Annotated in this window: 55 protein-coding genes, 4 tRNA genes, 1 pseudogene and 1 riboswitch (1 of these 61 running past the window's edge); of the genes and pseudogenes, 39 read left to right on the top strand and 21 right to left on the bottom strand. The window is 40.3% G+C overall.

Annotated features, from left to right (window positions below):
- Both J582_RS10150 and J582_RS10145 read right to left on the bottom strand, forming a co-directional pair.
- Window positions 1–346, bottom strand: a pseudogene (locus J582_RS10150) (YifB family Mg chelatase-like AAA ATPase) (its annotated part extends 500 nt beyond the left edge of the window); the annotation flags it as partial.
- Window positions 347–411: 65 nt separating this feature from the next.
- Window positions 412–639, bottom strand: a complete 228-nt coding sequence (locus tag J582_RS10145; protein WP_002048939.1) for an accessory factor UbiK family protein — start codon at window positions 637–639, stop codon at window positions 412–414.
- Window positions 640–918: 279 nt separating this feature from the next.
- Here J582_RS10145 and glnK point away from each other — a divergent pair, with 279 nt between their 5' ends.
- From glnK to J582_RS10120, 6 genes are all read left to right on the top strand, one after another.
- Window positions 919–1257, top strand: coding sequence for a P-II family nitrogen regulator (gene glnK / locus J582_RS10140; protein WP_000780326.1), 339 nt, complete (start codon window positions 919–921; stop codon window positions 1255–1257).
- 57 nt (window positions 1258–1314) lie between these two features.
- Entirely contained in the window at window positions 1315–2712 is a 1398-nt protein-coding gene (locus J582_RS10135; protein ID WP_002048891.1) for an ammonium transporter, read from the top strand.
- A 160-nt stretch (window positions 2713–2872) separates the two neighbouring features.
- Entirely contained in the window at window positions 2873–3331 is a 459-nt protein-coding gene (gene nrdR / locus J582_RS0104530) for a transcriptional regulator NrdR (protein ID WP_004710970.1), read from the top strand.
- A gap of 15 nt (window positions 3332–3346) precedes the next feature.
- A complete protein-coding gene (gene ribD / locus J582_RS10130; RefSeq protein ID WP_031952207.1) occupies window positions 3347–4432 on the top strand; it encodes a bifunctional diaminohydroxyphosphoribosylaminopyrimidine deaminase/5-amino-6-(5-phosphoribosylamino)uracil reductase RibD in 1086 nt (361 codons plus the stop codon).
- Window positions 4429–5721, top strand: coding sequence for a DNA adenine methylase (locus J582_RS10125; RefSeq protein ID WP_031981908.1), 1293 nt, complete (start codon window positions 4429–4431; stop codon window positions 5719–5721). The genes ribD and J582_RS10125 overlap by 4 nt, the downstream gene beginning before the upstream one ends.
- Before the next feature lie 42 nt (window positions 5722–5763).
- The gene (locus tag J582_RS10120) at window positions 5764–6423 is read left to right on the top strand and encodes a riboflavin synthase (RefSeq protein WP_002048938.1); all 660 of its coding nucleotides are present in this window, start codon (window positions 5764–5766) and stop codon (window positions 6421–6423) included.
- A 59-nt stretch (window positions 6424–6482) separates the two neighbouring features.
- On the opposite strand, the gene J582_RS10115 is transcribed toward J582_RS10120, so the two are convergent.
- The 4 genes from J582_RS10115 to J582_RS10100 form a co-directional block, all read right to left on the bottom strand.
- Window positions 6483–6701 (bottom strand): hypothetical protein, encoded by a 219-nt coding sequence (locus tag J582_RS10115; RefSeq protein WP_002048916.1) that lies wholly within the window; start codon window positions 6699–6701, stop codon window positions 6483–6485.
- A 130-nt stretch (window positions 6702–6831) separates the two neighbouring features.
- Window positions 6832–7470 (bottom strand): hypothetical protein, encoded by a 639-nt coding sequence (locus J582_RS10110; RefSeq protein WP_081405524.1) that lies wholly within the window; start codon window positions 7468–7470, stop codon window positions 6832–6834.
- A gap of 38 nt (window positions 7471–7508) precedes the next feature.
- Complete coding sequence (locus J582_RS10105) at window positions 7509–7916, bottom strand: DNA polymerase III subunit chi (protein ID WP_031982176.1); 408 nt, start codon at window positions 7914–7916, stop codon at window positions 7509–7511.
- Window positions 7909–9357 (bottom strand): leucyl aminopeptidase, encoded by a 1449-nt coding sequence (locus tag J582_RS10100; RefSeq protein ID WP_031982175.1) that lies wholly within the window; start codon window positions 9355–9357, stop codon window positions 7909–7911. Before J582_RS10100 ends, J582_RS10105 begins: the two co-directional genes overlap by 8 nt.
- A gap of 143 nt (window positions 9358–9500) precedes the next feature.
- Here J582_RS10100 and lptF point away from each other — a divergent pair, with 143 nt between their 5' ends.
- From lptF to J582_RS10080, 4 genes are all read left to right on the top strand, one after another.
- A complete protein-coding gene (gene lptF, locus J582_RS10095; protein WP_002048889.1) occupies window positions 9501–10601 on the top strand; it encodes an LPS export ABC transporter permease LptF in 1101 nt (366 codons plus the stop codon).
- Window positions 10601–11671 (top strand): LPS export ABC transporter permease LptG, encoded by a 1071-nt coding sequence (gene lptG, locus J582_RS10090; protein WP_002048976.1) that lies wholly within the window; start codon window positions 10601–10603, stop codon window positions 11669–11671. The genes lptF and lptG overlap by 1 nt, the downstream gene beginning before the upstream one ends.
- Before the next feature lie 125 nt (window positions 11672–11796).
- A complete protein-coding gene (gpmI, locus tag J582_RS10085) occupies window positions 11797–13344 on the top strand; it encodes a 2,3-bisphosphoglycerate-independent phosphoglycerate mutase (protein ID WP_016803678.1) in 1548 nt (515 codons plus the stop codon).
- Between the two features lie 15 nt (window positions 13345–13359).
- Window positions 13360–14544, top strand: coding sequence for a S41 family peptidase (locus J582_RS10080; RefSeq protein ID WP_004883636.1), 1185 nt, complete (start codon window positions 13360–13362; stop codon window positions 14542–14544).
- Between the two features lie 3 nt (window positions 14545–14547).
- On the opposite strand, the gene J582_RS10075 is transcribed toward J582_RS10080, so the two are convergent.
- The 3 genes from J582_RS10075 to J582_RS10065 are packed head-to-tail and all read right to left on the bottom strand — an operon-like array spanning window position 14548 to window position 18207.
- Window positions 14548–15969, bottom strand: a complete 1422-nt coding sequence (locus J582_RS10075) for a sigma-54-dependent transcriptional regulator (protein WP_031982171.1) — start codon at window positions 15967–15969, stop codon at window positions 14548–14550.
- A 23-nt stretch (window positions 15970–15992) separates the two neighbouring features.
- A complete protein-coding gene (locus J582_RS10070) occupies window positions 15993–17561 on the bottom strand; it encodes a sensor histidine kinase (protein ID WP_031956174.1) in 1569 nt (522 codons plus the stop codon).
- Window positions 17562–17571: 10 nt separating this feature from the next.
- On the bottom strand, window positions 17572–18207 hold the full coding sequence (locus J582_RS10065) for a response regulator (RefSeq protein WP_000633799.1): 636 nt from the start codon (window positions 18205–18207) through the stop codon (window positions 17572–17574).
- Window positions 18208–18418: 211 nt separating this feature from the next.
- Here J582_RS10065 and pbpG point away from each other — a divergent pair, with 211 nt between their 5' ends.
- Complete coding sequence (gene pbpG, locus J582_RS10060) at window positions 18419–19465, top strand: D-alanyl-D-alanine endopeptidase PBP7/8 (RefSeq protein WP_004710943.1); 1047 nt, start codon at window positions 18419–18421, stop codon at window positions 19463–19465.
- A 108-nt stretch (window positions 19466–19573) separates the two neighbouring features.
- On the opposite strand, the gene thrC is transcribed toward pbpG, so the two are convergent.
- From thrC to xerD, 4 genes are all read right to left on the bottom strand, one after another.
- The gene (gene thrC, locus J582_RS10055) at window positions 19574–20713 is read right to left on the bottom strand and encodes a threonine synthase (RefSeq protein WP_032047820.1); all 1140 of its coding nucleotides are present in this window, start codon (window positions 20711–20713) and stop codon (window positions 19574–19576) included.
- A gap of 55 nt (window positions 20714–20768) precedes the next feature.
- Window positions 20769–22070, bottom strand: a complete 1302-nt coding sequence (locus J582_RS10050; RefSeq protein ID WP_002048970.1) for a homoserine dehydrogenase — start codon at window positions 22068–22070, stop codon at window positions 20769–20771.
- Window positions 22071–22314: 244 nt separating this feature from the next.
- Window positions 22315–23130 carry a DsbC family protein gene (locus J582_RS10045; RefSeq protein WP_022575142.1) on the bottom strand — a complete coding sequence of 272 codons (816 nt, stop codon included), beginning with the start codon at window positions 23128–23130 and terminating at the stop codon, window positions 22315–22317.
- 146 nt (window positions 23131–23276) lie between these two features.
- A complete protein-coding gene (gene xerD / locus J582_RS10040; protein ID WP_002053149.1) occupies window positions 23277–24197 on the bottom strand; it encodes a site-specific tyrosine recombinase XerD in 921 nt (306 codons plus the stop codon).
- A gap of 143 nt (window positions 24198–24340) precedes the next feature.
- On the opposite strand from xerD, the gene J582_RS10035 reads away from it, so the two are divergent.
- The 5 genes from J582_RS10035 (at window position 24341) to ftsW (ending at window position 29433) form a co-directional block, all read left to right on the top strand.
- Window positions 24341–24601: a FeoA family protein gene (locus J582_RS10035; RefSeq protein ID WP_002053176.1), complete on the top strand. Its 261-nt coding sequence runs from the start codon at window positions 24341–24343 to the stop codon at window positions 24599–24601.
- A complete protein-coding gene (gene feoB / locus J582_RS10030; RefSeq protein WP_004710937.1) occupies window positions 24598–26454 on the top strand; it encodes a ferrous iron transporter B in 1857 nt (618 codons plus the stop codon). Before J582_RS10035 ends, feoB begins: the two co-directional genes overlap by 4 nt.
- Before the next feature lie 12 nt (window positions 26455–26466).
- Entirely contained in the window at window positions 26467–26718 is a 252-nt protein-coding gene (locus J582_RS10025; RefSeq protein ID WP_002053159.1) for a DUF6587 family protein, read from the top strand.
- Between the two features lie 147 nt (window positions 26719–26865).
- Window positions 26866–28212 carry a UDP-N-acetylmuramoyl-L-alanine--D-glutamate ligase gene (murD, locus tag J582_RS10020; protein WP_016803682.1) on the top strand — a complete coding sequence of 449 codons (1347 nt, stop codon included), beginning with the start codon at window positions 26866–26868 and terminating at the stop codon, window positions 28210–28212.
- Between the two features lie 24 nt (window positions 28213–28236).
- Window positions 28237–29433 (top strand): putative lipid II flippase FtsW, encoded by a 1197-nt coding sequence (gene ftsW / locus J582_RS10015; protein ID WP_004710933.1) that lies wholly within the window; start codon window positions 28237–28239, stop codon window positions 29431–29433.
- 50 nt (window positions 29434–29483) lie between these two features.
- On the opposite strand, the gene gluQRS is transcribed toward ftsW, so the two are convergent.
- The 6 genes from gluQRS to J582_RS09985 form a co-directional block, all read right to left on the bottom strand.
- Window positions 29484–30467 carry a tRNA glutamyl-Q(34) synthetase GluQRS gene (gluQRS, locus tag J582_RS10010; RefSeq protein ID WP_081404866.1) on the bottom strand — a complete coding sequence of 328 codons (984 nt, stop codon included), beginning with the start codon at window positions 30465–30467 and terminating at the stop codon, window positions 29484–29486.
- A 2-nt stretch (window positions 30468–30469) separates the two neighbouring features.
- Entirely contained in the window at window positions 30470–31006 is a 537-nt protein-coding gene (gene dksA, locus J582_RS10005) for an RNA polymerase-binding protein DksA (protein ID WP_001262524.1), read from the bottom strand.
- Between the two features lie 210 nt (window positions 31007–31216).
- Window positions 31217–32029: a 3',5'-cyclic-AMP phosphodiesterase gene (gene cpdA / locus J582_RS10000; RefSeq protein ID WP_031952226.1), complete on the bottom strand. Its 813-nt coding sequence runs from the start codon at window positions 32027–32029 to the stop codon at window positions 31217–31219.
- A 4-nt stretch (window positions 32030–32033) separates the two neighbouring features.
- Window positions 32034–32660, bottom strand: a complete 627-nt coding sequence (locus J582_RS09995) for an NUDIX domain-containing protein (RefSeq protein WP_031952228.1) — start codon at window positions 32658–32660, stop codon at window positions 32034–32036.
- 75 nt (window positions 32661–32735) lie between these two features.
- The gene (gene thiC / locus J582_RS09990) at window positions 32736–34613 is read right to left on the bottom strand and encodes a phosphomethylpyrimidine synthase ThiC (protein ID WP_031982167.1); all 1878 of its coding nucleotides are present in this window, start codon (window positions 34611–34613) and stop codon (window positions 32736–32738) included.
- Window positions 34614–34703: 90 nt separating this feature from the next.
- Window positions 34704–34838: riboswitch (TPP riboswitch) on the bottom strand.
- 34 nt (window positions 34839–34872) lie between these two features.
- Complete coding sequence (locus J582_RS09985) at window positions 34873–35955, bottom strand: hypothetical protein (protein WP_200003969.1); 1083 nt, start codon at window positions 35953–35955, stop codon at window positions 34873–34875.
- Window positions 35956–36065: 110 nt separating this feature from the next.
- On the opposite strand from J582_RS09985, the gene J582_RS09980 reads away from it, so the two are divergent.
- The 4 genes from J582_RS09980 to phoU all read left to right on the top strand — a co-directional run bounded on the left by J582_RS09980 (window position 36066) and on the right by phoU (window position 39802).
- The gene (locus tag J582_RS09980) at window positions 36066–36647 is read left to right on the top strand and encodes a TetR/AcrR family transcriptional regulator (protein WP_016803685.1); all 582 of its coding nucleotides are present in this window, start codon (window positions 36066–36068) and stop codon (window positions 36645–36647) included.
- Window positions 36640–37545, top strand: coding sequence for a DMT family transporter (locus J582_RS09975; RefSeq protein ID WP_031982162.1), 906 nt, complete (start codon window positions 36640–36642; stop codon window positions 37543–37545). Before J582_RS09980 ends, J582_RS09975 begins: the two co-directional genes overlap by 8 nt.
- 94 nt (window positions 37546–37639) lie before the next feature.
- Window positions 37640–38971: a TolC family outer membrane protein gene (locus tag J582_RS09970; RefSeq protein WP_081404865.1), complete on the top strand. Its 1332-nt coding sequence runs from the start codon at window positions 37640–37642 to the stop codon at window positions 38969–38971.
- A gap of 108 nt (window positions 38972–39079) precedes the next feature.
- Window positions 39080–39802 carry a phosphate signaling complex protein PhoU gene (gene phoU / locus J582_RS09965; protein ID WP_032047819.1) on the top strand — a complete coding sequence of 241 codons (723 nt, stop codon included), beginning with the start codon at window positions 39080–39082 and terminating at the stop codon, window positions 39800–39802.
- Between the two features lie 314 nt (window positions 39803–40116).
- Here phoU and J582_RS09960 read toward each other — a convergent pair whose 3' ends face one another.
- Both J582_RS09960 and argH read right to left on the bottom strand, forming a co-directional pair.
- Window positions 40117–40386, bottom strand: a complete 270-nt coding sequence (locus tag J582_RS09960; protein WP_002053140.1) for an oxidative damage protection protein — start codon at window positions 40384–40386, stop codon at window positions 40117–40119.
- Between the two features lie 9 nt (window positions 40387–40395).
- Entirely contained in the window at window positions 40396–41829 is a 1434-nt protein-coding gene (argH, locus tag J582_RS09955; RefSeq protein ID WP_006581161.1) for an argininosuccinate lyase, read from the bottom strand.
- On the opposite strand from argH, the gene J582_RS09950 reads away from it, so the two are divergent.
- From J582_RS09950 to tuf, 19 genes are all read left to right on the top strand, one after another.
- The gene (locus tag J582_RS09950) at window positions 41820–42959 is read left to right on the top strand and encodes a sensor histidine kinase (protein WP_006581160.1); all 1140 of its coding nucleotides are present in this window, start codon (window positions 41820–41822) and stop codon (window positions 42957–42959) included. The two genes, argH and J582_RS09950, sit on opposite strands and share 10 nt — an antisense overlap.
- A gap of 60 nt (window positions 42960–43019) precedes the next feature.
- Window positions 43020–43760 (top strand): LytR/AlgR family response regulator transcription factor, encoded by a 741-nt coding sequence (locus J582_RS09945; RefSeq protein WP_004710910.1) that lies wholly within the window; start codon window positions 43020–43022, stop codon window positions 43758–43760.
- A 99-nt stretch (window positions 43761–43859) separates the two neighbouring features.
- Complete coding sequence (hemC, locus tag J582_RS09940) at window positions 43860–44777, top strand: hydroxymethylbilane synthase (protein WP_031982156.1); 918 nt, start codon at window positions 43860–43862, stop codon at window positions 44775–44777.
- A 4-nt stretch (window positions 44778–44781) separates the two neighbouring features.
- The gene (locus J582_RS09935; RefSeq protein WP_031952237.1) at window positions 44782–45549 is read left to right on the top strand and encodes a uroporphyrinogen-III synthase; all 768 of its coding nucleotides are present in this window, start codon (window positions 44782–44784) and stop codon (window positions 45547–45549) included.
- An 8-nt stretch (window positions 45550–45557) separates the two neighbouring features.
- Window positions 45558–46397, top strand: a complete 840-nt coding sequence (locus tag J582_RS09930) for a hypothetical protein (RefSeq protein ID WP_031982155.1) — start codon at window positions 45558–45560, stop codon at window positions 46395–46397.
- Between the two features lie 9 nt (window positions 46398–46406).
- Complete coding sequence (locus J582_RS09925) at window positions 46407–47600, top strand: hypothetical protein (protein ID WP_031952241.1); 1194 nt, start codon at window positions 46407–46409, stop codon at window positions 47598–47600.
- 7 nt (window positions 47601–47607) lie between these two features.
- Window positions 47608–48048 carry an acyl-CoA thioesterase gene (locus J582_RS09920; RefSeq protein ID WP_004710900.1) on the top strand — a complete coding sequence of 147 codons (441 nt, stop codon included), beginning with the start codon at window positions 47608–47610 and terminating at the stop codon, window positions 48046–48048.
- A gap of 194 nt (window positions 48049–48242) precedes the next feature.
- Complete coding sequence (locus tag J582_RS09915) at window positions 48243–48569, top strand: H-NS family nucleoid-associated regulatory protein (protein ID WP_002053185.1); 327 nt, start codon at window positions 48243–48245, stop codon at window positions 48567–48569.
- Between the two features lie 331 nt (window positions 48570–48900).
- The gene (gspN, locus tag J582_RS09910) at window positions 48901–49644 is read left to right on the top strand and encodes a type II secretion system protein N (protein WP_004710896.1); all 744 of its coding nucleotides are present in this window, start codon (window positions 48901–48903) and stop codon (window positions 49642–49644) included.
- Window positions 49644–50483: a type II secretion system protein N gene (locus tag J582_RS09905; protein ID WP_002053163.1), complete on the top strand. Its 840-nt coding sequence runs from the start codon at window positions 49644–49646 to the stop codon at window positions 50481–50483. The genes gspN and J582_RS09905 overlap by 1 nt, the downstream gene beginning before the upstream one ends.
- A gap of 41 nt (window positions 50484–50524) precedes the next feature.
- Window positions 50525–52801, top strand: coding sequence for a type II secretion system secretin GspD (gene gspD, locus J582_RS09900; protein ID WP_002053167.1), 2277 nt, complete (start codon window positions 50525–50527; stop codon window positions 52799–52801).
- A gap of 40 nt (window positions 52802–52841) precedes the next feature.
- A complete protein-coding gene (locus J582_RS09895; RefSeq protein ID WP_031982153.1) occupies window positions 52842–53471 on the top strand; it encodes an FHA domain-containing protein in 630 nt (209 codons plus the stop codon).
- 65 nt (window positions 53472–53536) lie between these two features.
- The gene (locus tag J582_RS09890) at window positions 53537–54205 is read left to right on the top strand and encodes a phosphoglycolate phosphatase (RefSeq protein WP_002053177.1); all 669 of its coding nucleotides are present in this window, start codon (window positions 53537–53539) and stop codon (window positions 54203–54205) included.
- 108 nt (window positions 54206–54313) lie between these two features.
- Window positions 54314–55807 (top strand): anthranilate synthase component I, encoded by a 1494-nt coding sequence (gene trpE / locus J582_RS09885; RefSeq protein ID WP_031982151.1) that lies wholly within the window; start codon window positions 54314–54316, stop codon window positions 55805–55807.
- A 98-nt stretch (window positions 55808–55905) separates the two neighbouring features.
- Window positions 55906–55981, top strand: a tRNA-Thr gene (locus J582_RS09880).
- Window positions 55982–56037: 56 nt separating this feature from the next.
- Window positions 56038–56121 (top strand) — tRNA-Tyr (locus J582_RS09875).
- A gap of 36 nt (window positions 56122–56157) precedes the next feature.
- Window positions 56158–56233: transfer RNA gene (locus J582_RS09870), tRNA-Gly, on the top strand.
- A 13-nt stretch (window positions 56234–56246) separates the two neighbouring features.
- Window positions 56247–56321, top strand: a tRNA-Thr gene (locus J582_RS09865).
- A 159-nt stretch (window positions 56322–56480) separates the two neighbouring features.
- Window positions 56481–57671, top strand: coding sequence for an elongation factor Tu (tuf, locus tag J582_RS09860; RefSeq protein WP_002157016.1), 1191 nt, complete (start codon window positions 56481–56483; stop codon window positions 57669–57671).

The raw sequence follows: 57671 nt of genomic DNA, 5'->3' as shown, positions 1-57671 counted from the left end.
CATGACCATCTAGTGCTAACTCTCCAATAAATTCAAAGTCTTCAGTGCAGTTCTCTGGAAGCTGACCTGAGGCAATTAATATCCCTAATGCAATCGGTAAATCTAAACGTGAACCATCTTTGGGCAAATCTGCGGGAGCAAGATTAATAGTCAGCCGTTTAGTCGGAAACTGAAATCCACTATTAATAATGGCTGAGCGAACCCTGTCCTTACTCTCCCTGACTGCTGCTTCAGCAAGCCCTACGATCGTTAGAGAAGGTAAGCCTTGACTCACATGTACCTCTACTTCAATGAGAGGCGCATGTAAGCCTAAAAGTCCCCGAGTATAAATTTTAGAAAAAGACATCTTCTTGTTCCATTGTGGTGCTTAATTTTTAATCGTTGTAAAGTATAAGTGCGCTACATTGGTGCTTATTTTTTATTCTTTAAAGTTTCTTCTAATAGACTTACTTGTTTTTGTAGCTCTTCTAAACGTTGGTTGGCTAAATGAAGTGCAGTTTTTTGTCTTTCGATTTCTTGTTTAGACACGAGGTCTAATTTCTCGACAGTTTCATTTAATAATGCACGTAAGTTTTTTTCTAAATCTTTTTTAGGCTCGTCAATTTGTTCCAAAATAGCCTGTAATAGAGTTTCTAGCATGAGATATCCAAACTGTTGTATTACCTTATGCTTGCCAGTTTAACACTGCTTGAACCTCGTATATAGGCTTCTTGGCTTTTCCATATTGGATAACGATAAAATGAAATAAAAACAGGACTGCAAATTCATTTTATTTTTAGTAGCTCATCTACATCTTGATAACTAAATAGGTTATAAAGAAAGCTCATGCAAAAGATTCATCTCCTCCAACCTTTGAAATATTGGCATGAAAATTGAACATAAAACCTTACTGGTGAAAAGAAGCCGAAGGAAACAAACATGAAGCTTGTAACTGCAATTGTAAAACCGTTTAAATTGGATGATGTGCGTGAAGCACTCTCTGACATTGGTGTACAAGGGATTACCGTAACTGAAGTTAAAGGTTTTGGTCGTCAAAAAGGGCATACAGAACTTTACCGCGGCGCGGAGTATGTGGTTGATTTCTTACCTAAAGTAAAAATCGAAATTGCGATTAGCGATGAAATGGTCGACGCAGTAATTGAGTCAATTACTCGTGTGGCAAGCACTGGGAAAATCGGCGACGGTAAGATTTTTGTGACTAATCTGGAACAAGTCATCCGTATCCGTACGGGTGAAACAGGACCAGATGCTGTCTAAATTGGCACAAAGCTTGCTGAGCAATAAATAGCTCGCAAATGAGGTTGGGGGACACGAATGAAAAAAATGCTTATGGCGCTGAGTCTAACAGGCGCACTTTTGGGTGGTACTGCCGCTTGGGCAGAAGAGACTGTAACAACACCGACATCTGAGGTTACAGCAACATCAACGTCTGCAGCACCTGCAACATCTGCAGCAGCACCAGCAGCTGCCGCAACTCCGGCAGCTCCAGCACCGACACCAAAACTCGATACAGGCGATACATCTTGGATTTTAGTTTCAACAGCTTTAGTACTGTTGATGACGATTCCTGGCTTGGCATTGTTCTACGGCGGTATGGTCCGTAAGAAAAACGTATTAAGTACCATGATGTTCAGCCTTTCTGCCGCAATTTTGGTAAGTTTGCTTTGGGTGATTGCTGGTTATTCACTCGCGTTCTCTGGCACAGGTGCATACTTTGGTGACTTGTCTAAAGCGATGCTCAATGGCGTAGGCTTTAATGCACTAAGTGGAACAATTCCTGAAAGCTTATTTGTTATTTTCCAAATGACTTTTGCCATCATTACTGTCGCAATTTTGAGCGGTTCGATTGCTGACCGTATGAAATATTCAGCTTTCATGGCCTTTATTACAATTTGGGTACTTGTGGTTTATGCGCCAATTACTCACTGGGTGTGGGCAACAGATGGTTGGTTATTTAAAGCAGGCGCATTAGATTTTGCTGGTGGTACAGTTGTACATATCAACTCTGGTGTTGCAGGTTTAGTCGCAGCTTACATGCTTGGTAAACGTATTGGCCTTGGCCGTGAATCTATGGCACCGCATAACTTAACTTTAACTGTAATCGGTGCAAGCTTACTTTGGGTAGGTTGGTTCGGCTTTAATGGTGGTAGTGCGTTAGGCGCTGGTGCTCGTGCAAGTATGGCAATTTTAGTGACTCAAGTTGCTGCCGCTGCTGCTGCGTTCTCTTGGTTAGTTGTAGAACGTATGATTCGTGGTAAAGCTTCTGTATTAGGTGGTGCATCTGGTGCTGTGGCTGGTTTGGTTGTGATTACACCAGCAGCAGGTTTCGTCGGCGTAGGCGGAGCTCTAGTGATGGGCTTAATCGGTGGTGTAGTCTGCTTCTGGGGTATTACAGCACTTAAACGTTTACTCAAAGCGGATGATGCATTGGATGCCTTTGGTTTACATGCAGTAGGTGGTATTGTCGGCGCGATTTTAACTGGCGTGTTCTATAGTGATGAAATCATTAAAGCAGCTAGTGTGACTTTAGCACCAACATTTGCAGGCCAATTGTGGGTACAAGTTGAAGGTGTACTTGCAACTATGGTTTACAGCGGTATTGCAACCTTCATTATTCTTAAAGTAATTGATGTGGTGATTGGTCTGCGTGTTAATGCCGATGATGAACGTATGGGTCTGGATTTAAGCCAACATGGCGAACGTATTGAATAATTCGTAATATATTTGCTGTACTAAAAACAGTCTTGGGCTGTGATCAAAGCGATGCTTTGATCTGGCTCAGGGCTGTTTTTTTGTCTCATAGAATGCTGGTTCAGTAAGCGTAGAAATTTTGCTACACTAGGTCAAAGTAATTGACCCTATTAAGTCCGCTATGCATTGTCCATTTTGCAACGCCGCAGATAGTAAAGTCATCGATTCTCGGCTAGCCGCAGAAGGCTGTCAGATTCGTCGACGTCGTGAGTGTGTAGTTTGCGGTGAACGTTTTACCACTTTTGAAAGCTATGAAGTGGTGATGCCCCGTGTGATCAAATCGAATGGAAAGAATGAACCGTTCGATGAAGCCAAGCTACGTCGTTCACTTATGCATGCTTTACAAAAGCGTCCAGTGACACAAGAGCAGATCGAAACGGTTCTGAGCGATATTCAATTGCAGATTCGCCGTTTAGGTGAGCGTGATGTTAAGTCTAGAACTATTGGTGAAATTGTTATGCAATCTTTATTTGCACTTGATCATGTTGCCTATGTTCGTTTTGCTTCGGTTTATCAAGACTTTCAGGATGTTGAAGCGTTTCGCCGTCAAATTGAGCAAATGCAACAACGTGAACACTAATCATTTGAGATTTATATGTCTGAGTTGAAACAAGATCAGTACTGGATGCAGCAAGCCATTGAACTTGCCAAACGAGGACTCTATTCGACAAAACCAAATCCAAATGTCGGTTGTGTTATTGTCAAAGACAATCAAGTGATTGGTGAAGGTTTTCATCCGAAAGCTGGTCAACCTCATGCTGAAGTTTTTGCGCTGCGTCAGGCGGGTGAACAAGCACAAGGCGCAACTGCTTATGTGACGCTTGAGCCGTGTGCTCATTATGGACGAACCCCGCCGTGTGCTGAAGCATTGGTTAAAGCACAGGTTAAAAAAGTGGTGGTGGCATGTCCCGATCCCAATCCGCTTGTTGCAGGTAAAGGTGTTCAGATCTTAAAAAATGCCGGTATTGAAGTAGAAATCGGGATTTGTGAAGATTTGGCAGCTCAACTTAATCAAGGCTTTTTAAAAGCGATGTCTACGGGCATGCCATATGTGCGTTTAAAAGTTGCTTCTAGTTTAGATGGGCGTACTGCAATGGCATCGGGTGAGTCGAAGTGGATTACTGGTTCTGCTGCTCGTCAAGATGTCCAACATTGGCGTGCGATTTCAGGTGCCGTGATTACAGGTATTGATACTGTGATTGCTGATGACTGTCAGCTTAATGTACGGTCACTCCATAATCTTGATATCGAAACAGTTGCGCAGCCAAAACGGGTAATTCTAGATCGAAAAGGGCGTTTACCGCTCACTGCTAAAATTTTAGAAAATCCTGAAACTGTCATGGTGATGGGGCCATATCGTCAGGAACTTGCTGACTTAGGCGTGATACAATTAGAAATTCAGCCTTTAAAAACACTATTACAGGCCTTATCTAAGCAATACCAAATTTATGATGTGCTGGTTGAAGCTGGCGCAACATTGTCTACCGTCTTTTTGCAAAAAGGTTTGGTAGATGAAATGATCAGTTATGTTGCCCCGACTTTATTGGGGCAAAGTGCAAGAGCCATGTTCAACGCAGATTTTGAATATATGGCACAGCAACTTCGTTTTAAACTTCTTGATGTAATACAACTTGATCAAGATATACGCTTAAGGTTAATCCCTACGCAAGAGAAAGTATGAATTCAGAGCCTTCGGTTTACCACAAACGTCGTCATGCAGCCCGCACGACAGACGAATATCTTTTTCATCAGATTGTACCATACTTGGGTAACAAGCGCCGATTGCTCCACTTGATTTTAGAAGCTCTGGAAATTACAGGGACGCTGAACAGCAAGAAAAAGAATCCTCCGATTTTTGCCGACTTCTTCGCAGGTAGTGGTGTGGTGTCTCGCTTGGCACGCCAAAACGGTTACCGAGTCATTGCAAATGACTGGGAACCTTATAGCCATGCTTTAAATCATGCAATTTTAGCGTGTGTCGATGCACCCGCGTTTAAAGAGCTTGGTGGCTACCAGAAAGCCATCGATTATTTAAACCGCTTACCTGAGGTTAAAGGTTGGGTAACGCATAACCTTTGCCCTCGTAATGATGATGTCTATGATCCATCTCGTGACCGTTTGTTCTTTAAGCGTCGTAATGGTATGCGCATTGATGCGATTCGCCAGCAGATTGCAACATGGCAGGCACAAGGCGCAATTAATGATGTAGAAATGAGTGCCTTGCTTGCGCCATTACTCTATTCGGCAAGTTTTGTGAGTAATACCAGTGGTGTATTTAAAAGCTTCCACCAAGGGTGGGGCGGACGTACACAAACGGCCTTAGAACGAATTGAATCATTGCTGTGGCTCACACCGAGCCGTTTTTGTGAGATTGGTGACCGTAAACGCCCTGCTGCTGAAATGTGGTGTGTAGATGCTCAGCATTTAGCAAACCAGATGAGCGGTTTTGAAGTAGATGTAGCCTATCTTGATCCACCTTATAACCAGCATGCTTATAGTAGTAACTACCATGTTCTAAATGCATTGACGTTATGGGATCAAGTCGATTTACCACCGCCAGATACGAAAGGCTATAAGAGTGGTATTGACCGTGCATGGCGTAAAGAACGTCCAAGTCCTTATAACTCTTCTAAACATGCAAAAGATGCGTATGAAAAATTACTTTCAACCATCAATGCACGTTATATTCTGACCAGTTATTCGACCGATGGTAATATTGAGCCAAAAGACTTACTGATGGCCAATCTGGAGCGTGGAAAAGTCACTTTATTGACTCAAGATGTTCCACGTTATCGCGTAAGTAAACAACGTCAGTCAGAGCGCGCACGTGTGCTTGAGTTTATTGTGATTACAGATACTCATGCCAAACCAGGGCCGCCGTTACGTCAGTTGTTAGGCCAGCTTTACCACTTTGCCGAGCTAGGTGGTGTAGATACTTCAGGTAACAGTACGCAGCTCGCACTTTGGTAAGCGCTGCAATTTAAGCAGTGTAAAAGATTTGGAGATTGAGCCATGTTTACAGGCATTATTGAAAGTTTAGGTAAAGTAGAAAGCCTGCAAAGTGTAGGTGGCGATGTGCGTTTACGTATTCAAACCGATTTGGATATGTCGGATGTACATTTAGGTGACTCAATTGCAACCAATGGGATCTGTCTCACCGTTATTGAGTGGGGAGACAACTGGTACGCAGCTGATGTTTCTCGCGAAAGTTTAAACCGTACCACTTTAAGTAACTGGAAAGTGGGTCAACGTGTCAATGTGGAAAAGGCGATGCTGCCAACAACCCGTTTTGGTGGACACATTGTAAGTGGTCATGTTGATGGTGTAGGTGAAATTACCGTAGTCCGTGAAGATGCTCGCTCAATTTATTATGAAGTGACAGCACCTGTAGAACTTGCTAAATACTTAGCAGAGAAAGGTTCTGTGACAGTAGATGGTATTAGTTTAACCATTAATCATTTACGCGGTAATATTTTAAGTTTGAACTTAATTCCGCACACAGCAGAACGTACCAATATTGGAACTTGGCAAGTCGGTAGCAAAGTTAACCTAGAAGTCGATGTATTAGCGCGTTATATTGAGCGTTTATTACTGGGTGATAAAGCTGCTGAACAAAAAACCGAGTCAAATATTAGTATGGCTTTCTTAGCTGAAAATGGCTTTTTAAAATAAAGTTTTAAATCGCTAAAATAAAAAACCGGACATATGTTCCGGTTTTTTTATTTTAAAAATTAATGTTTGGTCAGAGTAACCGAGTGTGTGCCTACCCAGGGTTTATTATGCTGGGTGCGTGTAATTGAAAACTCACCTTTTTCTGACGCTCGTGTGAGTAAAATTGAAAGTGAATTAAAGTCGTTGTGACTCATATAAAGTTCTTGTGCTGAAAATGTCCATTGCTCACCCTGATTAAGCTGCTCAAGTTGCATTGAAATCTGATGTGGAATGTCCATTTTTACCCTCATTAATTTTCATAAATACATATGCATTATTCTAATAATTATTTGAACTAAAAGAATATTATGCATGACTATTTTGTGACAATTAAATGTCATTTTTATGACAAGGAACGTTGTATAAACTTTACTTTTCTATTTTTTCATCAGAAAACTTAGAATTTTTTAAAATATATTCAATTTCTTCTTGAGCTGCCGAATTTAGCTTAGCTCGGAAAGCCGTAACAGACTGTTCAATTAAGTTCTCAGCTTCAAGCTCTAAACGAATACGTAAACTTTCAAGCTCAGATAAGATTTGGTCATCGGTAATGCTAAGCTTTACCCCAGAAGAGTAGTTCACTGCTGGTGTTTCAGGATTTTTCTGATAACGCGCAGTGTGTTCAGCAACTTCTTGTTCTAAATGACTGCGGAAAGCTTGTAGAGCTTGAGTTTGTTCACTAAATTTACGAACTTCGTCTGCTTGTAATTCAGCAGCATAGGCTGCATCCATTGCGCGCTTATCTGCAAGAGACTTTTCTAAAGCAAGCTGACGACGAATACGTGCCTGTTCGATTAACTCTGCTTTTAAGTCAGCATAAGCTTGTTCAATGTTTTGCTGTGATTCTAACTGTGCCTTCTCATCATTGAGTACCCAAAGTTGAATAGGCGTCTGAGGCTCTAATAAATCACAAATACGTGCCAAATCCTGTTGATAGGCATGACGGACAGCTTCAGGCGCATTTAACCATCTTTTTTTAAAATCTTGCCCGACATTTAATGCCACCACAGTTCTCCTTTGCTCAACAGTATCTACATTTTAGCGCGTTATAATTTAAAGGTTCGAGGTTCTATACCTAAACGACGATACATTTTAAATTTTTCTCGGCCAATTTGCTTGGCTGCTTCATTATTTTCAACAATTTCTATAATGTGGCTAAAATGATTCACTTGTTCAAGTGCATGATTGTTAAAATTAAATACCAACCAGCCTTGTTCAGAAGGTTGTTTAGCCGAAATACATACTGCTGCGTCTGCCTGATCAATCCCATGTGTAATGAAACTGGTCGGATCAAAGCTCCACAATTTTTCATCAAGTGTTTGTTGTAACTGTACATCTGGGCAATACCACCAGATATTTGAATGTTTCAGCAAGATCTTTCGACATAAACGGCAAGCACTATCGACTTGCCGTTCTTCACTGGTTTCAAACAGATAAAAGCTAACTTTAGCCATTCGTATTTACACGGTTAGCCAAGAATTGCATAAGTAGTGGTACTGGACGGCCAGTTGCACCTTTTGCTGTACCTGATAACCAAGCTGTTCCTGCTACATCTAGATGAGCCCAACGATAGTCACGAGTAAAACGCTCAAGGAAGCAGGCTGCTGTAATTGCACCACCATGTGGTCCACCAATGTTAGCGATGTCTGCAAAAGGTGAGTCCAATAGTTCTTGATAATCATCAATCACTGGCATGCGCCACACACGGTCAAATGACTGCTCACCTGCTTGTTGAAGCTCAGCTGCCAAGGCATCGTCAGGAGAGAATAAACCGCTTAGCACTTTACCTAATGCCACTACACAAGCACCGGTTAATGTTGCGATATCAACAACTACTGCTGGATTGAAACGTTTGATATACGTTAACGTATCGCAAAGAACTAAACGGCCTTCAGCGTCAGTATTTAAAATTTCAACAGTTTGGCCGCTCATGGTCGTTACGATATCGCCTGGGCGGGTCGCTTTACCCGAAGGCATATTTTCTGCTGCTGCAATCGCACCCACCACATGAATTGGAAGGCGTGCTTCACATAGTGCGCGAATCGTACCAAGTACAGAGGCTGCACCACACATATCGAACTTCATTTCATCCATGCCAAGGCCTGGTTTTAAAGAAATACCGCCTGTATCAAAAGTAACGCCTTTACCGACAAGTACGACAGGGGCTTGTTCAAGCTGTGCTTGGTATTCAAGAGTGACAATACGACCCGGACGCTCAGATCCTTTACTCACAGCAAGGAAAGCATACATGCCTAAGTCAGCCATTTGCTGCTCATTTAAGACAGTCACTTTGAGTAAATCAGGGAATTCTGCTGCTAAAGCTAAAGCCTGTTCAGCCAAATATTCAGGGAAACAGATATTACCTGGACGGTTACCTAAGTCACGCGCAAAAGATTGACCAGATTGTACGGCATGTACTAAAGCAAGTTGATTTTCATCAAGGCTAGTGTGTGGACTAATTAAATCAACTTGTTGTAACACAAATTCATTTTTTTTCGATTTAAACTCATCATAACCATAAGCTGCTTGAGTTAAGCTTAATGCAAATAAATAATGGTATTCGACAGGTAATGCAGCAATATCAATTGCGATATGCTTAAATTTATTTTGTGTCGATTTGATAATGGTTTGTGCCAATTTTGCTAACTTAACTGCTTGAAGTTCAGCTGCTTTTCCTAAACCAAGTAGTTGGCTGTGAGGTTGAGTGCTAAGCTGACCAAATAATGGCAGTGTCTCATTGAAGTTAGCTTTATATTGAGTCGCCGTAAGAATACTTTCTAGGTTATTGATTTGATATGTATTGAGGTTGCTTTGTAGCTGTTCTGAATCAACTAAAACCCACAAAGATTCATTAGATGTTTGTTCAGGAAAAGTTGTATAAGTTGTAAATTTCATGGCTGCCGTGATTGCCTATAGAAAGTTATGTTGGATTAAAACATTGAAACACTTTCAAGCATAGCGTTGCAATGTGCGGTTTTATATTTTTAACATTCGGGTAAACTAGCGTTCGTCCCGTTTAGCCTTTTGGAAGTATTAATTTGATTATTCGGCGTTATCTCGTCAAGCAAGTTGTCTCTACCTCATTGGTGGTCATCGCATTATTGACCCTAATCATGATGGGTGGTCGTCTGATCAAATACTTTGGTGTGGCGGCACAGGGGCGTTTAGATGCAAGTATTTTATTTAGCATCATTGGATACCGTTTACCTGAATTTTTAACCCTCATTTTACCACTGGGATTTTTTATTGGTTTAATGTTGGTGTTTGGTCGTTTATATGTTGACCATGAAATGGCTGTCTTGAATGGTAGTGGCGTAAGCCGTCATCAATTGGCACGCTTACTCATTCCAATGACACTGGTTTATATGGTTTGTCAGTCTGTGCTTATGCTGTGGATGACGCCGTGGGGACTACGTGAATTTGAAAAATTAACAACGACCCAAGCTGTACGGACAGGCTTTGACTTGGTTCGACCAAGAGAGTTTATTTCTTCAGGACCTTATACGATTTATGCAGGTTCACTGTCGGAAGACCGTAAAAACCTCAAAGATATTTTCTTTTACCAGCGGGCTGCCAAAGAAGGCAAACCAGATGTCATGATTTTGGCGAAAGAGGCGACACGTGTTGAGGTTGCCAATGATACTGCCAATGTCGTCGATCTGGTTCAAGGGCGCCGTTATGAAATATATCCGGGACAACCTAAATATACGCAAGCAGAGTTTCAGTCTTATCGTTTAAGACTTGAGAATGATAAAGACGTCAAGTTTGAGAGTAGTGACGTAGAGGCACTTCCAACCTCTAAACTATTGGCTAAAACAAATGATCCAGTCATTAGAAGTGAATTAGGTTGGCGTTTATTCGGTCCGTTTACCATTATTGTTGCTCTCATGATGTCGGTTGCGTTGTCTGAGGTGAGTCCTCGACAAGGTCGTTATTATCGTCTCATTCCATCTATTTTTATTTTTGCGAGCTTGATTGTACTTATGATTGCGATTAAGACTCGTATTAGTAAAGGTGAGCTCGATATTTGGGCGTATCCAGCGGCTTTATTGGTTTATGCAATTGCAGCTGCCTTATTTTCTCGTAAACAGAAATTAGGGCCGAAAATCAAGAAACAGATCAAGCGAGTGAAATTATAATGTTAGCACGTCGAATAGTCGCCAAATATGTGACGAAAACCACTGCGCTTGCAATGTTTGGTACCACCATTGTCTTATCTGTTTTGCAAGTCTTGTTTACCTATTTAGGTGAACTGGGTGAGTTAAAGCCTGACTATAATGCATGGCAAGCTTTTATCTATGTGTTATGGGGTGCTCCTCGTTATCTATATGAAATTTTGCCTATTTCAGCCTTAATTGGTGCGGTAATTGGATTGGGCGCTTTAGCATCCAACAGTGAACTCATCGTGATGCGCTCGGTTGGGATCAGTTTATGGCGTATTGTGGGCTGGGTAATGCGTTCAGCTTTGCTACTGATTGTTTTATCTTTTGCGTTAAGTGAATGGGTTGTTCCCTATACCAATGAGAAAGCACAAAGTATCAAAAGTCATCGTTCAGTTGCTGCTCTAGGCGAAGTAAAAGGCTATTGGTCAAGAGAAGGGCAACGCTTTATTTATATTGACTATGCGAACTCGCAAGGAAACTTAAGAGATATTCAGGTTGTCGACTTTGATAAAGAATATCACTTGCAGTCTGTAATTAATGCAGAGCAAGGAAAGTTTATTAAAGACGGTCAATGGTCTTTGCAAAAAGCCAGCCAGACAGACATTCTTACAGATGGTAATTCGATACTAAATAATCATGATCAGCAGTCTTTAGGATTGGCTCTACAACCTAAATATGTCCACATGGTGACTTTAGACCCTGAAGACTTATCTCCAAGTCAGCTCATTAGTTTTATGCGCTATATGGATGAATATAGTCAAGTTCCTAAAACTTACCAATTGGCTTTCTGGCAAAAAGTTGCTTCTCCATTTTCATTGATTACGCTTGTATTAGTGGCTTGTTCTTTTATTTTTGGTCCACTGCGTCAACAGTCAATGGGCTTTCGTTTGGTGATCGCACTCTTTATTGGTTTAGGCTTTTATTACTTACAAGATTTCTTGGGTTACGCAAGTTTGGTATACGCGCCTTCACCAGCGTGGTTTGTACTTGTACCTATTATTTTAATGTTTGGTGCCGGTAGTTACTTACTTTACCGTGCTCGCTAATTCGAAAGAATATAAATGGCTTTCTCAATGAGATGCATTGGTGAAAGCCATAGGAAAAAATAGAGTCTTCACCGAAAATTCGGTAAGATATTGCGATGAAATTGTAGACAAAAGAGAAATTGATTATGACGGATGCAACTGCTGGCAAGATCCCTCACGTTCTGGTCATTATGGATGGTGTTGGACACCGTGAAGCGATTGAAGATAATGCTTTTCTTGCAGCAAAAACCCCGAATTTAACTGCAATGAAAGCAAAGCATCCAAATAGTCTTATTTCTGGTTCTGGTGAAGATGTAGGTCTACCTGATGGACAAATGGGTAATTCTGAAGTTGGCCATATGAATCTTGGCGCTGGACGTGTGTTGTATCAAGATTTTACCCGTATTACTAAAGACATCCGTACTGGCGACTTTTTCAAACATGAAGTATTAATTGATGCTGTTGAAAAAGCCAAAGCTGCTGGTGGTGCAGTTCATATTATGGGCTTGCTCTCAGAAGGTGGCGTTCACTCACATGAAGACCACATTGTGGCGATGTGTGAACTCGCATTAAAACGTGGTGCAAAAGTTTATCTTCATGCATTCCTTGATGGTCGTGATACTCCTCCACGTAGTGCACAATCTTCACTAGAAAAATTAGACGCTCTATTTGCTCAATATGAAGGCAAGGGCCGTATTGCAACTATGATTGGCCGCTATTTTGCAATGGATCGCGATAATCGTTGGGACCGTGTAGAACAGGCTTACCGCCTATTGACCGAAGGTGAAGCAGTTCGTACAGCAAATACTGCTGTTGAAGGTTTAGAACTTGCATATGCAGCCAATGAAAATGATGAATTTGTGAAAGCAACTCGTATTGGTGATGTGGCTAAAGTTCAAGATGGCGATAGCGTTGTTTTCATGAACTTCCGTGCTGACCGTGCTCGTGAAATTACACGTGCGTTTGTTGAAAAGGACTTCGCAGGTTTTGAACGTAAAGTTGTACCGAACCTTTCTAAATTTGTCATGTTGACACGTTATCAGGCCAGCATTGATGCACCTGTGGCATATATGCCTGAAGAGTTGAAAAACTCACTTGGTGAATATTTATCTTCTCTTGGTAAAACGCAATTACGTATTGCTGAAACAGAAAAATATGCGCATGTGACTTTCTTCTTTAGTGGTGGTCGAGAAGATGAATACCCAGGTGAGAAGCGTATTCTAATTCCATCACCAAACGTTGCGACATATGATCTAAAGCCTGAAATGAGTGCTTATGAAGTAACTGATGAACTCGTTAGGGCAATTAACTCGGGTGAGTACGATTTACTTGTTGTGAATTATGCCAATGGTGATATGGTCGGTCATACAGGCGTATTTGATGCCGCGGTTAAGGCGGTTGAAGCAGTTGATACATGTTTAGGTCGTGTATACGAAGCTGTGATGGCCAAGAAAGGTCATATGCTTATTACTGCTGACCATGGTAATGTTGAGCAAATGCAGGACTACGAAAGTGGCCAAGTTCATACACAACATACAACAGAGCTTGTACCATTTATTTATGTTGGTCCAACACAAGCGACTATCGCAGAAGGTGGTGTACTTGCAGATGTTGCACCGACTATCCTTCATCTAATGCAGATTCCTGTACCTGCGGAAATGCAAGGTCGTAATCTGATTACATTATCTGCATAAGCGATAGGTGACTAAATGCTGCAACACAATATATATAAAGCTTTTTTGGGTAGTGTATTGATGTGTTGCAGCCAGTTTGCTCTTGCTGCTCCTGTTGTAAAAGAAAAATTATCGCCTCAGCATGCTGATTCACCAGAATCAGAAGAAAGTTATGCAGAAGTCCCTATTGAGTCGATTCAGCAGTTTGTACAAATTTATGGGATTGTTCGCGATAACTATGTCGATGAAAAATCGGACGATGCTTTATTTTTACAAGCAATTAAAGGTCTTGTTAGTGGTCTAGACCGTTACTCACGCTATTTGTCAGCTGAAGAATACCGTCAGCTCATTCAATACACCGAAGGTGATCTTGCTTCGGTTGATTTTGCATTAAGCCCAGAAGCACATGTCCATAAATGGATGATTCGTGACTTAAAGGCAGGTTCTGATTCATATAAACTAGGCTTGAGAAATGGACAGACCATTTTAAAGATAGATAATCAGGAACTTAAAAATCTAACCCAAGATCAGGTGCTTGGTTTGTTGTATGGTTCAATAGGTTCAACGCTGCAAGTACAGACAGAAGAGTCAAATACCCCAATCAGTTTAGTCCGTAATAAAAAGATTGAAACTGATATCGAACCTGTCATGTTACATAATCAGGTATTGGTACTAAAAATTAGAGTATTCCAGCAAGATACCGCCAATGAAATTAAACGTTTAATTGAAGAAAATAGTTCTTCGCGTTTAAAAGCTGTATTAATTGATTTAAGAAATAACCCAGGCGGGCTGCTCTCTGCTGCTGTTGAGTCAGCCGATTTATTTTTAAATCATGGCATTATTGTTTCTACAAAAAGTCGTTCAGAAGGTAATCAGCAATTTCAGGCCTTACCTGGAAATGATTTTCAAAATATAAAAGTTGGTATTTTAATTAATCACCGATCTGCCTCGGCAGCAGAAGTTTTTACTGCTGCAATGAAAGAGCATCAACGTGCTTGGGTTATGGGTGAAAAAAGTTATGGAAAGGGCGTTGTACAGAAACTTTTCCCTTTGCCAAGTGGGGCAGCCTTGCAAATGACGGTCTCACATTACTACACGCCAAATGGTAATATGATCGAAGGTCAAGGTATTCAGCCTAACCAGACCTATCCCTTGCCTCCAGAAATGAAAGACGAAGTTTATTTAGAGCGTGTTGCCGACCTACTTCTAAAAAGGAAGTAAGCTTTATACTTCCTGTTCAGTTTCAGTATCTAACCCAAATTTCTTCAAACGGTAGCGTAAAGAACGGAAAGTCATTCCTAATTTTTTAGCTGCTAAGGTTCGATTCCAATGGGTCATATTGAGTGCATTGAGCAGAATATCTTTTTCAATACTCTCTAAATAACGTTCTAGACCCTCACTTGGTAATTTTTTTACAATCTGTGGCGTAGCTACGGGATTCTGCAAGCTTTGAGATACCGTTGCGATTGAATTAGAAATATTTGCTCTTAAAGGGGCTGGGTGCAAATGCGGTACATCAATATTGGCATCGTCACTTAAAGTAATTGCTCGCTCAATCATATTTCTTAATTCGCGAACATTGCCGGGAAAGTGTTGTTGTAGCAGATAAGTTTCAGCAGCCTCAGTTAATTGTTTAAGTGGGGTTTCCCACTCCATACAAATTTTCTGAATAAAGTGATTCGCAAGTAACAAGACATCTTCACCACGTTCGCGTAAAGGCGGTAACATGAGATCCATAACATGGATACGGAAGAATAAATCCTGACGAAATTTGCCTTGTCGAACCAATAAATCTAAGTCTTGATGACTCGCGCTAATCACCCGAAAATCAACATCAATTTCCTGATCGGAACCGACAGGACGAATCTTTTTTTCTTGTACTGCGCGTAGTAATTTAACCTGCATACTAAGTGGTAATTCGGCAATTTCATCTAAAAATAAACTGCCACCATGAGCAGATAAAATGAGGCCCTGTTTGTCTTGAGTCGCTCCAGTAAAACTGCCTTTTTTATGTCCGAACAGCTCGCTTTCCATCAGTTCAGTTGGAATAGCGCCACAGTTAATCGCAATAAAAGGCCCTTCACTACGGTTACTCAGCCGATGAATTAGGTTGGCAACCACTTCTTTACCTGTTCCAGACTCGCCAGTAACAAATACAGGTGCTTGTGAGCGCGCAATTTTTTTAATTGCGATGCGTAGTTGTTGAATAGGCTGAGAGCGGCCGATTAATAATTTGTTTTCTAGAGCACTCTCTGCAAAATCATGCTCTATTTTTTGCCGATTTAAGGCTTTCTGTAATAATTGATCTAGATGTACTTGGTTGACCGGTTTGCTTACAAAATCAAAAGCGCCTGCTTTTAATGCTGCAATTGCAATATCCATATTGCCGTAAGCAGTTAAAACCGCAATGGGTGTGTTGGTATAATTTTGAGAGACATGTTTGACTAAGTCTAATCCACTCCCATCGGGTAAGTTTAGATCGGTTAAACATGCATCGTAATGAAACTGTGTGAAGAGTTGTTTGGCCTGTTCAACCCGATAAGCAAGATGTGTTTTAATCCCCATTCGTGCAAGTGTCATTTGCATTAAAAGGCACAAATCTTCCTCATCGTCTACAAGCAAAACGAGTGGTTGCTGTTCTGCCATTTCCCCAAAAACCTAATAAAAAATCAATATATTATTGGGCATTCTATTCTGAAGCATGCCCCTTGTTTTTGCTCTACATAGGTGAGCTTTGCATGGTTTGCCTCACAAAAACTATGAGACAAGTATAATCCTAAACCAGTTCCATTAATTTCGGTACTAAAAAATGGTTTAAATAATTGAGATATATCACGTTTTGAAACACCTTCACCGTAATCGATCACATCAATATAAATTTTATTTGTTTGTGAATGAATGTTGATCATGACATTCGGTGAGTCGGGTGCATTATGTCGTAAAGCATTTCGCACTAAATTGATCATGACTTGTCTTAGTTGTTTTTCGTCAAATAAAAATTTTAAAGAACGATCAGAAATTTTGAGTTGAATTGAGTGCTTAACGTCAGATAAATCTTCATCGAGTAGCGTATTTATAAAATTGTTTAAGTCAATCTGAATAGGGTGTGTTCTTTCGCTACGAGCAAGTCCTAAGGTGTCCTGAACAATACTATCAATGCGTTTAGTTTGCTTGCCAATCATATGGCGTAAAGTATTTTGTTGTTCGAGATCACTATCTTTAAGTAACTCATTTGCTTGAACAATTGCAGCCAGGGGATTGCGGATTTCATGTGCAATACTTGCCGAGAGTTGCCCTAAAGCGGCAAGTTTAAGTTGCTGTGCTTGCTGATTAATTTGTTGGGCATCTTGTAAAATGAGTAGTGTTAGAGCTTGTTGCGGCACTAAAAGATGCTGTACTTTAATATTAATGGAATAAGCCGATAGCCGAGACTCAAAAATAAATCGGTCATTTTCTTTTAAGTCGCCAAACTTCAATATTTCAAATAAATCGGGATGCCATTTAGCTAAAGGATATTTTTCATTGGCAAACTGGGGAGGAATACCAAGTAGTGAACAAGCAGCGGGATTGCTAACAACAATGTCGTAATTTTCGTCTAAAACTAAATAGCCTTGTTCAATTTGCTCTAAAATATAACGGTTAATATTTTGAAGCTGGTAAAGCTCGATTGACTGGTGAAAGGTGAGTGCCTCAAGTAATTTAAAGCGCTGCACTGCAATTTGTCCAATCCCGTGAACAACGAAAAATAAAAAAGCTAATAAAGCGCTATTACCGATTGTGTTTAGATTGTTGTAGTCAAATAAACTACCCACGAAGCGTTGATAAATAACCGCAATAACCGCAAGTAAGGTAATAACTAAAGACACTCTTGCACTGAGCAAAATCGCCGAAGTAAAGATTGCAATCACATACAGCAAACTAATTTGTAAATTAGGCTCCCCAGCAGAAAATGAAAGGAGGCTTAAACAAATAATGTCGACAATAAAAAATAAAATAAGCTGCCGAGTAGTTTGGATAGCAATAAATTTAAAGCATAACAATTGCACAAGACTTACAATTGAATAGCTTAGTAAGGTGTAAAAATATAAAGAGGGTTGCTGCAAACTATTGTCGGTTTGAGCATTGGTTAAAACCAAAATAATATTCAGGCTAACCGCAATAATAAGACGGTATAAACCATACCAAGTGCCCAAACGAAAAATCGTATGGGACAGGGATGAATTTAAAGGAGAGTGCATGTAAGTCTGATTATGGTTTGATCAGACCGTAACGAATCGCAAGATGTGTGAGTTTTACATCACTATCAATTCCTAACTTTTCAAAAATACGGTAACGGTAAGTATTTACAGTTTTCACACTTACAAAAAGTTTATCGGCAATTTCTTGTGCGCTAATACAGTTAACGACCATCATCGCAACTTGCATTTCCCGCTCCGATAACGAATCAAAAGGAGATTGTTGAGTATCAGATAAATAAGAGCTTGCCAGTTGCTCGGCAATATCGGCACTAAAATATTTACCACCCTGCATGACCTTATTAATTGCACGAACCATCTCGGCAATTGGGGCTCCTTTGGTGATATAGCCTTTTGCTCCAGCTTTTAGCAATAAAGATGGGTAGGGTTCTTCGGCAAGGCCACTTACAGCAATGACTTTCGTCTCTGGAGCTGTTTGTAATAAACGACGAGTTGTTTCTACACCACCGATGCCTGGCATGTTGACATCAAGTAGTACGACTTGCGGATGTTGCTGGCGAACGATAGCAATAGCTTCTTCCCCAGATTCGGCTTGTCCAATTACCTCAACATCTGCATGATCTTCTAACATACGGCAAATACCCGTACGTACCAGTTCATGGTCATCGACAACTAAAACTGTAATCAAGAAGACCTCCTTTCTTTCAAAAAACAAGTTTTTTGTTACATAAAGCAAAATAAGCTTGCAATGGAATGACAAAATTAGCAATCCTATTCTTCTATAGTGAGCGAATAGTTGTGCACAATTGTGTCGGTAAAGCTTTATACCTTATATCTCAAATGTAAGGCATAATGATAGTAAGCGCAAATGTGTGTCACCCTGAGTCGAGTATTGTGCCGTGAAAAATTCTAAAAAGTCTTTAATGCATGTGCTAAGCATGTCTATTTTGCTTAGTTTGAGTTCAACAAGCTTTGCAGAACTCGTCAATAACCCGTCCTCAGGGAGTACTGGTACTGCAAGTTTAAATTGGTCTGCAGCGGATGCTAGTCAACTTTTAAATGATGAAGATGATGAGCCGACTCCGCAAGGTTCAACGTCTGTTACTACAACTTTACGTGGCAGTAATGCACCGAAAGTTATTAGCTCTACACCTAGAGTTGCTCCAATCCGTGATACCGTGGGCTATAATGCCCAGCCGAGTGTTAGTGCACGTGCTGCACTTGTAATGGATGCGCAAACGGGTGAGGTCCTTTATAGTAAAAACACCAACGCGTCAGTACCGATTGCGTCTATTACCAAATTAATGACAGCAGTTGTAACCGCAGATGCGCGTTTAAACATGTCAGAAGAAATTACACTTGAGCAAATCGATTTTGCCGGTGCAAATGGCAAGAACTCAAGCTCTACCTTACGTGTGGGCGACAAGATGAACCGTGCAGAAGTTCTTCTGTTTGCTTTAATGAAGTCAGAAAACCCAGCGGCAGCAGCTTTAGCGCGTACTTATCCGGGCGGACGTCCTGCATTCGTAGCAGCGATGAATGCTAAAGCACGTTCTTTGGGTATGAATGCCACTCATTATTACGAATCAACTGGTTTAGACCCACGTAATGTCTCTTCGGCGCGTGACTTGGGGATTTTGGCGAGTACAGCGTCTCAGTATGGTTTGATCCGTCAATTCTCAACAACACCAACTTACGACTTTAATTTAGGCTACCGTGTACTCAAGTCAAACAATACCAATGCTTTAGTGCGTAATGGTGGTTGGAATATCAACTTATCTAAGACCGGTTATATTAATGAAGCAGGCCGTTGTGTTGTTATGCATACTACTGTGAACTCACGTCCAGCAGTCATTGTATTGCTTGGTGAACCAAGTACACAGGCGCGTAATAACGATGCAACTAACTTGTTAGGTTGGTTGAGTAATTTGCCAAAACGTATTTAAGTTAAATATTTTAAAAACGCTTCTATTAAGAAGCGTTTTTTTATGCCATTTTAAATAGCATAAAAAAACGGCTGTTTAATACAGCCGTTTTTTATAAAAATTCAGATTTTACATATTAGATAAAATCGAATCTTTTACTTGATCCATTGTTGCATCAATTGACAACATCACTGCATCAGCACATTGTTTGATTGCAGTATCAGGATCTTTCAAGCCATTACCAGTTACTGTACATACGATGACAGAACCTTCAGCAATTTTACCCGCTTTAATGTCACGGATCGCACCACCGATAGAAGCAGCAGACGCTGGCTCAACAAATACACCTTCATACATAGAAAGTAAGCGTTGAGCTTCTAAAATTTCGCTGTCTTGAAGTTCATCAAACCAGCCATTAGAGTCGCGTACCACAGCTTTTGCATGGTTCCAGCTTTGTGGATTACCAATACGGATTGCAGTTGCAACTGTTTCAGGGCTTTCAACTGGAGCACCACGCAAGAATGGAGCTGCACCAGAAGCTTGGTAACCTACCATTGTTGGTAAGCCTTCTGGTTTAGGACCGGTAAATTGATCGGTCGCAGCATCATAAATCACTTGTTCAAACTGATCAGCAGGTTGGTTTGCTACAGCTTCTGTATAACCCATCCAGTGAGCGGTGATGTTACCTGCGTTACCTACTGGCAAGCAGTGATAGTCAGGTGCACGGCCTAAAGCTTCAACAATTTCATAAGCAATCGTCTTTTGACCTTGCAAACGGTAAGGGTTGATTGAGTTTACAATCGTTACAGGAGCTTGATCAGCCACTTCTTTTACTAGACGCATACCATCATCGAAGTTACCACGGATTTGCATAGTGATCGCACCATACATCATGGCTTGAGCCATTTTACCCATCGCAATTTTGCCTTCTGGAATCAAAACAAATGCTTTGATACCAGCGCGAGCAGCGTATGCAGCAGCAGCAGCAGACGTGTTACCCGTAGATGCACAGATAATTGCTTTAGAACCTTCTTCAACCGCTTTGGTTACAGCCATGGTCATACCACGGTCTTTAAATGAACCAGTCGGGTTTAAGCCCTCATATTTCACATAAATTTCAACATCTTTGCCAATAATACGTGGAATATTCTCAAGTTTAATGAGAGGGGTGTTGCCTTCACCCAAAGAGATAGCACGAGTAGTTGCCGAAACTGGCAAACGGTCACGATAACGATCTACAAGACCAGTATAACGATTGGCATTAGACATGATGGTGTTCCAATTATGAGGTGAAGCGGGAGAGGGAATCTTTCCCTCAACCTGATTAACTATCGAGCGATTCTAAACGAATTCTTACGATTTCGCCACGAATTGCAGGTAATGCTTGAATTTGCGCAAGAGCGTCATCCATTTTTGATTCAACGATTGGATCGGTCAAAATTACGATTGGAATGAGGTCTTTTAAGCGTGATTGTTGCATGATGGCATCAATACTGATTCCAGCACGGCTTAAGATGGTTGTTACATCTGCAAGTACACCAGTCTGATCTTCAGCATTTAAGCGGATGTAATAACCTGTAGTCATTTGTTCACGGCTTAAAATTGGCATATTTGTTAATGCTTCGAAAGCCAGTTGAGGAATTGTGCCTGCACCATCTTCTGTATAAGAGATGTCACGAACAATATCAATCACATCGGCAACGACCGCAGAAGCTGTTGGACCAGCGCCAGCACCAGCGCCGTAGTACAGCGTTGGACCAACGGCATTGGCTTGAACTAAGACAGCATTTTTAACGCCGTTTACGTTGGCAATAAGCTGCTCATCTGGAATAAGCGTTGGGTGAACACGTAACTCAATACCATGTTCAGCACGACGTGCAATACCTAAATGTTTAATGCGGAAACCAAGTTCTTCGGCATATTTCACATCTTGCGCAGTGATTTTGCTGATACCTTCGGTATAGACTTTATCGAACTGCAGAGGAATACCGAACGCACAAGACGCTAAAATTGTAAGTTTATGCGCAGCATCAATACCTTCAACATCAAAAGTTGGGTCTGCTTCTGCATAACCGAGTTCTTGAGCTTCTTTTAATACATCATCAAATGCACGACCTTTCTCACGCATTTCAGTGAGAATAAAGTTACCTGTACCATTAATGATGCCTGCTAGCCATTCAATATGGTTTGCAGCAAGGCCTTCACGAATCACTTTAATAATTGGAATGCCGCCAGCAACTGCTGCTTCATAAGCAATTTGGACAGCGTTGTCTTCTGCTGCTTTAAATAGTTCATTACCATGTTCAGCGAGTAAAGCTTTGTTTGCAGTAACAACTTGTTTACCGTGCTTGATGGCTTCCATAATGACTTCGTAAGCAGGGTGAATACCACCCATCACTTCTACAACCACATCTACATCGGGTTGACGAACGATATCAAGTAAGTCTGCGCTTTGTTTAATCCCTTCTAATTCGAGATCTGGACGAGGGCGACGTGTTCCAACGTGGGTAATTTGAATTTCTCGACCGGTGCGACGTTTAATTTCAGCGGCATTTTCTTGTAGTAGTTTAAGGGCTCCTCCACCTACGGTACCTAGACCGAGTATTGCCAGGCGAACTGGTTTCACGTCACACTCCATATCATCATTGAATCATTTAATTGAAGCTAGATCATAGCTAAAAAAAACGCCAGACTCTAGCGCTTTTCGTGCCTGTTCAATCAATTAGAGTGCGATGTTCGGAAAAGCAGAGTAGATCAGTCTTTAAACACTGGCATGTAAAGAACTATTTATTGAAAAAACAAAGCGCTGCAATAAGAGCAGCGCTTTGTGTACAAGATAACTGGTGAACTATTCATCAAAATTGAGAATATTATTTATCCAGACGTTTAACTAACTCATCTGGTGTTAAGTAGCCACCGAGATATTGTCCGTCAACGTTGTAGATGGCTGGAGTACCATTCACACCCATGTTTAAACCAAGTTGATATTGTTCGCGAACAGGATTTTTACATTGAGCAGGTGGAATATTAATGCCTTGTACAGCTTGATTAAATGCAGCTTTACGGTCTGCACTACACCAAACGGCTTCCATCGTTGGCATAAATTGTTCGCCACGTGGCCACGCAATGTAACGAACCTCAATGCCTTTCTCATTAATCTCGGCTAAATGCTCATGTAGTTTGTGGCAATAAGGACAACTTGCATCGGTAAACACATAAATTACATGTTTAGCTTTACCACCCTTAGCTGGGTAAACAATCAAATCTTCATTTTTTAAAGCAGCAAGGTGCTTTTTGTTTTCTGATGCTTGAAGGTTGTCGCCAATATTATGCAGCTCTTTACCGCCTAAACGGATGACATCACCTTGAATAAGGTACTTACCATCACTTGTCGTATAAACAGAAGTCATACCTTCAAGGTTTACCCAATATAAATTAGGTACTTCAGTCGGTTTGATGTCTAAAATTTTGACGTTGATGTTTGCATTCTTAAATTGTTTTTGCAAAGTTTCGATTAAACGTTGTTTAGCATTACGTTCAATGATGGTTGAAGCTTCCCCAGTAGCAGGTGCGGTCGCTGTGAGCGCATCTTCTTTTTGTGGTTTGTTTTCTTTAGAACAAGCACTGAACAACAAGCTAGAAGCCAAAGCACAGGCAAGAAAAATTTGAGATCGGGTAAAGGACATAGATAACCCTTATTTCATCAGTATTTATAGTCAGAAGCTGCTAAGCATAACAAAAAATCTAATGTGTATTGTTAAAACTTTCTTAACCTTTGTGAACGAAATCAAATGATTGTTCGGTGTATTTCATATAATTCGTTTAAAAATTTTTAACCCCTAGGGTGATGTTTTTCATGTAATTGTTGCATTCTTACTTGCGCTACGTGGGTATAGATTTGGGTGGTAGATAAGTCACTATGGCCCAGTAACATTTGTACTACGCGCAAGTCAGCGCCATGATTGAGCAAGTGTGTTGCAAAGGCATGGCGTAAGGTATGAGGCGACAGCTCAGCCTGAATATTGGCTTGTAGTGCATATCGTTTAATTGCATACCAAAAATTCTGACGGCTCATGATTCCGCCATGTTGAGTTAAAAATAAATAGTCAGTGGAAGTTTTATAAAGTTGTGGACGTGCATCATTTAAGTAGCGTTCTACCCAGTCACAAGCATATTGGCCTAATGGTACTAAACGTTCTTTATTGCCTTTACCAGTAATACGTAAATAGCCTTGTTTTAAATTGATTAGCTCCAAGCGCAAGTTGATTAGCTCGGAAACACGTAAACCACATGCATAAAGTACTTCAAACATCGCTCGATCACGTAACCCCAAAGCTGTTGTAATGTCAGGCGCTTGAATCAGTGCTTCGACATCTTCTTCTGATAAATCCTTAGGTAAAGCTCGGCCAATTTTGGGCGAGTGATGTGTCGCTACCGGGTTATCGCTTCGTAATTTTTGCTCACGTAAAAATTTGTAAAACTGGCGTAGGGCAGATAAACAACGTGCAATTGAGCGTGGACTTTTTCCTATTTTGGTGAGTTCAATGAGAACATCAGAAATGTCATCACTCGACCATTTCGGCAAGCTATTTTTTTTATGAAGTTCAGCACATTGAATCAGGTCAGATAAATAAGCATTACGAGTATGTGGACTCACTGTTTGTGCAACTAAATAGTCGCGAAAACCTTGTAAAAAGCTCAAATGTTCAGGAATTTGAACAGGGCTTGGAATACGCGGTTTCTTATTTATCATAAACAATGTCCTCTAAACCACTGTACTTTAAAAGAAACTTTAAGATTTGTCGATTAAAGTAGGTGAGAATTGAAATTTAACCTTATTTGGTAATTATTCTCATTTATATGTATACTAGTAAAAAAGGTTTAGGATCGGATGCGGTGCGTTTATCAGCGTTGAAAGTGAAGCAAGCGGCTACCATCACCAAAGTAGATCGGATGACACAAACATCCGAGCAACAAGATTTGGTCGCAATTCGTTTGGAAAGCTTGGGCTTTGTACCAGGTACTCGAGTAGAGGTGATTACCAAAGGTATTTTTGGTGGTGATCCGATCTTAATCCAAATTGGCTTTACTCGTTTCGCTTTACGTAAGGCGGAAGCGGAAAAAATCGAGATTCAGTTAGAAGGAGTACCCGCATGAGTAATGCGCTACGTATTGCCCTTGTGGGAAACCCGAACTGCGGTAAAACTTCGCTGTTTAACCATTTAACTGGAACAAGACAAAAAGTTGCTAACTATGCGGGTGTAACTGTAGAGCGTAAAGTCGGTAACTTTCAATTACCTTCAGGCCGTGCAGTTCGTGTACTAGATTTACCGGGTACCTATAGTTTGCAGGCAACTAGCCCAGATGAAGAAATTACCCGTGATGTCTGCCAAGGCAAAATTGCCGAAGAAGGACAGCAAGATGCTTTTTTATGTATTGTCGATGCGACGAACTTAAAACTGCATTTGGGTTTGGTGCTTGAAATTATTGAATTAGGGCGTCCAATTCTGGTTGTATTGAACATGATGGATGAAGCGCGTCGTCGCGGTATTCAAATCAATACACAGAAACTCTCTGAGCGTTTAGGTGTTCCTGTTGTTGAAACGGTTGCCGTACGTAATTCAGGTATTGAAAATTTATTGCATGCGCTTGATCAAGAAAAATATACCGTACCTCATACTGAACTGAGTGGTTTAAGTGGTGGGCATCATCAGAAAATCGAAACGATTTTTAAAGATGTGGTTAATTTTGTTGATCATGATGATAAGCGTACTGACTTTCTAGATCGAATTTTCTTACATCCTGTGTTGGGCTTACTCAGCTTGGCAGTAATGATGTTTATTGTCTTTCAGGCAGTATTTGCTTGGGCTGAACCTTTTAAAGCTGCAATTGAAGATGGGGTAATCCCATGGTTAGGTGAGTGGTTAAATGGAGCCATCCATCAACCTGTGCTACGCAGTTTAGTCGTAGACGGTGTTCTGGCAGGAGCGGGCACAGTACTGGCTTTCTTGCCACAAATTTTGATTCTCTTCTTCTTTATTTTGGTACTCGAAGAATCAGGTTATTTACCGCGTGCAGCGTTCTTGCTCGATAAATTAATGTTTAAAGCCGGCTTGAGTGGTCGCTCTTTCATTCCATTATTATCAAGTTTTGCCTGTGCGATTCCTGGCATTATGGCAACCCGAAGTATTAGTGATTCACGTGACCGTTTTACCACGATCATGGTTGCACCTCTCATGACATGTTCGGCACGTTTGCCTGTCTATGCCTTGTTAATTGGTGCATTTATTCCAAGTCAAACTGTTTTAGGCATCTTTAACTTACAAGGTTTGGTGCTGTTTGGTTTATACATGGCAGGTATTTTAAGTGCACTTTGTGTTGCCTTTGTGATGAAGTTTTTGCGTAAAGACAAATCACAGCATGCCTTGTTAATGGAATTACCAAGTTATCGTTTTCCTGATCCAAAAAGTATCGCTATTGGGTTGATGGAACGCGCAAAGATTTTCTTACGTCGTGTTGGTGGGATTATTGTTGCATTGACCATTATTCTTTGGTTCTTGTGTACTTTCCCTCAACCACCCGAAGGCGCAACGCTACCAGCAATTGATTATAGTTTTGCGGGTATGGCAGGGCACTTTATTCAGCCTTTATTCGCACCGCTTGGCTTTAACTGGCAAATCGTGGTGGCTCTCATTCCCGCAATGGCTGCTCGTGAGGTGGTGGTTGCTGCATTAGGTACGGTATATGCGTTATCTGGTGCTGATGATAATGCTGTTGCACAGGGGCTTGCTCATTTGATTAGTGCAAACGGCACGGGTTGGTCATTGGCTACAGGACTATCTTTATTGGTCTGGTTTATTTATGCACCACATTGTTTAGCAACCTTGGCAACGGTACGCCGTGAGACAGGTTCATGGAAACATGTGGCTGTCATGACGGCTTATCTATTTGGTTTGGCTTATCTCATGTCATTTTTAACCTACCAAATTGCATCACGCATTTGGGGTTAATAGGAGGCGCTTATGTTTGATTACCTTATTGTTGCTGTATTGGTGTTGTGGAGTGCCATTGTTGTCTTTAAAAAGGTATTTCCTCAAACGTCCGCTTCAGTATTTCTTGCATTATCAATCCAGTGTCAACGCTTGGGTTGGCAGCGTTTGGCGTCATGGTTGAAGCCTAAACAGGCTGCCGGTTGTGGTGGCAATTGTGGCTGTTCTACTGATGATGCACCTACCCAAAAGTCCGCTCCGGTACAAACGGTGAAGTGGCGTTAATTTTTCTGTATAAAAAGCCATCGAATGATGGCTTTTTTACGCACTGACACAAAAAAAGTAGAATAAAAGTCAAACTGAAAAAGTATTCAAAACAGCAAAGTGCTAACATTTTTGCCATTCTGTCGATTGATAAATTGTGGGGCAAAAATGTTAATACAACGTGGTGGGTTAAAAGTTGTAGCAGGCTTGGGTATATCAGGTGTTTCTGCTGTAAATTTCCTGCATGAACAAGGCTACCAAGTTGCAGTAACGGATTCCCGCCCCACACCTCCCGGACATGATCAAATTCCTGCAGACGTGAAGACCAGTTTTGGTAAACTGGATCAAGAATTATTACTACAAGCAGAAGAAATTATTTTAAGCCCAGGCCTTGCACCACAATTACCAGAAATTCAGGCTGCTATTGCTAAAGGTATTTCTGTAGTAGGTGATATTCAGCTACTTCGCCGTGCAACTGATGTACCGATTGTTGCGATTACAGGCTCTAACGCGAAGAGTACTGTTACTACTTTAATGGGCTTAATGGCTAAAGATGCAGGTAAGAAAGTTGCCGTTGGTGGTAACCTTGGTCGCCCAGCTCTAGATTTACTTAAAGATCAACCAGAGTTATTGGTACTTGAGTTATCAAGCTTCCAGTTAGAAACCACATCTCACTTAAATGCTGAGGTAGCTGTGGTACTGAACATGAGTGAAGATCACTTAGATCGTCATGGCAATATGCTGGGGTATCACCAAGCAAAGCACCGTATTTTCCAAGGTGTCAAGAAAGTTGTATTTAACCGTGATGACGCTTTAAGCCGTCCTCTTGTACCTGATACAACGCCAATGCAAAGCTTTGGTCTAAATGCACCTGACTTAAACCAGTACGGCGTTTTAAGAGATGCTGACGGTACACTTTGGCTTGCTCGTGGCTTGCAGCGTTTAATTAAAAGCTCAGACTTATATATTCAAGGTATGCACAATGTAGCTAATGCTTTAGCGTGTTTAGCATTGGGTGAAGCAATTGGCTTACCTATGGAATCTATGCTTGAAACTTTAAAACACTTTAAAGGTTTAGAGCACCGCTGTGAGTATGTAAAGACCGTACATGATGTACGTTATTACAATGACTCAAAAGGAACCAATGTGGGCGCCACACTTGCAGCAATTGATGGTTTAGGTGCTGCGATTGAAGTGAAAAAAGGTAAAGTTGCCCTAATTTTAGGTGGGCAGGGTAAAGGTCAAGACTTTACTCCTTTACGTTCTTCTATCGAAAAGTATGCCAAAGTTGTGGTATTGATTGGTGAAGATGCGCCTGTCATCGAGCAGGCCATTCAAGGCGCAACTAAAATTTTACATGCGGCAACACTTAAAGAAGCTGTCGAGCTATGTCAACGTGAAACACAAGCTGAAGATGTGGTATTGCTATCACCAGCATGTGCGAGTTTTGATATGTTTAAAAGTTATAATGATCGTGGTCAGCAGTTTGTTGCCTGCGTCAATTCGTTGGTTTAAAGAAAATATGATTAGGAATGTAGTATGGCAGGCTTAGCTCAGACCACAATCCAGAAAATCAATCATTGGTATGAACGGATATTGCCGAAATGGCCAGCGGAAGTGACGCCACGTAATGTCTTGATTTTCTGTGTCGTTGCATTGTTATGTATCGGTTCGGTGATGGTAGCATCTGCTTCGATGCCTTATGCAGAATATATGCATGAGAACCCGTTTCACTATGTCATCCGCCATGCAATATCTATTGCGGTTGCTGGGGTCGTGGCGTATTTGACCTACCGAATCTCACTCAATACATGGTTTAAAAATACGTTTCCGCTGTGGTTGTTAACCATGGTTCTGTTACTTGCTGCTTTGGCGGTAGGTTCGGAAGTCAATGGTTCTACACGTTGGATTAAAATCGGTGGTTTTACCTTACAACCTACAGAGGTTGCCAAAGTCATGATGGCAATCTTTACGGCAGACTACGTGGTACGCCGTGCTAAAGAAGTTCGTACGCACTGGAAGGGTTTACTGCGTTTAAGTGGTGTGATGGCGATTACGGTCGGTTTAATTATTGCCGAGCCTGACTTGGGTGCGACGATTGTTATCGTCATGATGATGGTGGGTGTATTCTTTTTAGCTGGTGCGCCGCCAACACAGTTCTTAATTATGCTTGGTGCGATTGTCACTGGTATCGTGTTTTTGATCTTGTTTGAGCCTTACCGTTTCCAGCGTTTGATTTCGTTTACCGACCCATGGGCAGATCCATTAGGTGTGGGTTATCAGTTATCAAATGCACTCATGGCTTTTGGCCGTGGTGAATGGTTTGGAACAGGTTTAGGGCATAGTGTTCAAAAGCTATCTTATTTACCAGAAGCGCATACTGACTTTATGTTGGCCGTGTTAGGCGAAGAGTTTGGCTTCTTTGGTATTTCGATTGTCATTGGCTTATCTTTCTTGATGTTGGCTTGTTGTATCAAAATTGGACACCGTGCCTTGAAACATCATTATCTTCGCGCGGGCTATTTGGCTTACGGTATTAGTATTATTTTCTTACTCCAGATTTTGGTAAATGCGGGTATGAACATGGGCTTAATGCCAACCAAGGGTTTAACACTACCATTTATTAGTTATGGTGGTACGTCTTTAATGATGTGTGCAGCTATGATTAGCTTGATCTTAAAGATTGATGCGTCAACTCAAGAAGTAAACCCTGAAAGAGAAGAATCGAACTTCTAAACTATTTCAGTTGTTATGAAAAGCCCGATATCGAATCGGGCTTTTTTTATTTATAAATATATTCCGCCAAGCTCTTGTCCGTGAGGAATTAAATCTACATTCCACTGAGCTACAGCTTGCTTGAGCATCACTTCAGGGCGATCTAAATCAACCTTGGGTTGACCTAGGGCTTGTATGGCGTGTTGTAGTAATTGAGGAGCTTTAGTTAAATCGAGTGCTTGAGCAAGATTTTGTTTAGAAAGCTTTTGCCCCTGATCATTCATAGCCAGAGGAAGATGCATATAGCTTAGTTTAGGGTAACCGAGGAGCCGACCCAGCCAGATTTGGCGTTCAGTGTTATCTAAAAGGTCTGCACCACGAACAACGTGTGTAATACCTTGTAGATAATCATCCACGACAACAGCAAGTTGGTAGTTAATAATGCCATCACGGCGTTTAAGAACAAAGTCACCAAGGTCATGTTGTAGATTAGAACAATGAAGTCCTTGCAATCGATCATCGAAACAGATCTGCTGATCCTGAACTTTTACGCGAATCGCTTGATCTTGAAAATCGAGATGCAAATCACGGCAAGTACCTGCATAGATTGCATTTGAACCGAGCATTTTACGGGTACATTGACAGGCGTAAACTAAACCTTCTTTTTTAAGTTGGTCTAATACGCTTTCATAAATATTTAGGCGGTCTTTTTGAAAGATGATCTCTGCATCAGGATCGAACTGAAAAGCTTCAATTGATGCGAGTATATGGTCTTCACTACCAGGATAGATGCGCGGAATGTCAGTATCTTCAACACGAACAAACCATCGCCCTTTGTGAGCTCTAGCATCACAGTAACTGGCAACAGCAGTAATCAGTGATCCGAAATGTAAAGGGCCGGTTGGCGAGGGCGCAAACCGGCCTGAGTATGAGCAGCGATTAAGTGGAACATTGTTCCGCCGCTGCGCAAGAGAAAAGCTATGCTTTTCTGGCAAGCGATTTAACTGCTGCGCAAAAGTCGAGTCGAACTCGGCTAGAGAATTCTTAACCGTCACAATTAACCGTTATTTTGCTTCTCTTTAATTTCTGCCAAGGTTTTGCAGTCAATACATAACGTTGCAGTTGGACGCGCTTCTAAACGACGTAAGCCGATTTCGATACCACAAGTTTCACAGAAACCGTAGTCTTCGTTTTTAATCGCTTCAAGAGATTGTTCGATTTTACGAATTAATTTACGTTCACGGTCACGTGTACGTAATTCAATTGCAAATTCTTCTTCTTGGGTAGCACGGTCATTTACGTCTGGCAATGCAGTTGATTCATCTTGCATCGTATTTAAAGTACGATCAACTTCAGACATTAATTCAGCTTTCCATGCTTGCAGAATTTGTCGGAAATGCTCGAGCTGTCCTTCAGACATGTACTCTTCATTTTTCTTAGGTTGATAAGGTGCAATACCAAATAAACTTGCAGTTGAGCCTACGTCAGAAGTTTTAGGTTTCACTTTACGTGCACGTTTTGCAGAAGCTTTATCACCTTCTACTACAACTTCTGTATGTTCATCCAAAACTTGGTTGTGGTTGTCATTCGCCATAATAGGGCATTCCTCATCATACACGTATTATCTATACGCAAAAAATATGGTGATATGCAAGTGTTTTTATAGAAAACCATCGATGGATTTTTCCATCGGGTCGTCATCATATAGATTTTTCCTGCAAGATGATAGTCATTCTATCCCGTAAATAATTTCAAAACGTGTTTGCCCTAGTCATAATTCCTCATAGAGGTATTCAATTTAGGACTAATATCCTGAAATATCAGTGTTTATATGGGTTTCGAAATTTTCAAGTCGAAACACTTTTGTTTCAAAAGTACCATCATTATTCAGACGAATGTAACGGTAACCCGGTGCATTTTGATCGAGTGCAAAATCGTTACTAAACGGTTTAAATTGTACACTTGTGGAAGGTGTCGAGAAAAATTCGATACCTTGCCAAATATTAAGAGAGTCTTGATGTACGTGTCCACAAACTAAAGCCTTTACATTTTTAAATGGGCTTAACGTATCTAGCAGTGCATTTGAGTTTTGTAGCTTATGATGATCAATCCATTTTGATTTCATGGCAAATGGGTGATGATGGCAAGCCAGCAGAACTGGATGATCTGCAAATTGCTCAAGTAAGTTTTCTAAATTTTCTAATTGTTCCAATGACAAATGACCATCTACTTTTCCCTTTACGGCACTGTTGAGCATAATGATGCGCCAATTCCCTAAACCGACCACCACAGGTTCCTGATGATTTTCGTTATGCAGTGGAAAGTAGTCCACATTGTCATGATTACCGAGCGTGTGGAAAAAAGGCAAACCTAAGGTTTGCATAAAGCTGATATAACGCTTGTAGGTAATAGGGGTTGGGGCTTGTGCGAGGTCTCCGGTATGAATAATCGCGTCCGCTTCTGGATGTTGTTTCAATATCTGCTGGATAATGGCATGGAAACTTTCTTCAGGATTCATCCCCACAAATTCTAGCTGTGGATACTCCAATAAATGTGTATCGGTAATTTGTATGATGACATGATTTTTTTGTGAAAGTGTTGAGACTTGGAAAGTCACCGTCCTACCTCTTCGGATTTATTATCGTTTTGCTGTGTTGAGCCAGCCATTGTAATGCCATAATAACAGGGGCATTTCTTAAACGTCCGCTGTCGAGTAGTGTTTGAATTTCGCTATAACTAAACAAATGCAGCTGAATATTTTCACCCTCATCATCTACTCCAAAAACACCGCCTACAGCAGGTAAATTGGTTTCGGCGACATATAGATGAAATAATTCTGAACAGGCGCCTGCTGATGGGTAAAAACTAAATAGATGCTCTAAATCCTGAACTTCACAACCTGATTCTTCAAGGCTTTCACGGCGAATACAACTTTCTGGTGACTCATTGCCATCTAACACGCCTGCAATAATTTCGAGTTGCCACGGCGATTGAGAGTCATCTAAAGCACCAACACGAAACTGTTCAATTAGGGCAAACTGTTGTTTTTGGTCATTGTAGAGTAGGACACCAGCCGCTTCAGGTCGATGCACAAGTTCGCGCTGCAATACAGGAGTATATTCAGATTGATTAAATAGACGATGTCGAAGGCTGACTTTTTCAACTTGAATAAAACCACTGAACAGAGGTTCACGTGATGTTACTTCGACATCTTTAGATGTATAACTTGGATGCTCGACAATACTCATGATTCGATCAGGACGAAATCTATTTATTTCATCCTAACCGAGAATCATGGCTAGGCAAGTGTTTTTTTTGAATATTTACACTTTATGATACAGTTTTTGTCCTTGCTCTTGGTAAACCTCTTTCATTGCTTTGAGGCCTTCTTCAACCTCTGAATCGCTATTGGTGAGATTGTTGGCATAGTCACGTACATTCTGGGTGATTTTCATTGAACAGAATTTTGGACCACACATTGAGCAAAAGTGTGCAGATTTATGCGCTTCTTTTGGTAAAGTCTCGTCATGCATGCTGCGTGCTGTATCTGGATCTAGGCTTAGGTTGAACTGATCATCCCAACGGAATTCGAAACGTGCTTTAGACAAGGCATTATCACGAACCTGTGCACCCGGATGGCCTTTGGCAAGATCGGCTGCGTGTGCTGCAATCTTGTAGGTAATAATTCCGTCTTTTACATCTTTCTTGTTTGGCAAACCTAAATGCTCTTTTGGTGTCACATAACAAAGCATTGCTGTGCCATACCAACCAATCATAGCTGCGCCAATTGCAGAAGTAATGTGATCATAACCCGGAGCGATGTCTGTAGTTAAAGGCCCAAGTGTATAGAATGGTGCTTCTTTACATACCTCTAACTGCAAGTCCATGTTCTCTTTAATCATGTGCATTGGTACATGGCCCGGACCTTCAATCATGACCTGAACATCATGTTCCCATGCACGGTGTGTAAGCTCACCCAATGTTTTAAGTTCACTGAACTGCGCTTCGTCATTTGCATCTTGAATACAACCCGGACGTAAGCCATCGCCTAAGCTAAATGACACGTCATAGGCTTTCATAATTTCACAGATTTCGTCGAAGTGTGTGTATAAGAAGTTCTCTTCATGATGAGCGAGGCACCACTGCGCCATGATTGAACCACCACGAGACACAATACCCGTTAAACGGTTTGCTGTAAGTGGCACATAGCGAAGCAATACACCTGCGTGAATGGTGAAGTAATCAACGCCTTGCTCAGCTTGTTCAATCAGTGTGTCTTTGAAGATTTCCCAAGTTAGGTCTTCTGCAACACCATCCACTTTTTCAAGCGCTTGATAAATAGGTACGGTACCGATTGGAACAGGTGAGTTACGAATAATCCATTCACGTGTTTCATGAATATTTTTACCTGTAGACAAGTCCATAATAGTGTCAGCACCCCAACGGGTTGCCCATGTCATTTTCGCAACTTCTTCATCAATTGAAGAGCCAAGCGCTGAGTTACCAATATTGGCATTAATCTTAACCAAGAAATTACGGCCAATAATCATTGGCTCAAGTTCTGGGTGGTTAATGTTGGCAGGAATAATAGCGCGGCCTTCGGCAACTTCTTGGCGAACAAACTCAGGTGTAATTTCTTTTAAGTTTTTCGCACCAAAGTTTTGACCTGGGTGCTGGCGCATATCTACAGCTTCACATTGACGCTGATTTTCACGAATCGCAATATATTCCATTTCAGGCGTAATAATACCTTGCTTGGCATAGTGCATTTGAGTGACATTTTTGCCTGCTTTAGCGCGGCGTGGGTTTTGAATATGTGCAAAGCGAATATCAGCAGTACGAATATCTTTTAAACGCTCCTGACCAAACTTTGAAGTTAAACCCGAAAGTACGTCAGTATCGTTACGTTCTTCAATCCATTTTTGGCGAACTGAAGGTAAACCTTTGTTTAAATCAATTTGAACATTTGGGTCAGTATAAACACCTGAAGTGTCATATACCATAATAGGTGGGTTGTGCTCACCACCAAGGCCAGTTGGGGTGTCAGTTAAAGAAATTTCTCGCATTGGAACCTGAATATCAGGGCGAGAGCCTTCAATATAAACTTTTTTTGAAGCGGGTAAGATGCGGGTTAAATCTTTTGCATCTTGTTCATGTTGTGCTGAAATTTCAGCAGAAGAGAGATTCGTTAATTGGTTCATCACATGATCCTTATGAATAACATCAACGAATCAAGCACGACCAAAAACGATGGCGGATTTATCTTGAACTAGATAAATTGAGGGCTTTAAGTTTTCAGATGGCTTGATTCCTACGCAGGTCTTAACCTGATCAGGTTCAACGGTACTTGTGATCAAACTTGTGTTGCGATAACACGGAATTTACACAATCTCAGCGAGCTATTACTCGCGCTCCGTCAAGCGATTTAAAGACTAACATGTTTTAGGTTGGCTGGCATTGTCAATTTGTATCTATACAAACCGCATCCATGTGGCAGTCACGATAACTTTTGGTATTCCACGGTGACTCTAATTCTAATAATTGCTCAAGTTGTTCATGCACAATCTGGTAAGTTGATTTTTTTTGTCCATTTTCATCAATTAAATCTGTCTTGAATTGTTTATTACGCTCATCCACAGGAGTGGCAATAAACTTCAGAAATTGTTGAGCGGGTTTTGCTAAGCTGGATTGTTTTTGTGTAGATAAGAAACGAATTTGTTGTAGAGCATCTTTATCAATCCATGTGTTTGGAGCAAACTCATTGGATACAGGCGTATTATCTAGCCCAAAGAAAATAAAATATCGGTACTCATTAAATAATAATTTTACATCACTAATAAAATAACTCTTTGGATATTTTTGAATAAATTTTTCCCAAAATAATGCACGCTCAGTAAGCTCTTTCCATGAGATAGCCAACGCACCATCGTCATAGAAAATGTCTTTATTGTCTTTTGCCATGCGAGTTAAGAACTCTTTTTGGTCAGCGGGTAGGGCTTTAGCAAAAACATCAACTAAATAGTTTGGCTGACGGCGGTAAGTAAACATGCCCTCACCTTGATAGAGTAGCTCAATATAGGCTTGGCCCTCGTGTTGAATCAGATATTGATCACGAGTACTAAGCTGATCGAATAACTTTTTCTTGGTTTTCATTGTTTTTTTAGCATCTAATAGTTCTTGTTCTAAAATGGCATATCCAAAAGCTTCAAACGCTTTTGCTGTTTTTTCATTATGTTCTTGTTTTAGAAAACGCTGATACATAGCCGTCGATGCTTCAATTAGCTTAAGCTGTTCATTATTTTTTAAAGAGGGAACACAGGTTTTAAGTTTTTCATTAATTTGATTTAGGTCTTCTATTTTACTATTTTGATTAATTTTCTGCATAGCAGCCATAATTTGTAAGCAGCTACTGTCTCGCTGTTCGGTGGACTTTTGTGCAGTTGATTTTTGCTCTTTAGATACAGCCTGATCTTGCTCTGATGTTTTACTACATCCAGCTAAAAGTAGTGCACTGCACATACTCATCATTAGAATTTTTTTCATCTTTATATTTTTATCAAAATTAATATTGCTCAAATTATAACGCTTAAAAAGATTGCATCACTGTTAGAAATCTTTATTATTAGGTAGGTCGGTCTACTTAATTTAATACCATGAATGATAAAACAGCAAGACAGAAAATTCTCGATGCAGCAGCTACACTATTTTATAACGATGGTATTACTGCAACTGGCATTAACTCGGTTACGGCTAAAGCAGATGTAGCCAAGATGTCGCTTTACAATAATTTTTCTTCAAAAGGAGATCTTGTTGATGCCTACATTGCTGCACGACATCAAGAGTGGTTAGACCTTTATCAAAACCGTTTAGAAAAAACAAAAACAGCTAAAGAAGCTATTTTGGCCGTATTTGATGCCTATCAAGATCATGCCGAGTTTGCTTATGAAAAGGGTTTTAGGGGATGTGGACTTTTAAATGCTGCTGCTGAGTTTCCTGCAAATAGTGCAGGACGAAGTTCGGTAAGAAGGCATAAAGAAGAAGTTGAGGCTATTGTTGCTGAGCATTTAAAAAAATTAATACCAGACTCACAGCGTATTAGCTATATCGCCTCACAACTTTCTTTTCTTTTAGAAGGTTCTATGGCAAGAGCTGGTCTAGAAGGTAGTAGCCGTCAACTTCAATTAGCGAGGCAAATGGCAGAAGATATTTTAGATCGAGAATGCCAACATGATTAGCCTTATTAAAAATAGTAGTTATGGTGGCACAATTGCAATTTTAGTTGCCTCTGTTTTGTGGGGGACAACAGGAACTGCGGCAGCATTTGCCCCAACACTTGGACCACTGGCAATTGGTGCTGTAGCGATGGGCGGTGGAGGCCTTTTACAAGCTCTGGTTGCTTCACGAGCTATACGGGAAAACCGGCAATTTATTGGGCGTAATATTCCTATTATTCTTTTGGGCATTGCAGCAGTTGGGATATATCCCTTAGCTTTTTATTCTTCTATGCATTATGCCGGAATTACAATTGGTACAGTGGTTTCAATTGGTTCGGCTCCACTCATTGCAGCAGTTTTAGAGCGATTCTTTGACCGTAAAGTTTTATCTAAAACATGGTTCCTGAGTTTTGTGTTTGGTGTTATGGGAGTAAGTTTATTATCTATGGGTGAAAGCCACACAGCACAAGAGAGCACAAATGAATGGAATAAAATCTTTGGTATTTTTCTTGGGCTGGTAGCGGGAGCAACATATTCACTTTATTCATGGGCTGCAAAAAGATTAATAGACCGAGGTATTGTTGCTAAAGCTGCAATGGGCATGATTATGGGTGGCGGAGCAGTTATTTTACTTCCTACTTTGTTGCTTACAGGGGGCGGTTTATTAGAGAGCTCAACAAATTTACTTGTGGCTGGCTATATGATGCTAATTCCTATGTTCCTCGGTTATTTACTTTTCGGCTTTGGGCTAAAGACTGTAAATGCGAGCAAAGCGACTACGTTAACTTTATCTGAGCCTTTAGTTGCTGCGATTTTTGCGATTGTGTTGGTGGGTGAACATGTATCATGGGGGGGCTGGCTAGGCATGTTTTTGATTTTCATTTGTATTTTGATGTTATCAAAGCCTGAAAATACATAAAAATGAAAACTTTTACTGGCTTGAGTTTAAATCAAATTTTTCTTAGTCTTAAAGCCAAGTTTTATCGTTGATTTAGACAATGAAAATAAAATTAATGCTTGTGGCGAGTTTATGGAGTTTTGCATCGCCGAGTTTTGCTTTAGATTTAGTTGAAACTTATGAGCGCGCAAAGCAAAATGATCCGACATGGCAAGCGAATCAACAACAATTTGAAGCAGATCAGCTCAATTTAGGCTTAGCAACTGGTGCTTTATTGCCTACAGTCACCTTATCTGGAAAGATTAATCGTAATAGCCAAACCGTAAAGCGTTCAAATTTTCCCGGTGTTGATCAAGAGGGACTGTCCGATGCTTTGGTAAGTAATACATCAACAACCAAACAAGCAACTTTATCTGCTCGTCAGCCTCTTTTTCGTATGGATGCATGGGAAGGTTATAAACAGGTTAAAACCTCGGTTGCTCTTAGTGAAATTACTTTACGCTTGCAAAAACAAGATCATGTTTTAAACGTGGCAGAAGCCTATTTTAATGTACTACGTCAGCAGGCACTTACCGCTGCATATTTACAAGAAGAAAAGGCTTTACTTGAACAACTCAATATGATGAATGCCAAGCTTAAAGAAGGTTTGGTGGCACGTAGTGATGTAAGTGAAGCAAATGCTCAATATCAAAGTGCCAGAGCCAACCGTATTGCGACCAATGTACAGATTCTATTAGCTCAAGAGCAACTGTCGGAATATATTGGTCCTTATCAAGATAAGCTTGCAGTACTGCGAAGTGATTTTACTTTTCAAAAACCTTATCCAGCCCAGCTTGATGATTGGTTAAGTTTAGCCCAACAACAAAATTTAAAGATTCAGCAAGCGCGTTTACAACGACGATATGCTGAAGATCAACGCCGTGTGGAAAAAGCTGCACTTTATCCACAGATAGACGCAGTTGCGAGCTATGGTTATACCAAACAAACCCCAGAAACGCTGATTTCGACTGATGGGAAGTTTGATCAGGTAGGGGTAGAGATGAACTGGAATCTATTTAATGGAGGTCAGACCCGAACCTCTATTAAAAAAGCCAGTGTAGAGTTAAATAAAGCGCAAGCCCAACTCGATGCGGCCATTCGCCGTGCCAATGTCGATGTAAAAAGTGCTTTTATGCAGGTAGATACCGACCGGGCAAAACTTGAAGCAAGAAAGGCGGCAATGGACTCTTCGGCACTTGTTTCTCAAGCTTCAAAAGCCAGTTATAACGAAGGCTTAAAAAGTATGGTTGATGTTTTATTGGCGCAGCGTAATGCTTTTTCTGCAAAACAGGATTATCTTAATGCTCAATATGACTATTTATTAAATGTACTGCGTTTAAAAGCTGCTGTAGGCCAGTTAGGTGAAAAAGATCTGGTCGAATTAAACAGCTGGTTAACGTATCAGTAATAAAAAAATGCTTTTATCTGAAATTTAATTTTGTCATAAAAATTTAATGATTGATGTGTTTTAATGCTCAATCATTTTATCCCTGCGCCATCATGTTGGAGGCTTCCCTTGAGTCCGAGTAATCCGGTGTTAAGCCATCATATTTCTTCTCAATTTAATGAAGATTTGCAAGATGTGAACACAAAGTTTATGACCATGGGTGGCTTGGTCGAACAACAGGTTGCCAATGCATTTCATTCTTTGCTTGATACAGATGCAAACTTAGCAATTGATGTTCAATTTAAAGATAATGCAGTCAATCAATATGAGCGTGATATTGATGAAGGTCTGACACTGATTTTGGCGCGTCGCCATCCAGCAGCGATTGACTTGCGTATGGTGATTGCGATGAGCAAAGCCAATACCGACCTTGAGCGTATTGGTGACGAAGCTGCAAAAATTGCCCGTATTGCACAAAATCTATGTGAAGAGGGTGGATCCCCTCGTGGTTACATGGAACCCCGCCATATTGGTAACCAAGTACGTGTCATGATTCATGATGCCCTAGATGCTTTTGCGCGTTTAGATGCCGATCAGGCATTACGTGTACTTTTAGCCGATGCTGACATTGACCGTGAATATCAGTCAGCAACACGTACTTTAATGACTTATATGATTGAAGACCCGCGTCATATTGCACGTGTAATTAACGTGATGTGGGTTTTACGTTCTTTAGAGCGTATTGGTGACCATGCTCGTAACATTGCTGAACAAGTGATTTACATGGCAAAAGGTTTTGATGCTCGCCATACCAAAATTGAAGAAATTGAAGCAAAAGTTCACGAAAAGTAATACTTGAGTTGAAGTATCGAAAGGCCTTGTTTGAAACAAGGCTTTTTTATTTGTTTAAAACAATAGATAAAAAAATGTCCCGAACTTTGGGGGGAAGTTCAGGACAGAAAATCAAGTGCATTAAGAGAAAACACGACAGGGATCGTGTCTTACTTGCTATGAAGTGATATTAAGGTGTGAGCCAATTTATGTCATGTAGAGTCCTGTGCGCTCTATGTAAGGCTTTATATGTTTGTGTAAGTTTCACGTAAAAAAAGGCAGGTCTATGTATATAAACCCGCCTTTTTAATGATGATGAGCTTAGAAAAAACGAATTATTCTGGCTTCCAACCTTCTGCTTTTTCAACGCTTTCATCATTATTGAAGAACTTCTCACGTTGTTCTTCAAGGAATTTTTTCGCTTCTGGATCAAACACGTTTAAACGCTTTTCATTAATTAGCGTAGTTTGGTGTTGTAGCCATTCTTGCCATGCTTGCTTAGAAACATTTTCAAAAAATTCTTGGCCTTTAGCACCCGGAAACGGAGCAAAGTCTAATCCTTCCATTTCCTTTTGATATTTACGGCAAAATACTTGTCGACTCATTTTGTATCCTTAAGCGTATAACTGTTCTAGACGTTTATGGGCACGGGCAATCGCAGCTTCAACCTGTTTTGGTGAAGTTCCGCCAATATGATCACGTGCATTTACCGAAGCTTCTAGTGTCAAAGCTTTATCAAATACATCTGCTGTAATTAGGTCAGAGAATTGTTGTAATTGCTCAAGTGTGAGTTCAGATAAATCTTTTTCTTCAGCCACACCTAATGCAACAGCTTTACCCACAATTTCATGCGCATCACGGAACGCAACGCCTTTTTTCACTAAGTAGTCAGCAAGGTCTGTGGCAGTCGAGAACCCACGAAGTGCAGCTTCACGCATGATTTCAATATTTGGAACCAATGCAGGAATCATGTCTGCAAATGCCATGAGTGAACCACGAACCGTATCGATTGCATCAAATAAAGGTTCTTTATCTTCTTGGTTGTCTTTGTTGTACGCCAATGGCTGACCCTTCATGAGCGTAAGTAAGCTAATTAAATCACCAAACACACGGCCAGATTTACCACGGATGAGTTCTGGAACATCAGGGTTTTTCTTCTGTGGCATGATTGAAGAACCAGTACAGAAGCGATCAGGAATATTCACAAATTTAAACTGTGCAGAAGTCCAAAGAATAAGTTCTTCAGACATACGTGATAAGTGCATCATGATTAAAGATGCTGCTGCATTAAATTCGATGGCAAAATCACGGTCAGATACAGCATCGAGTGAGTTTTCAGATACAGCTTCGAAACCGAGTAATTCTGCTGTGTAAGCACGGTCAATCGGGTAAGTTGTACCAGCAAGCGCCGCAGAACCAAGTGGCATACGGTTTACACGTTTACGGCAGTCTTGAAGACGCTCAGTGTCACGAACCAACATTTCAAACCATGCCAATAAGTGATGGCCGAAAGTTACTGGTTGAGCTGTTTGCAAATGAGTGAAGCCAGGCATAATGGTGTTTACATTTTTGGCAGCCAAGCCCAACAAACCTTTTTGTAAACGCTCTAATAAGCCTAAAATATCATCAATTTCGTCGCGAAGATAAAGACGGATATCCGTTGCAACTTGGTCATTACGACTACGACCAGTGTGTAATTTTTTACCTGTAATGCCGATACGTTGAGTCAAACGTGATTCAATGTTCATGTGAACATCTTCAAGATCGATACGCCATTCAAAGTTTCCAGCTTCAATTTCTGCGCGAATGGTGCTTAAACCTTCAATAATGTCGTCTCGTTCTGCTTCTGTCAGTACGCCAACTTTCGCAAGCATGGTAGCATGCGCAATAGAACCAGCGATGTCTTGCTTATAAAAACGTTGGTCAAACTGAACAGAGGCAGTAAATTCTGCTACAAAAGCGTCTGTCGCTTCAGAAAAACGACCACCCCACATACCTGAGGTTTGGTTTGGGGCTGCTGAATTAGGGGGATTTGAAGATGTGGTCATGGTGGCTCAGTAAAATAAAAAAGAGTATATCACTTGCCGAAGCTCAACAAACAAAGTTGTTTTCTACAGCATATCGAAATCAAAATTCCTCCTATTTTTTTACGAAAATTGATCGTTGGCAACACTTATTAGAATTAATTATTGCAAGTAATGTTTTGGCATTGGTTCTGGCCTTGGCGGAAGCGCAGTCTTGGCACGCATTAAGTGGGTCACGCTTTTTACAATATATGATTTTTATTAACTGGGTGATTTTGTCTTTTTTTGCTTTAGTTGAATATTTTCAAAATTTTTTTAGTCAGCTTCAGCAAAAATATGCTTTGGCCATTGGTTTTGTCTTGTTGCAAGCGATTGTGGTGGCGACCACCATCATAACTAATTTTTTTCAATTCGGAATTTTGAAAAGGATGTCTGCTACAGGACAGGACTGGAGTATTTATTTTACTCATGTCCCATTATATTTAAGTTATGGAATATTACTTGGCGCATTTTGTTTGCGCTATTTATATGTTCGGGAACAATGGTTGCATCAACAATATGCAGAATTAAATGCTCGTATTCAGGCTATGCAAGCACGTATTCATCCTCATTTTTTATTTAATAGTTTAAATAATGTGGTGAGTTTAATTACGATAGACCCAGATAAAGCAGAAAGTATGCTGATTAGTCTGTCACGTTTATTTAGAGCGAGTTTTCAAGAATTAAAATTGGTAAGCTTGTATGAAGAAATTGAGCTTAGTAAACAATATTTAATAATTGAACAAATACGTTTAGGTGAGCGTTTACAAGTTGACTGGAAAATGGAAATTGAACCTTTGCAATTAAAGCAGGTCACGATTCCTTTATTGACATTACAACCTTTGTTAGAGAATAGTATTTTTCATGGGGTCGAACCAATGATAGGTAAAGCAACCATTGGGGTATTGGTTGAAATATTGCAAAATCAGGTCAGTATAGTCATTACCAACCCTTATACAGACGATACAATAAAATCACGGAAAGGGCATGGAATCGCTCTTGAAAATGTTAAGCAGCGCTTGAAGGCGTATTATGGGAACTCTGTTAGGTTCCAGGTGTATAAGGGTGAAACTTTATATACCACTATTATGAGCTATCACTACCAATCAAAATAATAAGTCAGTCAGAGTTAACCATAAAAAAATGGACCAAGTTAACGGTGACAAGGAGGATGAATGAAGGTGCTAATTTGTGATGACGAGCCACTTGCAGTGGAACGATTATCACGTTTAGTTTCAAAGATGGGACATGATGTTGTCGCAACAGCTCATCATGGCCAAGATGCCTTGGAACAGGCACGGCTTCATCAACCGGATGTGATTTTACTTGATATCCAAATGCCGGGTATGAATGGTCTCGTCTGTGCGGAGCAATTAAGTCAGCTTAATCCTCGACCTGCTATCGTATTTTGCACAGCCTATGATCAACATGCTCTAGAAGCATTTAAATCACAGGCGCAAGCTTATCTTCTTAAACCGATTGACCCTCAAGAACTTGAGCAGGTTTTTAAGCAATTAACTCAACTTACTCAAGCGCAGCTCAGTGCCTTACCTAATCCTACGCTTTTGCAGGATTTAAAAACGCAAAGACATCAAATTGCTGCTAAAACTTATCGCGGTGTTGAGCTGATTCCTGTTGAAAATATCTATTATTTTTTGGCAGATCAGAAATATGTCACGGTACGACATAAAAATGGCAGTGTCTTGATTGATGAAACGCTAAAAGAACTTGAAACTGAATTTGCAGATCAGTTTATTCGTATTCATCGAAATGCTTTGGTCTCAATTGCTTATTTAGATGGTTTAGAGCTTGTGAGTTCAGGTCAGTATCAGGTTCGATTACGTGGCTTGGATGAAAGACTTTCTGTAAGCCGCCGTCATTTATCTACCCTTAGAGAGCGAATACACCAACTTTAACGAGTCAGCATCCTATTTTGTCAGTGAGATTTTACTTGCAATTTTAAGGGATCAAGTTAAGTTTAGGGTGTATTGTTTGACCAGCCCATGCTTGAATTTATGAAAACCTTGAAAATTGCTACACGACAAAGCCCACTTGCTCTTTGGCAGGCAGAACATATTCGTGCCCGTTTACAGGAGCTTCACCCAGATTTAACGGTGGAGTTGGTTAAGTTTGTCACGCAGGGCGATAAAATTTTAGATACACCTTTAGCAAAAATTGGTGGTAAAGGGTTGTTCGTTAAAGAGTTGGAAGCAGCACTTTTAGATGGTCGTGCCGACCTTGCTGTACATTCAATGAAAGATGTTCCGATGGCATTACCGGAAGGTTTAACTTTAGCGGTCATTTGCGAACGTGAAGATCCTTTAGATGCTTTTGTTTCGAATCAATTTGAAAAATTTGCTGATTTGCCGCAAGGAGCAAAAGTTGGCACCTCAAGTTTACGTCGTAAATCACAAATTTTAAAACAACGTCCAGATCTACAAATTATTGATTTACGTGGAAATGTTGGAACTCGCCTAAGTAAGTTAGATGATGGTCAATACGATGCGATTATTTTGGCGAGTGCTGGTTTAAAACGTTTAGGATTAGAAGAACGCATTCGTCACTGTATCGAGCCAAGTGTAAGTTTGCCTGCGGTTGGGCAGGGCGCTCTTGGTTTAGAATGTCGTGCAGATGATCCAGACGTATTGGCTTTAATACAACCTCTTTTACATACAGAGACTGATGTTTGTGTGCGTGCTGAGCGTGCTTTTAATGCCTATCTTGAAGGTGGTTGTCAGGTACCGATTGCGGGCTATGCAACCTTACAAGATGGCAAAATTCATATTGAAGGTCGCGTCGGAAGTCCTGATGGGCAAACATTACTGCGTGCTGAACTCACAGATGAAGCACACAATGCTCAGCAATTAGGTGAAAACCTTGCTCGAAACTTACTTGAACAAGGTGCTGGCGATTTATTAAAGGCCCTTTACTAACGTTATGCTGTTTATTAATACTCGACCTGATTCACGTGCGGCTGAATTAACTCAAGCTTTGCAAAATAAGGGGTTTCAGGTCGAGTCTTTACCTCTTTTAGAGCTGGTTGCTGAACCTTTTTTAGAATCACTCGCTCAACTCTATCAGCAGTTATCTGGCGCACAAGCGATTGTAGTTGTGAGCCCCACTGCTGTTGATGTGGGGATGCAGTATTTAACACAAAGTGGTTTAAAGCTAGACGACTTAAAACATATTCAGTGGATTGCGGTCGGACAGGCAACGGCACATCGTCTTTATGAATATGGAGTTGAAGCACATGTTCCAGATGTTGAAACGTCTGAAGGAATGCTCAATCTTCCTATTCTTCATAATATGCGACAGACGGGTAGTGTGGCTTTTTGGAGAGGTGAAGGTGGCCGTCAATTTATGATGGAAACTTTGCAGCAGCAAGGCATTCAGATTTTGAATTTTGTCTTATATCATCGACAGTGCCCAGAAGTTTCATATTCAAAGTTCAAACATCTAACACAAAATTCAAATTATAATTTAGAAAAATGGCTTGTCTTAATTACCAGTGAGGCAAGCTGGAAATATTGGTTAGAGCTTTGTTTAAAAAATAATGTACAACCTGATTGTGTATATTTGGTTTTAGGGCCACGTCTTTTTCAACTTGTTAAAAAATATCGCGATCAACAACAGGCCTATTTTCACATTATTCAACTTGAAAATTTATCGCCTTCGGGGATGATTCATCACATTCAGGCATTATAAGGATTCGTATGAGAAAACTTGTTTCTATCATCATTTTGCTGAGCATCGCTTGGTTGGCTAAGCTCAGTTACGATATGTGGCAAATTTCTCGTACTGTTCCTGAGCTTCAGCAGAGCTTACTGCAATCGGAGCAGCAGTATGCCAATTTAAATGATCAATTGGTGGCATTAAAAAGACAAACACAGACTCAGTCGAGTAGTGACGTTCAAATAGCACCTTTAACAAATCATGAAATCATTCATACTGGTATTACGCCAACGGTAGTCATTAAGCAAAAATTAGATTTAATTCAGTTTGCGATAGATCAACAACAGTTTATTTATGCGGTAGATCATTTAACTCAGCTACAACAATCCTTGCCTCAATATGAAATTGCCCCGGCATTACAACACAGTTTAAATCAGGCGATTGAACAGGATAAACAGGCAATACAGCAATACGTAATTGCTCAAAATCAGCGTCATCAATTGATTGATGACTTACTGCAAACTATTGATAAGAATATTCAACAAGCATTAGCTCAACCTAAACTTGAAATGGATCAATCCGAGGCAGTGTCTTGGTGGAAAAAATGGTTCCGTATCGAAAAAATAGAAACGCCGTCTATTAATTTAATGAATCGAAGTGTTGTATTTAAAGAAGTGCAATTAAGACTCTTAATTGCTGAGCAGGCATTAAATCAAGGAAAGATGGCAGAGTACCAAAATGAGCTGCAATCAGTAATGCAAAAACTAAATGAACTACCAGACGCCACCAGTCAACAATTGAAAAACCGTATTGCTAAAGTGGCTCACTTATCTATCGTGCCTGTGCCTAAATTATCAACTCTTGGTCTATTAGGCTCATAAGGAGGACATATGAAACATCTCCTATGGGTTTACCTGCTCATTAGCTTAGTACTTTTTGCGGCTTTAGCTTTATTGAGTTATGGCTACGGCATGGGTTACGTCTATATCTACTGGCGTCAATTGCAACTGCAAACAAATGTGTGGGGCTTAGTCCTTACCTTTGTTGTGATGAGTTTTATTGCTCAGTTAATATGGCTTTGGATTAAACGTTATTCCTCGCGTGAACAGAGGAAAAGAGAAAATATTTTTCAATTTAAAAATCTTCATCCTTATGAGCAATTAGGTATTGTCTGGCTATTAGAGGCGGCCGAAGACCAACGGGTATTTATCGAACGCGTTTTTACTCAGTCGGGCCTTTTAAAAAATATTATTGATGCCAAGTTTTTAGTTTTAAGTGGAGATTATCAAAAAGCATTAGATGCTTTAGATCAATCCCCACCAATGGCTTTTGAATTAGCCGAGTTGCAGCGTATTGAAATATTTCTAGCTCAAAATGAAGCTGAACGTGCATTAACTCATCTTGAGTTTCTATATCAACATCAATTATCACCTTGGCTTGAAGAGATCGAGACTGCATATCAACAACGATTAACTGCGTTATGGGGGGAGCTTGCTTTACAGCAACCATGGGTATATTTGCGTTCAATGAAGTATGGATTATTGGATGCTGAGCATCGTGATTTATGGTTGCAACAGCTTCTTCAACAATTCGATCAAGCTTCGGTAGACGATTTACATGCACTGCAACAGCGCTATTTAGATTTAGAGTCTGAAATTCAAACCAGACCTTATAGTAGTAAATTGCTATGGCTAAAACTTTTGGCACGTATGCCAGAAATGAGTATTCAGCATGAAGCATTAACCTTGCATTTACTCAAAGAGCAATTTGATCCAGACGTATTTTACTTATGGTTTCAGCAACAATTGCTTAAGCAGGTTCCTGACTATGCAGATGTTGAGGAAAAGATTAATCAATTCGAATCTCAATATATGAATTTGCCGGTTTTAACATTTGCAAAATGGCATGTTTACAAGGCAACGGAGCGTCAAGCTGAAGCAGAAATATTATTAAGTTTATACCCAGATAATATTTTAATGAGCTATTTACGTATTAAATCAACCTTAAAAGAAGATGATGAGTTAATCAAACAGTTAAACCTAATCTTTGAAAATGATGCGAATTTTTTAAAATTTAAAATATGAGGTAAAAATGAAAGAACTGTCTGTCTACCCTGTAATATACGACCAGAAAGTAGCATGGGGAGATATGGATGCTTTTGGTCATGTCAATAATGTACAATATTATAGATATATTGAAAGCTCACGTATTTTATATATGGAAAATGTAAATATATTGACCCCAAATATATATACTGTTGTTGCTTCAAGTCAGTGCAAATATTTAAAACCTGTGTTTTATCCAGATGTATTGAAAGTAGGGGTTCGTGTAGAAGAGATGCGCAATAGCGCATTCCGTATGGCTTATATATTATGGAGTGAAACGCAGCAGCAAATCGTTGCTACAGCTGAAGCAGTAATGGTTTGTGTAGATAAATCTACAGGTTTAAAATGTGAAATACCAAATGAAGTAAAAAGTAAAATTATTGAATTAGAAAAATCAGTAGGACATGACTTAATACATTTAGCTTAAATAAATATTAAGAAAATATATTTCAATTATAATTATTAATGTAATTAAAAAGTAAATTTATAGCATTATTCTGACGAACTCGTCTTTCAAACTATTGCTTATTGAATAGATTATAAATACTATTGGTTATGATTTAATGTTTTTAAATTTTGTCTGTATTATTTGAATTGTCTGTAAGACTGGAGTATTTATTAATGAAACCGGATATTAGTGAATTATCTGTTGAAGAGTTAAAACGCTTACAAGAAGAAGCAGAAGCTTTAATTGCAAGCAAAAAAGATCAAGCAATTGAAGATGCATATAATCAAATTATCGAGATTGCTGAAAATGTAGGTTTTAGTGTTGAACAACTTCTTGAGTTTGGTGCTCAAAAACGTAAGAAAACAACACGTAAATCTGTAGAGCCACGCTACCGTAACAAAAACAACTCTGAAGAGACTTGGACTGGTCGCGGTAAACAACCACGCTGGTTAGTTGCTGAAATCGAAAAGGGTGCAAAACTTGAAGATTTCTTAATCTAATTGTATTGCTTCTTAAAAAGCCAAGCGATTTAGCTTGGCTTTTTTATTTTAAAAAGAATTAAAACTTTTATTTAAAAAATAAAGTATTCAATAAAGTGTTTAAATTCCTGAATAAATACATTGTTGAGACTAAATTTGCATTTAGTGAGATCAATCGTCAATTTTCATGATTTTGTCATACGTACAACTTATAGTCTTTAAGAAGACGCCAAGCCTGATTGCTTGGTTTTTTTATATGAAGTGAATTGGCGATGTTGAAAAAGTATGCATAATGTCAGACTAGAGAGGAACTCTCATATAAGGACGATAATTTGCATGTTGGTAAGGCTGAATGAAGAAAAAGTCTAAGCAATGGAAGTGGTGGTTTTTTGCCCTCATTGCATTTTTAATTTTTATTATTTTACAGATTCCGGCGACTTGGCTTATCTCTAAATTTTCAAAAAATAATCAAACTGTCCATAATGTAAGTGGCAACATCTGGCAGGGGCAAGCAGACTGGCATCGTGGTGCTTTACGGGGAACCATTCACTGGAAAACGAGACCTCTAGATTTACTTTTATTACGCTTTGCTGCAGATGTTGATATTCATAGCGGTAATACACAATTAGCGGGAATCATGGCATATGGTTTTGGCAAAAAAGTAATTGTACGAAATATGAATGGTCAAGTTGCTCCAGAAACACTGAAGCAGATTGTGAACTGGCAATGGCCTGTAAATAGTATTCAACTTAAAGATATCCAATTTAATTATAAAAAAGAGCAAGGCTTTGCAGCGGTTGATGGACAGTTGCATTGGGGTGGTGGAGCGCTAGTTTATAATATTGGTGATCGTCAAGATCGTATGAACATGCCTTCTTTAAGTGGGCAGTTGGCTGACCACAATGGACAGCTACAAGTTGACATCCGTGATCAGCGAAATCAAAAAATGGCGAATCTTTTACTTGATGCCAATATGATGCTTGATGTTCAACTCACGCAGCGTTTATTGCTTAACGTTCCATCTTATGACGGAAAAGCTGGTTTAGACACTTTTGTCATTAGTTCTCGCCAACCATTACTACAAGGTGGTAACTAATGAAAGCATGGCTTGATAAATTACAGCAATTACAATGGCAAAAGCTAGATCGACTTAGTGTAGTCGTCTTAGCCATTTTAATTTTATGGTTGTGTTGGAAATTGGCTTCATTTTTTTGGTTGGTGATTGCTCCTCCACAAATGATGCAGTTTGATCGGGTAGAGCTCGGTTCTCAGCAGGCACAAATACCAAACATTAGTACTTTTTCACTTTTTAATGAACCTTCTGCCAATGCGGCTCAGGAAAGTGTGAATCTAGAATTACAAGGCGTAATGGTGGGTTATCCAAACCGCTTCTCTTCGGCTGTTATTAAAGTTGATAATATTGCTGAGCGTTATCGGGTTGGTGAAACCATTGGTTCTACTTCTTATCAACTGGCAGAAGTTTATTGGGATCATGTGGTGTTACGTCAAGGAAATGGCAGTACCCGCGAACTTGAGTTTAAAGGTTTGCCAAATGGTTTATATCAACCGATGACGCCAGATGCTTCACAACAACAACCTACTACACCTTCTCAACCTGCGGCACCTGTAAATACGACTCAACAAGCCCTAGGGCAAGCGATTCAGCAGATGCAAGGTAACCGAGAGCAGTACCTCAAAGATATGGGGGTCAGTGGCAACTCAAGTGAAGGTTATGAAGTTACAGAACGTACACCGACTGCGCTTAGAAATAAGTTAGGTTTAAGACCTGGCGATCGAATTGTCTCTTTAAATGGTCAAACGGTTGGGCAGGGGCAAACGGATGTGCAATTACTTGAACAAGCTCGTCGAGCAGGGCAAGTAAAAATAGAAATAAAACGTGGTGATCAAGTGATGACCATACAACAAAATTTTTAGTGATAACACGTCACCATAAGAGTTAGGAAATATCGCGAGTTATGGCTTTATTGAATCATCAACGTCCACTTTGGGCATTACTTGCAGCAGCCCCATTGATTGCGACAGTGAGTAGCAGTGCCTATGCCCAAACATGGAAGATCAATTTACGTGATGCTGACTTAACTGCCTTTATTAATGAAGTTGCAGACATTACAGGAAAGAACTTCGCTGTAGATCCAAGAGTACGTGGTAATGTCACGGTTATTTCTAATAAGCCATTAAATAAAGATGAAGTTTATGACCTATTTCTTGGGGTTTTAAATGTAAATGGGGTTGTTGCAATTCCTTCTGGTAATACGATTAAGCTTGTGCCGGATAGCAACGTTAAAAACTCAGGAATTCCTTATGATGCTAGAAATAGAGTTCGTGGAGATCAAATCGTTACACGAGTGATTTGGCTTGAAAATACTAATCCAAATGACTTAATTCCAGCACTTCGCCCTTTAATGCCTCAGTTTGCGCATATGGCTGCGATTGCAGGGACCAATGCACTGATTGTTTCGGACCGTGCCGCAAATATCTATCAGCTTGAAAATATTATTCGTAACTTAGACGGGACTGGGCAAAACGATATTGAAGCGATCAATCTTCAGTCGAGCCAAGCAGAAGAAATCATCACACAACTTGAAGCAATGAGTGCAACAGGTGCATCTAAAGATTTTAGCGGTGCTCGTATTCGTATTATTGCAGACAATCGAACAAACCGTATTTTAGTAAAAGGTGATCCAGAAACACGTAAGCGCATTCGCCACATGATTGAAATGCTGGATGTGCCTTCTGCTGATCGTTTGGGTGGCTTAAAAGTTTTTAGACTAAAATATGCAAGTGCTAAAAATTTATCAGAAATTTTACAAGGACTAGTCACTGGTCAAGCAGTATCTTCTTCTGGCAACAATAAGAACTCATCTAATTCATCAAATTCGATTAATGGTTTGATTGGGAATAACCAAAACTCTAGTTCAAACACGTCGGGTTCAAATGGTAGTTCAATATCTACCCCATCAATCAATCTAAATGGTAATTCAAACAATAGTAATCAGAACAATATCACCAGCTTTAACCAAAATGGTGTAAGTATCATTGCAGATAATGCTCAGAACTCATTGGTGGTTAAAGCTGATCCCCAATTAATGCGTGAAATTGAATCTGCAATTCAACAACTAGACGTCCGTCGTCAACAAGTACTCATCGAGGCCGCAATTATTGAAGTCTCTGGAGATGATGCAGATCAACTTGGAATTCAATGGGCGCTCGGCGATTTATCTAGTGGAATTGGTTTACTTAGCTTTAGTAATGTAGGGGCGAGTTTATCTTCTATTGCTGCTGGTTATTTATCGGGTGGTACGGCTGGAGCTGCATCTGCTATCGCTAATGGAGCTAATAAAGGTAATGGTGCAACTTTAGGATTGGGTAATTTTGATAACTCTCGTAAGGCGTATGGTGCATTAATTCAAGCTCTCAAAACCAATACAAAATCAAACTTACTTTCAACGCCATCCATTGTAACGATGGATAATGAAGAAGCTTATATTGTTGTAGGTCAAAACGTTCCATTTGTCACAGGATCAGTCACTACCAATAGTACGGGTATTAATCCATACACTACTGTGGAACGCAAAGACGTCGGCGTAACATTAAAAGTTATTCCACATATTGGTGAAGGCGGTACAGTGCGTCTGGAAGTAGAGCAAGAGGTCTCTGCTGTTCAGGATAGTCGTGGGCAAGCTGCTGACTTGGTGACAAGTAAACGTGCTATTAAAACAGCTGTTTTGGCCGAACATGGGCAGACTGTAGTGCTGGGTGGTTTGGTATCAGATGACACATCACTTTCAAGACAAGGTATACCAGGATTGAGTAGTATCCCTTATGTTGGGCGATTATTCCGATCGGATAATAGAAGTAATGTAAAACGTAATCTACTTGTCTTTATTCATCCAACAATTGTAGGCGACGCGAATGATGTTCGCCGTTTATCTCAGCAGCGCTATAATCAGCTTTATAGCTTGCAATTGGCTATGGATAAAAATGGTAATTTTGCAAAATTACCTGAGCAGGTTGATGATGTTTACAATCAAAAAATGACACCTCCAAGTATTGGAACTCAATCCAAAAATTATCAACAGGTTCCATCAGGTGGAAAAAGCACGACCATAACCACACCTGTGGCGGTAGAGCCTGCTGTTCAGAAACAGACCTTGCAGTTACCTGATCCAGAAGTGAATCGAACTAAAAATACAGTAACAACAACGACACTGCGTCCAAGCACGGCACCGTAGTAGCATGTTATGATTGATAAAAAATGAATAGGACATAGGCATGACTTGGAAACTGCAAGCAATTACTGGTGAATTTACTGGTCAAGAAATTAGTATTGATCGTGATATGTTGGTGGGACGTCATCAAGATGCTGATTTGCTATTACAGGCCGCTGAAATTTCGCGTCGCCATGCGGCATTGCTTTTAAAGGACCAATTGTTATGGGTGCAAGACCTTAATTCATCAAATGGTACATTTGTAAACGATATTCGTATTGAGCAAGAAAAGCAGCTGCATGATGGTGATATTGTTCAATTTGCAAGTTTTAAATTTTCAGTACTAGCGCCTGCTCAAGAAAATAATGATTTACCTGAAATTGAAGCAGAGCCAGTACAAGCTGCACCGGCACAAGATTTAAGTGATCAAGGCATGCCAAGCCTTGCAGAGCGTGCTGCAGAGGTGGAAGTTCGCCACGATGGTATGCCGCAGAATATTTCTATTCCAAAACCTGCACCGATTCCTGAAGGAGTGAATATTCATGCTCAGCCTGAGCAAACTCCGGTTGCTATTGAAGAACCTGTTTCTCGTGTAGCTGAAGAAAAAGAGCAGCAAAAGAATGCATCTATTGGTTTAATTACTATTATTATTTTAGTGATTTTGGCTGTATTGGCATGGTTATTCTTTAAATAATTCGTTGGTGCTTTTACAATCAAGGCATGCTAAACGCATGCCTTTTTAATTTTGAGTAGAAGAAAATGTCTGTTGCACAACTAAGTAAGCGCGATTTAATTTTATTTGACCTAGATGGAACCTTGGTTGATTCTGCTGCCGATTTATATCGGTCTATGAACTTAAGTCTGCAATCACTTAGTTGGCCATTGGTAACAGAAGCACAAATACGGGAATGGGTAGGTAAAGGAGCTTCAAAACTTTGTGAAAGTGTTCTGCTTCATATATTTGGAAAATTGGATGCTGAACAACATCAGGTTTTATTGCAAAAGTTTGTAGACATATATGGTGCAGAGCTGTGTGTAAATACTCAAATTTACCCTGGCGTACCTGAATTTTTAAAACATTGCCAAACTTTGAATATAAAAATGGCATGTGTTACCAATAAGCCTGTCAAGCTTGCTCAAGGGTTACTAGATGCATTAGAACTTTCTCCTTATTTCCAAGTTGTACTTGGAGGAGATAGCTTACCTGAAAGAAAACCACACCCACTGCCATTATTACATTGCATGGAAAGCCTAAAAACATCTGCTTCACAGTCCTTAATGATTGGTGACTCAAGTAATGATATTGAAGCTGCTCGCCGTGCCGGAATTGATTGTATTGTGGTTAGCTATGGCTATAATCATGGAGAAAATATCTATGATTGCCAACCTCAGCAAGTTGTTGATAGTCTTGCTGAGTTAATTGTCTAATGAAGAAAATGGAGATAAGAATGAATAAGCGTATGGTTTTTCGATGGCGTGTCTAACTCGAATCTAGAAAAACACACTTTTAAATCGAAACCATATTAGAGAAGATTCATGACAACATTAGCGCAATTTGAGCAACTTAAAACTGCTGGTTACAATACTATTCCAGTCTATCGTCAACGATTGGCAGATACTGAAACTCCATTATCGGTTTTTGCCCGCTTTAAAGATCAAACACAAGCTTACTTGTTTGAATCAGTTGAAGGTGGAGAGAACTGGGCTCGCTATTCTATGATTGGATTGGGTGAATCAACAGTTTTTTCCTGCAATGCTGGTGTTTTATCTATACAGCATGCTGATGGATCAATCACACAACAAGATTGTCTAGATCCATTTCAATACATTCGTGAATTCCAAAAACAATTTAAAGTACCCCCAGCCGATCTATTACCAGATTTACCAAGCTTTACAGGCGGATTAGTAGGTTATTTGGGCTATGACGCAGTCCGTTATATCGAGCCACGTTTAAAGAATGTTCCTACAGCCGATCCAATTACGCTTCCAGATTTATGGTTGATGCTTTCAAAGACGGTTATTGTTTTTGACAATCTTAAAGATACGTTATTTTTAATTGTTCATGCGGATGCAGAGCAGAGTAACGCCTATAATGATGCTCAACAAAAATTAGATCAATTAGAACAACTGTTGGCAACACCAGTTAGTTTGCAAGCGAAGCCGCATACACCTCCACTTTTTGAATCGATCACTGGTAAAGCAAAATTTTTAGAGACAGTAGAAAAAGTTAAAGAATACATTCGTGCTGGCGATGTGATGCAGGTTGTTCCAGGGCAACGCATGGTTTCCGAATTTGATGGAGAAGCTTTACAGGTTTACCGTGCATTACGTCATCTAAATCCTTCACCTTATCTATTTTTAGTTCAAGGCCAAACGATTACTGATAAAAAACCATTTCATATAGTAGGTTCTTCCCCAGAAATTTTATCTCGTTTAGAAAATGGTATTGCTACGGTTCGGCCGTTAGCGGGAACCAGACCACGCGGTAAAACTAAAGAAGAAGATATTGCACTAGAAAAAGATTTGCTTTCTGACGAAAAAGAGATTGCTGAACATTTGATGCTGATTGACCTTGGTCGAAATGATGTAGGGCGTGTATCAAAAATTGGTAAGGTCCAAGTAACGGATCAAATGGTAATTGAGCGCTATTCACATGTCATGCATATTGTTTCAAATGTGCAAGGTGAAGTGCGTGATGATATCGATGCACTTGATGTATTTAAGGCAACCTTCCCGGCAGGAACCTTATCCGGTGCCCCAAAAATACGCGCAATGGAAATTATTGATGAAGTAGAGCCCGTAAAACGAGGTGTCTTTGGTGGAGCAGTGGGATATTTAGGTTGGCATGGTGAAATGGATATGTCGATTGCAATCCGTACTTGTGTTATCCGTGATAAAAAAGTGTATGTGCAAGCTGGAGCAGGGCTTGTTGCTGACTCAAATCCAGAATCTGAGTGGAATGAAACCCAAATAAAAGCTCGCGCAGTGATCAAAGCGGTTGAATTATCATCAAACGGATTGATTTTATGAGTTTTTAGCGGTTTTTTTTAAAAAACCGCTTGCATCGTTTGGAAGTTTTGCTAAACTGCACACCGTTCCGATACGAAACGTACGAAACACTAAGAAACGCCGGCATAGCTCAGTTGGTAGAGCAACTGACTTGTAATCAGTAGGTCCACAGTTCGAATCCGTGTGCCGGCACCATTTTAAAGTGTTAAGTTGAATGAGTAAAGAACAGCACTGTAGATAAGTGCGATATTGGTGAGATTCCCGAGCGGCCAAAGGGGGCAGACTGTAACTCTGTTGCGAAAGCTTCGAAGGTTCGAATCCTTCTCTCACCACCATCCTAAACTTCGAATGAAGTGGTTATTACCAACGTTGCGGGAGTAGCTCAGTTGGTAGAGCGGCAGCCTTCCAAGCTGCATGTCGCGAGTTCGATCCTCGTCTCCCGCTCCATCGAAGGATAGTCGCTCTTATAGCTCAGTGGTAGAGCACTCCCTTGGTAAGGGAGAGGTCTCGAGTTCAAATCTCGATAAGAGCTCCAGATATTAAAGTTTGAGTGGATTTCCACAAAGTTTTCAGAAAGCAGGCTATATAGTCTGCTTTTCAAGTATTGGGTGTCTGTTTTTTAGGCGATATGTCGATAAGCTGAGTTAGTTCAGCGCCATTTGTAGTTGGTTCGACGTAAACGAGGAAGATCATCATGGCTAAAGCCAAGTTTGAACGTAATAAACCACACGTAAACGTGGGTACAATCGGTCACGTTGACCATGGTAAAACAACTTTAACTGCTGCGATTGCAACTATTTGTGCAAAAACTTACGGCGGTGAAGCGAAAGATTACTCGCAAATCGACTCAGCACCTGAAGAAAAAGCACGTGGTATTACAATTAATACTTCACACGTAGAATACGATTCTCCAATTCGTCACTACGCACACGTTGACTGCCCGGGCCACGCCGATTACGTTAAAAACATGATCACTGGTGCTGCTCAGATGGACGGCGCGATCCTTGTGTGTGCTGCGACTGACGGTCCAATGCCACAAACTCGTGAACACATCCTTCTTTCTCGTCAGGTTGGTGTACCTTACATCATCGTATTCTTGAACAAATGCGACCTTGTTGACGACGAAGAATTACTTGAATTAGTAGAAATGGAAGTTCGTGAACTTCTTTCTACTTACGACTTCCCAGGTGATGACACTCCAGTAATCCGTGGTTCAGCTCTTGCTGCTCTTAACGGTGAAGCAGGTCCTTACGGTGAAGAATCAGTTCTTGCTCTTGTAGCAGCTCTTGACTCTTATATCCCAGAACCAGAACGTGCTATCGACAAAGCATTCTTAATGCCAATCGAAGACGTATTCTCAATTTCTGGTCGTGGTACAGTAGTAACAGGCCGTGTAGAATCTGGTATCGTTAAAGTTGGTGAAGAAGTAGAGATCGTTGGTATTAAAGATACAGTTAAAACAACTGTAACTGGCGTAGAAATGTTCCGTAAACTTCTTGACGAAGGCCGTGCAGGCGAGAACTGTGGTGTATTACTTCGTGGTACTAAGCGTGAAGACGTACAACGTGGTCAAGTACTTGCTAAACCAGGTACAATCAAGCCGCACACTAAATTCGACGCAGAAGTATACGTACTTTCTAAAGAAGAAGGTGGTCGTCACACTCCATTCTTAAATGGTTACCGTCCACAGTTCTACTTCCGTACAACTGACGTAACTGGTGCGATCCAGTTGAAAGAAGGCGTTGAAATGGTAATGCCAGGTGACAACGTTGAAATGTCAGTAGAATTAATCCACCCAATCGCAATGGACCCAGGTCTACGTTTTGCGATCCGTGAAGGTGGTCGTACTGTAGGTGCTGGTGTTGTTGCGAAAGTAACTGCATAA

The sequence above is a fragment of the Acinetobacter sp. 1566109 genome, assembly GCF_000582255.1.
Taxonomy (GTDB): Bacteria; Pseudomonadota; Gammaproteobacteria; order Pseudomonadales; family Moraxellaceae; genus Acinetobacter; species Acinetobacter nosocomialis.
This window is presented reverse-complemented; position numbering and strand designations above follow the sequence as displayed.

What these genes read in the sequence shown, in the direction of transcription:
- J582_RS10120 (WP_002048938.1), top strand. Translation starts at nt 5,764, where the DNA reads ATGTTTACAGGCATTATTGAAAGTTTAGGTAAAGTAGAAAGCCTGCAA.
- gspD (WP_002053167.1), top strand. Translation starts at nt 50,525, where the DNA reads ATGGCTTTATTGAATCATCAACGTCCACTTTGGGCATTACTTGCAGCA.
- J582_RS09935 (WP_031952237.1), top strand. Translation starts at nt 44,782, where the DNA reads ATGCTGTTTATTAATACTCGACCTGATTCACGTGCGGCTGAATTAACT.
- thrC (WP_032047820.1), bottom strand. Translation starts at nt 20,713, where the DNA reads ATGTCTAATGCCAATCGTTATACTGGTCTTGTAGATCGTTATCGTGAC.
- J582_RS10025 (WP_002053159.1), top strand. Translation starts at nt 26,467, where the DNA reads ATGTTTGATTACCTTATTGTTGCTGTATTGGTGTTGTGGAGTGCCATT.
- thiC (WP_031982167.1), bottom strand. Translation starts at nt 34,613, where the DNA reads ATGAACCAATTAACGAATCTCTCTTCTGCTGAAATTTCAGCACAACAT.
- ribD (WP_031952207.1), top strand. Translation starts at nt 3,347, where the DNA reads ATGTCTGAGTTGAAACAAGATCAGTACTGGATGCAGCAAGCCATTGAA.
- J582_RS09930 (WP_031982155.1), top strand. Translation starts at nt 45,558, where the DNA reads ATGAGAAAACTTGTTTCTATCATCATTTTGCTGAGCATCGCTTGGTTG.
- feoB (WP_004710937.1), top strand. Translation starts at nt 24,598, where the DNA reads ATGAGTAATGCGCTACGTATTGCCCTTGTGGGAAACCCGAACTGCGGT.
- J582_RS10075 (WP_031982171.1), bottom strand. Translation starts at nt 15,969, where the DNA reads ATGGCAGAACAGCAACCACTCGTTTTGCTTGTAGACGATGAGGAAGAT.
- J582_RS10135 (WP_002048891.1), top strand. Translation starts at nt 1,315, where the DNA reads ATGAAAAAAATGCTTATGGCGCTGAGTCTAACAGGCGCACTTTTGGGT.
- hemC (WP_031982156.1), top strand. Translation starts at nt 43,860, where the DNA reads ATGAAAACCTTGAAAATTGCTACACGACAAAGCCCACTTGCTCTTTGG.
- J582_RS10045 (WP_022575142.1), bottom strand. Translation starts at nt 23,130, where the DNA reads ATGTCCTTTACCCGATCTCAAATTTTTCTTGCCTGTGCTTTGGCTTCT.
- gspN (WP_004710896.1), top strand. Translation starts at nt 48,901, where the DNA reads ATGAAGAAAAAGTCTAAGCAATGGAAGTGGTGGTTTTTTGCCCTCATT.
- J582_RS09995 (WP_031952228.1), bottom strand. Translation starts at nt 32,660, where the DNA reads ATGAGTATTGTCGAGCATCCAAGTTATACATCTAAAGATGTCGAAGTA.
- lptG (WP_002048976.1), top strand. Translation starts at nt 10,601, where the DNA reads ATGTTAGCACGTCGAATAGTCGCCAAATATGTGACGAAAACCACTGCG.
- J582_RS10100 (WP_031982175.1), bottom strand. Translation starts at nt 9,357, where the DNA reads ATGAAATTTACAACTTATACAACTTTTCCTGAACAAACATCTAATGAA.
- J582_RS10115 (WP_002048916.1), bottom strand. Translation starts at nt 6,701, where the DNA reads ATGGACATTCCACATCAGATTTCAATGCAACTTGAGCAGCTTAATCAG.
- J582_RS10070 (WP_031956174.1), bottom strand. Translation starts at nt 17,561, where the DNA reads ATGCACTCTCCTTTAAATTCATCCCTGTCCCATACGATTTTTCGTTTG.
- ftsW (WP_004710933.1), top strand. Translation starts at nt 28,237, where the DNA reads ATGGCAGGCTTAGCTCAGACCACAATCCAGAAAATCAATCATTGGTAT.
- J582_RS10125 (WP_031981908.1), top strand. Translation starts at nt 4,429, where the DNA reads ATGAATTCAGAGCCTTCGGTTTACCACAAACGTCGTCATGCAGCCCGC.
- J582_RS09920 (WP_004710900.1), top strand. Translation starts at nt 47,608, where the DNA reads ATGAAAGAACTGTCTGTCTACCCTGTAATATACGACCAGAAAGTAGCA.
- J582_RS09985 (WP_200003969.1), bottom strand. Translation starts at nt 35,955, where the DNA reads ATGAAAAAAATTCTAATGATGAGTATGTGCAGTGCACTACTTTTAGCT.
- J582_RS09960 (WP_002053140.1), bottom strand. Translation starts at nt 40,386, where the DNA reads ATGAGTCGACAAGTATTTTGCCGTAAATATCAAAAGGAAATGGAAGGA.
- J582_RS09895 (WP_031982153.1), top strand. Translation starts at nt 52,842, where the DNA reads ATGACTTGGAAACTGCAAGCAATTACTGGTGAATTTACTGGTCAAGAA.
- trpE (WP_031982151.1), top strand. Translation starts at nt 54,314, where the DNA reads ATGACAACATTAGCGCAATTTGAGCAACTTAAAACTGCTGGTTACAAT.
- argH (WP_006581161.1), bottom strand. Translation starts at nt 41,829, where the DNA reads ATGACCACATCTTCAAATCCCCCTAATTCAGCAGCCCCAAACCAAACC.
- murD (WP_016803682.1), top strand. Translation starts at nt 26,866, where the DNA reads ATGTTAATACAACGTGGTGGGTTAAAAGTTGTAGCAGGCTTGGGTATA.
- J582_RS09925 (WP_031952241.1), top strand. Translation starts at nt 46,407, where the DNA reads ATGAAACATCTCCTATGGGTTTACCTGCTCATTAGCTTAGTACTTTTT.
- J582_RS10105 (WP_031982176.1), bottom strand. Translation starts at nt 7,916, where the DNA reads ATGGCTAAAGTTAGCTTTTATCTGTTTGAAACCAGTGAAGAACGGCAA.
- J582_RS09915 (WP_002053185.1), top strand. Translation starts at nt 48,243, where the DNA reads ATGAAACCGGATATTAGTGAATTATCTGTTGAAGAGTTAAAACGCTTA.
- J582_RS09905 (WP_002053163.1), top strand. Translation starts at nt 49,644, where the DNA reads ATGAAAGCATGGCTTGATAAATTACAGCAATTACAATGGCAAAAGCTA.
- J582_RS09945 (WP_004710910.1), top strand. Translation starts at nt 43,020, where the DNA reads ATGAAGGTGCTAATTTGTGATGACGAGCCACTTGCAGTGGAACGATTA.
- xerD (WP_002053149.1), bottom strand. Translation starts at nt 24,197, where the DNA reads ATGATAAATAAGAAACCGCGTATTCCAAGCCCTGTTCAAATTCCTGAA.
- J582_RS10080 (WP_004883636.1), top strand. Translation starts at nt 13,360, where the DNA reads ATGCTGCAACACAATATATATAAAGCTTTTTTGGGTAGTGTATTGATG.
- J582_RS10145 (WP_002048939.1), bottom strand. Translation starts at nt 639, where the DNA reads ATGCTAGAAACTCTATTACAGGCTATTTTGGAACAAATTGACGAGCCT.
- J582_RS09980 (WP_016803685.1), top strand. Translation starts at nt 36,066, where the DNA reads ATGAATGATAAAACAGCAAGACAGAAAATTCTCGATGCAGCAGCTACA.
- dksA (WP_001262524.1), bottom strand. Translation starts at nt 31,006, where the DNA reads ATGGCGAATGACAACCACAACCAAGTTTTGGATGAACATACAGAAGTT.
- J582_RS09975 (WP_031982162.1), top strand. Translation starts at nt 36,640, where the DNA reads ATGATTAGCCTTATTAAAAATAGTAGTTATGGTGGCACAATTGCAATT.
- J582_RS09970 (WP_081404865.1), top strand. Translation starts at nt 37,640, where the DNA reads ATGCTTGTGGCGAGTTTATGGAGTTTTGCATCGCCGAGTTTTGCTTTA.
- tuf (WP_002157016.1), top strand. Translation starts at nt 56,481, where the DNA reads ATGGCTAAAGCCAAGTTTGAACGTAATAAACCACACGTAAACGTGGGT.
- nrdR (WP_004710970.1), top strand. Translation starts at nt 2,873, where the DNA reads ATGCATTGTCCATTTTGCAACGCCGCAGATAGTAAAGTCATCGATTCT.
- J582_RS09950 (WP_006581160.1), top strand. Translation starts at nt 41,820, where the DNA reads ATGTGGTCATGGTGGCTCAGTAAAATAAAAAAGAGTATATCACTTGCC.
- J582_RS09890 (WP_002053177.1), top strand. Translation starts at nt 53,537, where the DNA reads ATGTCTGTTGCACAACTAAGTAAGCGCGATTTAATTTTATTTGACCTA.
- gpmI (WP_016803678.1), top strand. Translation starts at nt 11,797, where the DNA reads ATGACGGATGCAACTGCTGGCAAGATCCCTCACGTTCTGGTCATTATG.
- glnK (WP_000780326.1), top strand. Translation starts at nt 919, where the DNA reads ATGAAGCTTGTAACTGCAATTGTAAAACCGTTTAAATTGGATGATGTG.